This window comes from Sphingobacterium mizutaii (assembly GCF_900187125.1).
In the GTDB taxonomy this organism is placed as follows: Bacteria; Bacteroidota; Bacteroidia; order Sphingobacteriales; family Sphingobacteriaceae; genus Sphingobacterium; species Sphingobacterium mizutaii.
This window is the reverse complement of the sequence record NZ_LT906468.1, coordinates 749730-807400: the sequence shown is the minus strand read 5'-3', so window position 1 is coordinate 807400 and position 57671 is coordinate 749730. Positions and strand designations below refer to the sequence as shown.

At 39.6% G+C, this 57671-nt stretch carries 52 protein-coding genes and 1 pseudogene (2 of these 53 cut by a window edge); 35 read left to right on the top strand and 18 right to left on the bottom strand.

What is annotated here, in order from left to right; translation table 11 throughout:
- The 6 genes from CKW03_RS03505 to CKW03_RS03480 form a co-directional block, all read left to right on the top strand.
- Positions 1 to 866, top strand: partial view of an ABC transporter permease gene (locus CKW03_RS03505; RefSeq protein WP_093098530.1) — the 3' portion only. 1582 nt of this gene lie to the left of the window's left edge; 866 of the gene's 2448 nt are visible here — the last part of the coding sequence; the start codon falls outside the window, past its left edge; its stop codon occupies positions 864 to 866.
- Between the two features lie 1618 nt (positions 867 to 2484).
- The gene (locus CKW03_RS03500) at positions 2485 to 4875 is read left to right on the top strand and encodes an ABC transporter permease (RefSeq protein WP_093100707.1); all 2391 of its coding nucleotides are present in this window, start codon (positions 2485 to 2487) and stop codon (positions 4873 to 4875) included.
- Positions 4876 to 4984: 109 nt separating this feature from the next.
- Positions 4985 to 7390 carry an ABC transporter permease gene (locus CKW03_RS03495; protein ID WP_093100709.1) on the top strand — a complete coding sequence of 802 codons (2406 nt, stop codon included), beginning with the start codon at positions 4985 to 4987 and terminating at the stop codon, positions 7388 to 7390.
- Between the two features lie 146 nt (positions 7391 to 7536).
- Positions 7537 to 9933, top strand: a complete 2397-nt coding sequence (locus tag CKW03_RS03490; RefSeq protein WP_093100710.1) for an ABC transporter permease — start codon at positions 7537 to 7539, stop codon at positions 9931 to 9933.
- Positions 9934 to 10087: 154 nt separating this feature from the next.
- On the top strand, positions 10088 to 10747 hold the full coding sequence (locus tag CKW03_RS03485) for an ABC transporter ATP-binding protein (RefSeq protein ID WP_093100712.1): 660 nt from the start codon (positions 10088 to 10090) through the stop codon (positions 10745 to 10747).
- A 47-nt stretch (positions 10748 to 10794) separates the two neighbouring features.
- A complete protein-coding gene (locus tag CKW03_RS03480; protein WP_373865690.1) occupies positions 10795 to 11655 on the top strand; it encodes a transglutaminase-like domain-containing protein in 861 nt (286 codons plus the stop codon).
- Positions 11656 to 11689: 34 nt separating this feature from the next.
- Here the strand turns inward: CKW03_RS03480 and CKW03_RS03475 are convergent, their stop codons facing one another.
- Positions 11690 to 12784 carry a hypothetical protein gene (locus CKW03_RS03475; protein ID WP_093100715.1) on the bottom strand — a complete coding sequence of 365 codons (1095 nt, stop codon included), beginning with the start codon at positions 12782 to 12784 and terminating at the stop codon, positions 11690 to 11692.
- A gap of 124 nt (positions 12785 to 12908) precedes the next feature.
- Here CKW03_RS03475 and CKW03_RS03470 point away from each other — a divergent pair, with 124 nt between their 5' ends.
- From CKW03_RS03470 to CKW03_RS03400, 15 genes are all read left to right on the top strand, one after another.
- A complete protein-coding gene (locus CKW03_RS03470) occupies positions 12909 to 13559 on the top strand; it encodes an epoxyqueuosine reductase QueH (RefSeq protein ID WP_093100716.1) in 651 nt (216 codons plus the stop codon).
- Positions 13560 to 13633: 74 nt separating this feature from the next.
- Complete coding sequence (locus CKW03_RS03465; protein WP_093100718.1) at positions 13634 to 14170, top strand: YceD family protein; 537 nt, start codon at positions 13634 to 13636, stop codon at positions 14168 to 14170.
- A 15-nt stretch (positions 14171 to 14185) separates the two neighbouring features.
- Positions 14186 to 14377 (top strand): 50S ribosomal protein L32, encoded by a 192-nt coding sequence (gene rpmF, locus CKW03_RS03460; protein WP_093100719.1) that lies wholly within the window; start codon positions 14186 to 14188, stop codon positions 14375 to 14377.
- Between the two features lie 104 nt (positions 14378 to 14481).
- Positions 14482 to 15420: a phosphate acyltransferase PlsX gene (plsX, locus tag CKW03_RS03455; protein ID WP_093100721.1), complete on the top strand. Its 939-nt coding sequence runs from the start codon at positions 14482 to 14484 to the stop codon at positions 15418 to 15420.
- Between the two features lie 5 nt (positions 15421 to 15425).
- On the top strand, positions 15426 to 16415 hold the full coding sequence (locus CKW03_RS03450; RefSeq protein ID WP_093100722.1) for a beta-ketoacyl-ACP synthase III: 990 nt from the start codon (positions 15426 to 15428) through the stop codon (positions 16413 to 16415).
- Positions 16416 to 16481: 66 nt separating this feature from the next.
- Positions 16482 to 16964: an acetyl-CoA carboxylase biotin carboxyl carrier protein gene (gene accB / locus CKW03_RS03445; RefSeq protein WP_093100724.1), complete on the top strand. Its 483-nt coding sequence runs from the start codon at positions 16482 to 16484 to the stop codon at positions 16962 to 16964.
- A gap of 67 nt (positions 16965 to 17031) precedes the next feature.
- On the top strand, positions 17032 to 18393 hold the full coding sequence (gene accC / locus CKW03_RS03440) for an acetyl-CoA carboxylase biotin carboxylase subunit (protein ID WP_093100725.1): 1362 nt from the start codon (positions 17032 to 17034) through the stop codon (positions 18391 to 18393).
- Positions 18394 to 18483: 90 nt separating this feature from the next.
- Positions 18484 to 19356, top strand: a complete 873-nt coding sequence (tatC, locus tag CKW03_RS03435; protein WP_093100727.1) for a twin-arginine translocase subunit TatC — start codon at positions 18484 to 18486, stop codon at positions 19354 to 19356.
- Positions 19357 to 19362: 6 nt separating this feature from the next.
- Positions 19363 to 19800 carry a ribose 5-phosphate isomerase B gene (gene rpiB, locus CKW03_RS03430; RefSeq protein WP_093100728.1) on the top strand — a complete coding sequence of 146 codons (438 nt, stop codon included), beginning with the start codon at positions 19363 to 19365 and terminating at the stop codon, positions 19798 to 19800.
- Between the two features lie 17 nt (positions 19801 to 19817).
- Positions 19818 to 21404, top strand: coding sequence for a M28 family peptidase (locus tag CKW03_RS03425; protein WP_093100730.1), 1587 nt, complete (start codon positions 19818 to 19820; stop codon positions 21402 to 21404).
- A gap of 178 nt (positions 21405 to 21582) precedes the next feature.
- Positions 21583 to 22401, top strand: coding sequence for an ATP-binding cassette domain-containing protein (locus CKW03_RS03420; protein WP_157739387.1), 819 nt, complete (start codon positions 21583 to 21585; stop codon positions 22399 to 22401).
- Positions 22398 to 23177 carry a hypothetical protein gene (locus CKW03_RS03415; protein WP_093100733.1) on the top strand — a complete coding sequence of 260 codons (780 nt, stop codon included), beginning with the start codon at positions 22398 to 22400 and terminating at the stop codon, positions 23175 to 23177. The genes CKW03_RS03420 and CKW03_RS03415 overlap by 4 nt, the downstream gene beginning before the upstream one ends.
- Entirely contained in the window at positions 23178 to 23531 is a 354-nt protein-coding gene (locus CKW03_RS03410; protein WP_093100734.1) for a GntR family transcriptional regulator, read from the top strand.
- Positions 23532 to 23533: 2 nt separating this feature from the next.
- Entirely contained in the window at positions 23534 to 24310 is a 777-nt protein-coding gene (locus tag CKW03_RS03405) for a hypothetical protein (protein ID WP_093100736.1), read from the top strand.
- A 13-nt stretch (positions 24311 to 24323) separates the two neighbouring features.
- The gene (locus CKW03_RS03400) at positions 24324 to 24515 is read left to right on the top strand and encodes a hypothetical protein (protein ID WP_093100738.1); all 192 of its coding nucleotides are present in this window, start codon (positions 24324 to 24326) and stop codon (positions 24513 to 24515) included.
- Positions 24516 to 24569: 54 nt separating this feature from the next.
- On the opposite strand, the gene CKW03_RS03395 is transcribed toward CKW03_RS03400, so the two are convergent.
- A complete protein-coding gene (locus tag CKW03_RS03395) occupies positions 24570 to 25124 on the bottom strand; it encodes a ferritin (protein WP_093100739.1) in 555 nt (184 codons plus the stop codon).
- Between the two features lie 150 nt (positions 25125 to 25274).
- Here CKW03_RS03395 and CKW03_RS03390 point away from each other — a divergent pair, with 150 nt between their 5' ends.
- From CKW03_RS03390 to CKW03_RS03380, 3 genes are all read left to right on the top strand, one after another.
- Positions 25275 to 26222, top strand: coding sequence for a DnaJ C-terminal domain-containing protein (locus CKW03_RS03390; RefSeq protein ID WP_093100741.1), 948 nt, complete (start codon positions 25275 to 25277; stop codon positions 26220 to 26222).
- 3 nt (positions 26223 to 26225) lie between these two features.
- Positions 26226 to 26501 carry a chaperone modulator CbpM gene (locus tag CKW03_RS03385; RefSeq protein WP_093100743.1) on the top strand — a complete coding sequence of 92 codons (276 nt, stop codon included), beginning with the start codon at positions 26226 to 26228 and terminating at the stop codon, positions 26499 to 26501.
- A gap of 72 nt (positions 26502 to 26573) precedes the next feature.
- Positions 26574 to 27257: a phosphoribosylaminoimidazolesuccinocarboxamide synthase gene (locus CKW03_RS03380; RefSeq protein ID WP_093100744.1), complete on the top strand. Its 684-nt coding sequence runs from the start codon at positions 26574 to 26576 to the stop codon at positions 27255 to 27257.
- Positions 27258 to 27490: 233 nt separating this feature from the next.
- On the opposite strand, the gene CKW03_RS03375 is transcribed toward CKW03_RS03380, so the two are convergent.
- The 4 genes and pseudogenes from CKW03_RS03375 to arfB all read right to left on the bottom strand — a co-directional run.
- Positions 27491 to 28147, bottom strand: coding sequence for a hypothetical protein (locus CKW03_RS03375; RefSeq protein ID WP_093100746.1), 657 nt, complete (start codon positions 28145 to 28147; stop codon positions 27491 to 27493).
- 58 nt (positions 28148 to 28205) lie between these two features.
- A complete protein-coding gene (locus tag CKW03_RS03370) occupies positions 28206 to 29339 on the bottom strand; it encodes a M56 family metallopeptidase (protein ID WP_169918973.1) in 1134 nt (377 codons plus the stop codon).
- 205 nt (positions 29340 to 29544) lie between these two features.
- Positions 29545 to 29916 (bottom strand): BlaI/MecI/CopY family transcriptional regulator, encoded by a 372-nt coding sequence (locus CKW03_RS03365; RefSeq protein ID WP_093100749.1) that lies wholly within the window; start codon positions 29914 to 29916, stop codon positions 29545 to 29547.
- A gap of 717 nt (positions 29917 to 30633) precedes the next feature.
- Positions 30634 to 31014 (bottom strand): annotated as a pseudogene (gene arfB, locus CKW03_RS03360) (alternative ribosome rescue aminoacyl-tRNA hydrolase ArfB); the annotation flags it as partial.
- 123 nt (positions 31015 to 31137) lie between these two features.
- Here arfB and bshA point away from each other — a divergent pair.
- The 4 genes from bshA to CKW03_RS03340 all read left to right on the top strand — a co-directional run bounded on the left by bshA (position 31138) and on the right by CKW03_RS03340 (position 34730).
- Positions 31138 to 32286: an N-acetyl-alpha-D-glucosaminyl L-malate synthase BshA gene (gene bshA, locus CKW03_RS03355; RefSeq protein WP_093100752.1), complete on the top strand. Its 1149-nt coding sequence runs from the start codon at positions 31138 to 31140 to the stop codon at positions 32284 to 32286.
- 54 nt (positions 32287 to 32340) lie between these two features.
- Complete coding sequence (gene pyrH / locus CKW03_RS03350; protein ID WP_093100754.1) at positions 32341 to 33045, top strand: UMP kinase; 705 nt, start codon at positions 32341 to 32343, stop codon at positions 33043 to 33045.
- Between the two features lie 27 nt (positions 33046 to 33072).
- Positions 33073 to 33636, top strand: a complete 564-nt coding sequence (gene frr / locus CKW03_RS03345) for a ribosome recycling factor (RefSeq protein ID WP_093100755.1) — start codon at positions 33073 to 33075, stop codon at positions 33634 to 33636.
- A 98-nt stretch (positions 33637 to 33734) separates the two neighbouring features.
- Positions 33735 to 34730: a sugar phosphate isomerase/epimerase family protein gene (locus CKW03_RS03340; RefSeq protein ID WP_093100757.1), complete on the top strand. Its 996-nt coding sequence runs from the start codon at positions 33735 to 33737 to the stop codon at positions 34728 to 34730.
- Between the two features lie 53 nt (positions 34731 to 34783).
- On the opposite strand, the gene purE is transcribed toward CKW03_RS03340, so the two are convergent.
- The 9 genes from purE to CKW03_RS03290 form a co-directional block, all read right to left on the bottom strand.
- Positions 34784 to 35284, bottom strand: coding sequence for a 5-(carboxyamino)imidazole ribonucleotide mutase (gene purE / locus CKW03_RS03335; protein ID WP_093100759.1), 501 nt, complete (start codon positions 35282 to 35284; stop codon positions 34784 to 34786).
- Between the two features lie 18 nt (positions 35285 to 35302).
- Positions 35303 to 36445: a 5-(carboxyamino)imidazole ribonucleotide synthase gene (locus CKW03_RS03330; RefSeq protein ID WP_093100760.1), complete on the bottom strand. Its 1143-nt coding sequence runs from the start codon at positions 36443 to 36445 to the stop codon at positions 35303 to 35305.
- Positions 36446 to 36453: 8 nt separating this feature from the next.
- On the bottom strand, positions 36454 to 36966 hold the full coding sequence (locus tag CKW03_RS03325) for an NADH-quinone oxidoreductase subunit B (protein ID WP_093100762.1): 513 nt from the start codon (positions 36964 to 36966) through the stop codon (positions 36454 to 36456).
- Complete coding sequence (locus CKW03_RS03320) at positions 36963 to 37550, bottom strand: NADH-quinone oxidoreductase subunit A (protein ID WP_093100763.1); 588 nt, start codon at positions 37548 to 37550, stop codon at positions 36963 to 36965. Before CKW03_RS03320 ends, CKW03_RS03325 begins: the two co-directional genes overlap by 4 nt.
- A 1199-nt stretch (positions 37551 to 38749) precedes the next feature.
- Positions 38750 to 40093: a signal recognition particle protein gene (ffh, locus tag CKW03_RS03310; protein ID WP_093100765.1), complete on the bottom strand. Its 1344-nt coding sequence runs from the start codon at positions 40091 to 40093 to the stop codon at positions 38750 to 38752.
- A gap of 516 nt (positions 40094 to 40609) precedes the next feature.
- Positions 40610 to 41239: a hypothetical protein gene (locus CKW03_RS03305; RefSeq protein WP_139185523.1), complete on the bottom strand. Its 630-nt coding sequence runs from the start codon at positions 41237 to 41239 to the stop codon at positions 40610 to 40612.
- 209 nt (positions 41240 to 41448) lie between these two features.
- Positions 41449 to 42132 (bottom strand): zinc metallopeptidase, encoded by a 684-nt coding sequence (locus CKW03_RS03300; protein ID WP_093100768.1) that lies wholly within the window; start codon positions 42130 to 42132, stop codon positions 41449 to 41451.
- Positions 42133 to 42475: 343 nt separating this feature from the next.
- Positions 42476 to 43066 (bottom strand): RNA polymerase sigma factor, encoded by a 591-nt coding sequence (locus tag CKW03_RS03295; RefSeq protein ID WP_093100770.1) that lies wholly within the window; start codon positions 43064 to 43066, stop codon positions 42476 to 42478.
- A 235-nt stretch (positions 43067 to 43301) separates the two neighbouring features.
- A complete protein-coding gene (locus CKW03_RS03290; RefSeq protein ID WP_093100772.1) occupies positions 43302 to 44573 on the bottom strand; it encodes a serine hydroxymethyltransferase in 1272 nt (423 codons plus the stop codon).
- A 358-nt stretch (positions 44574 to 44931) separates the two neighbouring features.
- Between CKW03_RS03290 and CKW03_RS03285 the strand changes: the two genes are divergently transcribed.
- Positions 44932 to 45285 carry a HesB/IscA family protein gene (locus tag CKW03_RS03285; RefSeq protein ID WP_093100865.1) on the top strand — a complete coding sequence of 118 codons (354 nt, stop codon included), beginning with the start codon at positions 44932 to 44934 and terminating at the stop codon, positions 45283 to 45285.
- 1096 nt (positions 45286 to 46381) lie between these two features.
- Here the strand turns inward: CKW03_RS03285 and CKW03_RS03275 are convergent.
- Positions 46382 to 46621: a hypothetical protein gene (locus CKW03_RS03275; RefSeq protein ID WP_093100775.1), complete on the bottom strand. Its 240-nt coding sequence runs from the start codon at positions 46619 to 46621 to the stop codon at positions 46382 to 46384.
- A gap of 73 nt (positions 46622 to 46694) precedes the next feature.
- Here CKW03_RS03275 and ileS point away from each other — a divergent pair, with 73 nt between their 5' ends.
- The 6 genes from ileS (at position 46695) to CKW03_RS03245 (ending at position 53659) form a co-directional block, all read left to right on the top strand.
- Entirely contained in the window at positions 46695 to 50108 is a 3414-nt protein-coding gene (gene ileS, locus CKW03_RS03270) for an isoleucine--tRNA ligase (protein ID WP_093100777.1), read from the top strand.
- 3 nt (positions 50109 to 50111) lie between these two features.
- The gene (locus CKW03_RS03265; protein WP_093100778.1) at positions 50112 to 50495 is read left to right on the top strand and encodes a TraR/DksA family transcriptional regulator; all 384 of its coding nucleotides are present in this window, start codon (positions 50112 to 50114) and stop codon (positions 50493 to 50495) included.
- 57 nt (positions 50496 to 50552) lie between these two features.
- A complete protein-coding gene (locus tag CKW03_RS03260; protein WP_093100780.1) occupies positions 50553 to 51203 on the top strand; it encodes a lipoprotein signal peptidase in 651 nt (216 codons plus the stop codon).
- Between the two features lie 67 nt (positions 51204 to 51270).
- Positions 51271 to 52212: a M20/M25/M40 family metallo-hydrolase gene (locus tag CKW03_RS03255; RefSeq protein ID WP_093100781.1), complete on the top strand. Its 942-nt coding sequence runs from the start codon at positions 51271 to 51273 to the stop codon at positions 52210 to 52212.
- A complete protein-coding gene (locus tag CKW03_RS03250) occupies positions 52200 to 53129 on the top strand; it encodes an SDR family oxidoreductase (RefSeq protein WP_093100783.1) in 930 nt (309 codons plus the stop codon). Before CKW03_RS03255 ends, CKW03_RS03250 begins: the two co-directional genes overlap by 13 nt.
- A gap of 2 nt (positions 53130 to 53131) precedes the next feature.
- Positions 53132 to 53659 carry an acyl-CoA thioesterase gene (locus tag CKW03_RS03245; RefSeq protein WP_093100784.1) on the top strand — a complete coding sequence of 176 codons (528 nt, stop codon included), beginning with the start codon at positions 53132 to 53134 and terminating at the stop codon, positions 53657 to 53659.
- A gap of 196 nt (positions 53660 to 53855) precedes the next feature.
- On the opposite strand, the gene CKW03_RS03240 is transcribed toward CKW03_RS03245, so the two are convergent.
- Both CKW03_RS03240 and CKW03_RS03235 read right to left on the bottom strand, forming a co-directional pair.
- The gene (locus CKW03_RS03240; protein WP_093100786.1) at positions 53856 to 57065 is read right to left on the bottom strand and encodes a sensor histidine kinase; all 3210 of its coding nucleotides are present in this window, start codon (positions 57063 to 57065) and stop codon (positions 53856 to 53858) included.
- Between the two features lie 5 nt (positions 57066 to 57070).
- Positions 57071 to 57671, bottom strand: the 3' portion of a protein-coding gene (locus CKW03_RS03235; RefSeq protein WP_093100788.1) for a LytR/AlgR family response regulator transcription factor. Its footprint extends 137 nt past the window's final position; the window shows 601 of its 738 coding nt (coding positions 138-738); the start codon falls outside the window, past its right edge; its stop codon occupies positions 57071 to 57073.

The following is a 57671-nucleotide window of genomic DNA, read 5'->3' as shown; positions in this document are numbered from 1 at the left end:
GACGGAATGGCAATGCCTATTGGATTGATGGCCGGCAGAATGAGGATGTCGGAATTGGCGGACAGAATTGGGTGGTTGATGTGGATTACCTAAAGACATTCGGCATCAAACTTATTGAAGGTAGAAACTTTAATATGGAAATGCCAACAGACTCAACAGCTGTCGTCGTTAACCAAAGTATGGTTAAGGAACTTGGTATAACCAATCCCATCGGAGCGAAGATTCGGAATTTCGCAACCTTTACCATTATCGGGGTGGTTGAAGATTTTATTTTTGGAGATATGAAAGGCGAAGCCGTAAAACCATTGGCTTTGATGATTGGTGGTAGCCCTAATATGATTTCCATTAAGCTAAATACCAACAACCTTGAACAGACCCTTGCTGAAATCAATAAAGTATGGAGCAGCTTCTCTCCCAATCAGAAAATTCAATACACCTTCTTAGATGAAGGTTTTGAAAAACTATATGCCGATGTACAACGCACTCAAGCGATCGTTTCAACCTTTGCTCTATTCGCCATTTTCATTGCCTGCTTGGGATTGTTCGGTTTAGCGGCATTTGTTACCCAACAACGGACTAAAGAAATCGGTATCCGAAAAGTCCTAGGGGCAAGCCTACCAGGAATCATTAAATTGTTGTCTACAGATTTTATAAAACTGGTTTTAGTTGCCATTCTCATTGCTTCTCCAATAGCTTGGTGGGCTATGAATAATTGGTTACAAGATTTTAGTTATAGAATTGATATCCATCCTTGGGTATTCTTAGCAGCTGGAGGCTTAAGTTTGCTGATTGCATTTGGAACCATCTGTTATCATGCTCTTAGGATAGGAAGGATCAATCCTGTGAATAGCTTGAAAGAGGAGTAGGTAGACGGGGAATTGAACCAGGATGGCAAGGATGAGAGGATGGACCAAGATCTGGGAATGAACAATAATTAATAATATCTGATTTCCAACATTAAAACTTATAGTGCACATATTACCCTGTGGGGGTGAAATTATTTTAGCAAAGATTTTTTAGTTGTACTACCCCTTTAGGGGTTGAATTGGTATTAGGTCAATAAACTACCGGAATCCAGAATTGAACCCCTAAAGGGGTAATCCTTCAATTCTATCATTTTCTAAAATAATTAAACCCCTAATGGGGTTTTCCAAGGTGTTAAAAAATAATACCCCTATCACCCTGTATGGGTGAAATTATTTTAGCAAAGATTTTTTAGTTGTACTACCCCTGTAGGGGTTGAATTGGTATTAGGTCAATAAACTACCGGAATCCAGAATTGAACTCCTAAAGGGGTAATCCTTCAATTCTATCATTTTCTAAAATAATTAAACCCCTAATGGGGTTTTCCAAGGTGTTAAAAAAATATTACCCTTATCACCCTATAAGGGTGAAATTATTTTAGTAAAGATTTTTTAGTTGTACTACCCCTGTAGGGGTTGAATCGGTATTAGGTCAATAAACTACCGGATTCCAGATTGAACCCCTAAAGGGGTAATCCTTCAATTCTATCATTTTCTAAAATAATTAAACCCCTAATGGGGTTTTCCAAGGTGTTAAAAAAATAATACCCCTATCTCCCTGTGGGGGTGAAATTATTTTAGCAAAGATTTTTTAGTTGTACTACCCCTGTAGGGGTTGAATCGGTATTAGGTCAATAAACTACCGGAATCCAGATTGAACCTCTAAAGGGGGTAATCCTTCAATTCTATCATTTTCTAAAATAATTAAACCCCTAATGGGGTTTTCCAAGGTGTTAAAAAAATAATACCCCTATCACCCTATAAGGGTGAAATTATTTTAGCAAAGATTTTTTAGTTGTACTACCCCTGTAAGGGTTGAATTGGTATTAGGTCAATAAACTACCGGAATCCAGAATTGAACCCCTAAAGGGGTAATCCTTCAATTCTATCATTTTCTAAAATAATTAAACCCCTAATGGGGTTTTCCAAGGTGTTAAAAAAATATTACCCTTATCACCCTATAAGGGTGAAATTATTTTAGCAAAGATTTTTCAGCTGTATTACCCCTTTAGGGGTTGAATTGACAATTGAGCGATAAAATATCAATATTCATAAGCTGCACCCTTTTGTGTCCTTCCAATTCTGAAGGATCAGTGAAGAATCTGTACGGCTCACCATCAAACGACCTTGTCATCCTTGACCGAAGGTCAAGGAACTGTTCGCCAATATGTTTATCAATATATTTAAATCTGTCAATTCCCCCACAATAACCCGCTAGAAAGGTCTTATGTCTTGTGTGTGTTGTCTATTGTCTGATGTCTATTGTCTAATTATCCCCCAACCGTTCAGTACCGAACAAAAAACGTTCGATATCGAACATGTCTAACACCTTAAATTATTACATTACCCTGTTTTTCAGTACTTTACATTACTGGCAAATGTATTGTATTTCAATTTTTGTGAGTCAAGGCTTCCATAAAACAGACCTTTACTCCAATGGAAACACATTACCAATATTAGCATGAATAATCTAAAAATAGCTTTCCGGAACATTCGTAAAAACAAGGGTTTTTCGATTATCAATATTTGCAGTTTAGCATTAGGTATAACCTGTTTTTTACTGCTGTTGGCTTATGTTTACCATGAGTTGAGTTATGATCGATATCTGTCCAATTCAGATCGGGTTTCGCTGGTTACCTCTTCGGTGAAATCTCCGGAGGATGCTGATTTTACTTATTGGAGGGTAACTCCCACGGCTGTTGCTCCTGTCTTTGCAAAGGAATTTCCTGAGATCGAGAAAGCTGTCAGGATGTATACTTACAATAATGCGGCCTTGATTGAAAATGGCTCGGAATCGATAAAAGAGTCCGGTCTAAAATATGTGGATGCGGATTTTTTAAAAGTCTTAGATTATAAGGCTCTTTCTGGAAATGCAAATTCCGCATTAGCTAACCCCAATGAGATTGTATTAACTGAATCATTAGCGAAGAAATATTTTGCCAATGAAAACCCAATCGGTAAAACAATCTTGATTGACAAAAATCCATGGAAAATAACTGCAGTTATAGAGGATCTGCCGACTTATACTGAAATACGTTTCTCGGCTTTGCTGTCGAACAAGGGCTTGGAGAGATATCAAGAAGAACCGCAGTGGGGATCAGCAAATGACATCACTTTTATTTTGTTGAAAGCAAATGTCAATCAGCAGGCATTACAGGAAAAGGTAGATGCCTTTATGAAGCAGCAACTGAAAGAACAATATGATGCTGGTTATACGATAAAAATCAATCTAGAAAATATTGAAACGGTGCATTTGCATTCAAAAGCAGCTGGTTCGGGGAATTTATTGTACCTCTATATCTTCGGCTTTTTAGCAGCTGCCCTCCTATTGATCTCGGCGGTGAATTTTACGAACCTTTCCCTTGCTCATGCTACGGAGAGAGCTAAAGAGATTGCTGTCCGTAAAGTAATTGGTGCTCATAAAAAGGGGATTTTCAATCAATTTATTGTGGAAGGCGGAATGATGGTGGGCATAGCTTTGGCAATGGGGATTCTACTTGCCTGGCTTTTATTGCCGGTATTCAGTATGTACTTAGGTGTCCCTATGAAGCTTGAGGTATGGTCCAACCCATATTTCTATTTAGCGGTTATAGTTTTCTTCATCGTATTGAATTTTATTGCTTCCGGTTGGCCAGCATGGGTGATCGCACAATTCAAACCGATCAGCGTGATCAAAGGGCAACTCAAGTCGAATAAGACGAAGGTCCCAGTGGCCAAGATCTTGATAACCTTCCAATATTGCATTTCGATCTTTTTGGTAATCTGTACTTTATTTGCCTATAGGCAGATGCAGTTTATCCAAACCATGGATACTGGATTAAACCGTTCTCAAATTGTCGTATTAGACGGTGATGTATTAAAAACAAAGGGGCTGGAAAACCTGAAAAATGAACTTAGAAACAATCCGTCTATCAAGAATATTTCGGCATCCTATGATTCACCAGTCAATGTGCAGGGTGGATATTCCTTGGAGACTTCTGAAGGCAAGAATCCAAATTTCAGCATGGATATTACGGCATTGCCAATTGAAAGGGACTTTTTGTCGACTTTTGAAATTCCAATCCTCGCTGGGGAACCATTAAATGAAACGGATATCATTAAAGCTAGAGATACTTCTGCAAACCGTTCCGTTGCCATCATCATCAATAAGATGGCGGCAGAAAGAATCGGCTGGACTCCAGAGGAAGCAATTGGCAAGACCGTCAATATCAATGGAAGAAGGGGACCTGTGAGAGCGGTGGTAGACAATTTCAACTTTGCCTCTTTGAAAGAGGAAGTTCGGCCAGTAGCCTTATTTCCTGAATACAGCTATTTCGGGAATGTCTTTGTAAAAATAAACGCGGGCGCCAATACGACACAATCCCTACAGGATATACAGGTGGCATTCAACAAAATATTACCAAATACAACCTTTAATTATCATTTTTTGGATGATGATTATGCTGCCCTCTATAAACAGGAACAACAGACTACCAAGATCATGCAACTCTTTGCTTTTGTAACTATAGTAATTGCCTGTATAGGTCTATTTGCGATTTCTGCTTATACCGCACAACAACGCGTTAAGGAGATTGGCATCAGAAAGGTTCTAGGTGCTTCAGTTGGAAAGTTAGTGGCTTTATTGACTTCTGATTTTATAAAATTGGTGGTCTTGGCCTTTATCATTGCTATCCCATTAGGATATTGGGCCATGGATAAATGGCTGAGCAACTTTGTTTACCATATCCATATCGAATGGTGGATATTCTTTGCTGCCGGTTTGATTACCCTTGTTATTTCCTTTATGACTATTGGAGGTCAAGCCATTAAAGCGGCTAGGGCAAATCCGGTGGATAGTTTGAAGGATGAGTGATTCAAGAGCTAAACTCTTGAATAGATATGAGATTTTAGATGTGAGATATGAGACAGTGGAAAGGTTATGATGGCGAATAAATAAATTACTTTTTGATTTAGCATAGATTATGAAGAATTTGAATTTGATTTTTAGGAAATTATGGAAGAATAAGTTATTTACCTTCCTGAATATTATTGGTTTGGCTATTGGGATCAGTGCTTGTTGGATCGTTTTTAGGCTGGTGAATTACGAATTGAGTTTTGACAAGAATCACGCGGAGGGCGAGAAAATATTCAAGGTATATGGGGTATTCGAGGAGATTGCTTCTACAGATCGGTTTGATGGGGTTCCAACTCCATTAGCCAGATATATTAAGGAGAACCTTTCGAGCGTAGAGCTTTCAGTTCCAGTTTATAGAAAATATTTCCCGAAAATCACGAATAGCACAGACTCCAAAGAGAGTTTTAAGATTGAGGATCAAGAAAACATCATTGAAACCACAAGTGATTATTTCAAAATGGTCCCTTATGAATGGTTGGCGGGGAATCCCAAACAAGCATTGCAGCATCCTAATGAGGTCATACTTACCAAAAGTAGAGCGAACCAATATTTCCCGAATATAGACCCTAAGGAGGTTGTGGGAAAGACCTTAATGTATGACACGACTCTCTATTCTGTATCTGGGGTTGTTAAGGATCTGGAAAGTCCAAGTAGTTTCTTGGCGAAGGAATTTGTAAAGGTATCGGACGATAATTGGAATTCAGACCTTTGGGTTTCCTTTATGTCTAACTTCACTTTATTTGTAAAATTAAAGTCGCCGAATGATAGGGATGCTTTTGTCAACGAAGTCAGCAAGAAAATCCATGAAATGACTAAAAAGGATTTCGCTGAAATGAATACCAAAGCCGGAGCAGGTGTAACTCCGCTTGCCGATGTACATTTTGACAAGAACCTTCAAAATAGTTCGAATATTAAAGTAGTCTATGGATTCATCGGTATAGGTGTATTTTTACTCTTATTGGCGACCATCAACTACATCAACCTGACTACAGCCCAAGTACCGTATAGAGCCAAGGAAATTGGTATCCGGAAAACCTTGGGTGAACAACCCTTTGATGTTACCAAATCCTTTTTGATTGAAACTTTTTGTATTTGCATTTGCGCACTATTGCTTTCTTGGCCTTTGACGAAAATTTTCGAAAAAGCTTTTGAATCCTATTTACCAGCAAACCTGAATTCATTTTCAGATATTTTGCCTGTCAGCATTTTCATACTAGGCTTAGTCATTTTCATTAGCATTGCCTCGAGTATTTACCCCGCTTACCTGATCAACAAGGTTCAGATCTCTGAGGTCATCAAAATGAAAGGCATTGGAAAATTATCAGTGGGTAGTATTTCGATCAGAAAGGTCTTGATCATATTCCAATTTGTCATTGCACAAGGCTTTGTCGTATCCACTTTTATCATGGGGATGCAAATGAAACATACCATGACCTCTGACCTTGGATTTAACCATCAAGCATTGATTACGATGCAATTACCTTATAAGGTCGATCAAAATGCTGATGTCGACCCTTATGTATTTAAGGATGCTTTGTTGAAACATAGTCAGGTTGCTGGAGTTGCATTAGGCCATTTACCCTTGTCCGATAACCATTGGGGGAACTTTGTTTCTTCAACTGCCGACACTGGAGTAGTGAAGGTAAATGTACCTTTTAAGTTTGTGGACAAAGATTATTTTGATGTTTATGGAATTAAGTTGTTAGCAGGAAGAAATTTGAATATGGCAGATACCAGTTCGGGAATCATCCTGAATGAATTGGCTATTGAAGAAATGGGCTTCAAAAGTCCCGAAGAAGCAATAGGAAAAGCAGTAAGTGCCTATGACAGGGATAGAACGATTACAGGTGTTACCTCAAATTATACGAGCAAATCATTTCATACAGAAAAAGAAGGGGTGGCAATGTTGATATCTAAGAATAGAGGTCAACTTCAAGTCATTTCCGTCAAATTACATGCTGATCCAAAAACTTGGAAGTCTTCCATAGAAACCATCGAGAAAGAATGGAAGAATATTTACCCCAATGCTCCATTTGCCTTTAAATTTTACGATGAAAATATCCGTCAGCTGTATGAATCAGACCATAGGTTTTCTAAAATCATCAACCTTTCCACTGGGGTTACCATCTTATTGAGTTGCCTCGGATTAATTGGCTTGGTGACTATCTCTACCGCCCAACGAACTAAAGAAATTGGGATCCGCAAAGTATTGGGAAGTTCCATTTCAGGAATCGTTGGTCTACTTTCAAAAGACTATATTAAGCTGGTCTTAATTTCCATTTTGATTGCTTCTCCAATTGCTTGGTGGGCATCCAATAAGTGGTTAGATGATTTTGCTTATAAAATAGACATAACTTGGTGGATGTTTGCGATTCCAGCGCTGGCGACTGTTGTTATTGCTTTCTTGACGATGAGTTTCCAATCCTTGAAAGCGGCCAAGGCCAATCCGGTGGATAGCTTGAGGGATGAGTAATTCAAGGGCTGTGCCCTTGATTGGATTTGAGATGTGAGATATGAGATATTAACCTGATTGGAAAGGATAGGATGATTTAAGACGATCCTGTGGAGCAGGAAAGGTCTAAATACTAATTACTTGATACTAAATACTAAGCATAAGATATGATAAAGCACGATTTGAAAATAGCATGGAGGAATCTATGGAATAACAAAAGTTTCTCGTTGTTGAATATTCTTGGTTTAACCTTAGGTTTTGCAGGGTTTATTTTATCTTATCAGTTTATTAATAGGGAAAGCAGTTATGATAAATGGAATCCCAATTATGATCGAATTTATCAAGTTGGACTGGAGGCCAATGGAGAATACAGTGTTGATATGCTCCCTTCGATGGCGCAGACGCTGAAAGATAATTTCCCAGAAATACAATATGCCGGAAGAAAGATTGATTTCACTTGGGGTATTTATCCATTATTTGGAGAATCAACAGTCAATATTAAAAAAGCTCTGGCAATAGACTCTTCTCTGGCTAGGATATTTCAAATCGAGAGTAAGAACGGTCCCTTGTACAAGAATGCTGAGCAGAATGAGGCGAACCTAATCAAAGAGCCGATTGCAAAATTGCTTTTTAAGGAATATCAAGATTTTAGTGAACCCAAGAAAGTTCCTGCACTCAGTCTTGCCATGGGGGTTCATGATACGTTCTATGGATTGATTCAAGAAAGAAAGCTTTCGATTATCGATGGCGATGTCCTCTATATCAGAAAAATAGATACAGAGGAAGAAGGTAACCCTTATCTAGTTCAGACCTTTATCCAAGTAAAAAAGGGTATTGATATCGAGCAATTAACAAGTAAAATTAATGACCTCTTTACCAACACATTTTCCAAGAAGGAAAGAATTCAAAGTTCGGCCTTTGCTAAAGGTAAGGTCTATTTGGATCCGCTACAGAATCTATATTTAAAACCAAAAGCTGGCAGCAACACGAATTACCTAATCGTTTGGATTCTTGCTGTTCTATCAATCACTATTTTGGTCCTGGCTTGTGCCAATTTCGCCAATATGATGATGGCAAAAGCCAATCAACGACTGAAAGAATTAGCCATCAAGAAAATCTTGGGGAGTTCAAGATTTGCTTTGATACGGCAATTGCTTTTGGAAGTCTTGATTCTTACTAGTTTTTCAGCAATCTTATCTTTTGTTTTGCTCATCATCACTGGAAACTCCTTGCAGAAATGGTTTAATGATGATCTAATGACTTATATCCTGAATATTCAAACTTTAGGTCAATTACTGATTGGGATTTTAGTTTGCACCTTGATATCTGGAATATATCCTGCGATTTCGCTATCTGGATTTAATTCTGTGAGATTATTGAAGGGAAACCACCTTTCCCTTGGTATGAATAACCGACTTCGGAATATTCTAATCATAGCCCAATTTATTATTGCGATCATTTTTGTAACTGGCATGTTTGTCGTACGACAGCAAGTCAATTTCATGAAGGATTCTGACAAAGGATTTGAACCTTCACAGGTTATCAATTTTATCGGGGTTCCCATGTATTATGACAATAAGGTTGATGGGACTTTTTATGATTTCAAGCAGCGATTGCTACAAAATCCTAGTATTATCTCCGCTTCGCGAGCAACGACCATCCCTGGGGCTAGGGAATTGCCCCCTCAATTTGAATTTAATTATAACACTGAAAAACGGGACTTGGACCATGTCGGCATTGACCCTGAGTTTTTCCAGACATTAAACATCAATTTCTTGTCTGGTGGAAACAGTCCCTCTATGGACAAATTAATTACAGATTCTACCAAACATTATGCTGTCATTAATGAGGCTGCAGCAAAAGCATGGAACATAGACAATCCTATAGGTAATACCATCGCTGGTTGTGATGCTAATTTTGAAATCGTAGGAGTGGTGCAAAACAGCATTGCCTATGGATTTGAAAACAAGGTGAAACCAACAATTTACTCCTATAAGGATGAATGTGGAAAGGGTAGATTTAAGACAGCCTTTATTGTAAAAACTGCTGTAGGAAAAACCGAAGCTGCAATAAAAACCATGGAAAAGGAATGGTTGAAAAACCCTGCTGCTGAATCATTGCCTTTGGATTATGAATTTATGGATCAAAGTTATGCCAGCTTGCAAAAGAAACAAATAGAGCTGCAAAAGGCATTCAATGGATTTACGTTATTGGCGGTCATAGTTGCTTGTCTGGGCTTGTTTAGCATGTCGGCGTATCAGGTTTCAATCAAAAGAAAAGAAATGAGTATCCGGAAGGTCTTAGGGGCTTCCATCGCTTCTATCTTTTTCCAGCTCAATAAACCATTTTTTAAAATATTCATCATTGGGACCGTAATTGCTGTGCCAATTGCTTACCTTTTAATTGAATCTTGGCTGAACAATTTTGCCTATCATATAGAAATAAAATTCTGGTATTTTGGTCTTGCCATTTTAAGTATATTATTGATCCTTTTTATTACCGTATTCTTCCAATCTTTAAAGGCAGCAACAGAGAATCCGGTGGATAGCTTGAGGGATGAGTAATTCAACGGCTGTGCCCTTGATTGGATTTGAGATTTGAGATGTGAGATATGAGATATTAACCTGATTGGAAAGGATAGGATGATTTAAGACGATCCTGTGGAGCAGGAAAGGTCTAAATACTAAATACTTTATACTAAATACTATAAAAAATAACATGATAAAATTAGAACACATATTTAAGTGGTACAATGTTGGCGGGGCCAAAAACTTTATTTTAAAGGACATCAATTTGGAGATCAATGAGGGGGATTTTGTTTCTATTATGGGTCCTTCGGGGTCGGGGAAGTCGACCTTATTGAACGTCATTGGGATGTTGGATGAGCCGGATGAAGGCAGCTACAGCTTTATGGGCGAGGATGTGCTGAATATGAAGGCGAAAAAGAGATCGCAATTGTTTCAATCGCATATCGGATATGTATTCCAATCATATCATTTAATTGATGAGTTAACGGTATATGAGAATATTGAAACGCCATTGATCTACAAGAACCTTTCGTCTTCAGAGCGCAAGAGCATTGTTTCAGATATGTTGGACCGTTTTAACATCGTGGGCAAAAAGGATCTGTTCCCTGCTCAGCTTTCTGGTGGACAGCAACAAGTGGTCGGAATCGCTAGAGCATTGGCAGGATCGCCAAGGTTGCTGTTAGCGGATGAGCCTACCGGAAACCTGAATTCGAAACAAGGGGAGGAAATCATGGAGCTGTTCAAACAACTGAACGATGATGGCATGACCATTATACAAGTGACTCACTCTGAGAAGAATGCAGAATACGGCAAGTCCATCATCAATATGTTGGATGGTCAATTAAAATAACAATTTGCTGAAGGATTTTTGGGATTGCCTTTTATTTCGTAAATTTCATTGTGAATGAAAAAGAAATTAAGGCACTCATCTATCTTTTGGATGATCCCGACCGGGAGATTTTTCAAGAGATAGAGCACAAACTAATCACATGTGGGCCTGAGGTTATACCTTTATTGGAACACTCGTGGGAATCTTCTTTTGACCCGCTTTCACAAGGCCGGATTGAGAATATCATTCATAGAATTCAATATGACCAGGTCAAGAATGACCTGCAATTATGGAAGCTCAATAATTCCGAGGACCTCTTGGAAGGTCTGCTGATCATCAACCGATACCAATATCCAAATCTTCATGAAGAACAGGTATACTACCAACTCGCGGAACTCCGTAGGAATGCCTGGTACCACCTGATGTATGATATGAGCCCCGTGGAGAAGGTAAAGTTGTTGAATAATATCCTATTCCGTGAATTTGGGCTTTCTGGCAATACTTCTAATTATCATGATCCTCAAAATTCCTTCATCCATAAAGTGCTGGAAACAAAAAAAGGGAATCCAATCAGTTTGGCCTGTATATATGCTTTGGTGGCCCAGAAACTGGATATACCAATCTATGGTGTTAATCTTCCCAAACATTTTGTTTTGGCCTATGTGGATGGCGAAAATCAGGATAAAGTCCAATTTTATATCAATGTTTTCAACCGCGGACAGATCATGCGTGAGGAAGATATCTATGCGTTCTTGAGACAGCTCAATTTACCGCTTTCTGATAATTACACCCTGCCATGTGATAATATCGCAATCATAAAAAGGGTATTGAGAAACCTGATTGCAGCTTATGAGCATGTTGATAACGCGGAAAAGAAACTGGAGGTGGAAACCCTGCTGACCTTAATCGAAGAAGACGAGATTAATTAACCTCGTCTTCCTACAAATACTTTTATTTTATGATTTAATTCCTGGCATCTAAGGATATCCCTCTTGGAGTCGAAGGAACGCTCCTACCAGCTTGCTGATATTGATAAGTGGCATTTGGCGCAACGTCTCCATTATCAGTCTTTAAAAATCTATAAACTGCTTTTGAAACAGGATCAGCCACATAGATAAACTTGCTGTCTTTTCTGAAATCAAGCTCAACATCCACCGGTTGCTGTAATTTGGTATTTATCCCTGTAATAATACGTGAAGGGCTAATAACACCTGTTGCAGCACTGATTTTCGCATAATCATCAAAGATGAGAATCTTTCCCTGGTAAGTTGCCGATGCACCAGTTCCTACCTGTACAAAATCGGTCAGCGCAAGCATATTGTTTACCGTATCGACTGACATACCACGGATATTGCTGGCATTCTCAACGGTCAGTACTTTGGAAGGCTCCACCGAAGCAACAGTGGAATCTCGGGAAATAACCAGGTTGTCGTAAATTTCAACTCCCCCATTTGTTCCAGATTTACTCACCACCAATCCGCTTTTCACTATGGTCACATCCCAAGGGTCTATATTATTTTTAAACCGATAGGTCTGTCCCGGTTTTCTGAATTCGGATAACCCACGAGGTCTGTCGAATACATAGTAACTTGGTTCATCGCCACCTACAGAGATGGTGTACAACTTATCAAGACTTGGATGGAAGACCAAACCACGCACTCCTTTTAAAACGCCTTGGCGGATTTGATTTTTGTCATTGCTCAAAGCACCAGTTTCACCAATATTCAGTTTGTAGACAAAGGTGTCTGTAACAGTGGTATTTAATGAAGATTGAAAAATAATGCGTGCACTTGGGTTGAAATAGATTGAATTTCCGCCCCTTACATTTCCTAAAAAAGGAGTGGCACGAAGGCTCATGTCCTCTTCCTCATCTGCATTCGGCAGCAACACAACGTTGTTGAAAGGCGTTAATTCGGGGTTTTCATTGTAATCAGAGTAGGATATATATAGTCTTGAGATAGAGTTGCTTGTAGTAGGCTCATCATCGTCTTTTTCACAGGAATAAAATCCTATGAGGGTGGCAATGGCGAGTAGCGCAAATACGTATTTAAGTTTCATAAATAATCAATTTATTACAAATGTATAAAATAATCGTTTGTCGGCGTGCTCTCAGGGCTTTAAGATTGTTAAAGTTGGTTAAATAGATGGTTTTCCGTAAAATTGCAGAATAGATAATAAAGCAATGGAGAACAAAGAATTTGTAAGAGAGAAGTTGGAATTGCCCAACGAAGGGAAAAAGCTTTTGCTTCACTCCTGCTGTGCTCCCTGTTCTGGTGAGGTAATGGAGGCATTGATTGCTTCCAACATAGATTTTACGATCTATTTCTATAATCCTAACATTCATCCACGGAAGGAGTATGATCTAAGGAAGGAGGAAAACATCCGATTTGCTGAAAAGCACAATATTCCATTTATTGATGCCGACTATGATGTAGATCACTGGTTTGAGTTGGCAAAAGGCATGGAGCATGAACCTGAGAGAGGGATTCGCTGCACCATGTGTTTTGATATGCGTTTTGAGAAAACGGCTGAATATGCTGCTCAAAATGGCTTTGATGTGATCTCGAGTTCACTTGGTATCTCGCGTTGGAAAACGATGAGCCAGATCAATGATTGTGGGGTAAGAGCGGCATCGCGATATCCGAACATGGAATATTGGACATTCAACTGGCGCAAGAAAGGCGGTTCAGCGAGAATGCTGGAAATCAGCAAGAAAGAAAGGTTTTATATGCAGGAATATTGCGGTTGTGCTTATTCATTGCGCGACACCAATAAATGGAGGATGGCGAACGATCGTCCGAAAATTGAATTAGGAAAAAATTATTACGAATAGCCTAGACGATTTTTTAAAATAAATTTCATTTATACTTAATTAATCGTTACTTTTGCAGGCTCAAATGCAAGATTGTGAAGTATCTAAAAAAATACAGAATACCATTTTCAGGTCTTTCAACAGGTAAGCACAGTTTTGACTTTGAAATCGACGAGAAGTTCTTTGCATGTTACGAACATTCCTTGATACAGGAAGGCAATCTGAAAGCGGTTGTCGACTTGCAGAAACAGGAGAACATGTTGATAGCTAATTTCGACATTCAAGGCACCATAAAACTGACTTGCGATGTTTGTCTATCGACCTTTGATTCGCCCGTTCACATTAAGGAACGTGCTTTGGTAAAATTCATCGACGAAGATTGGAACGAGGACACGGAAGAAGTGATCACTTTATCCAAGAACGATTATGAATTGGACATTGCTCCTTTGCTGTATGAATACATCAATGTAGCAGTACCACCCTATCCTAAGTGTAATGAAAACGGAGATGGGATAGCATGTGATCCGGAGATGTTGGACAGAATACAAAATGAAGAAGAAAGCTCGTCTGAGGAGGACAATGAAAACATTGACCCTCGTTGGGAAGCATTGAAGAATATTAAAAATAACTAAAACAAAAGATACGAGATGGCACATCCAAAACGTAAAACTTCTAAATCTAGAAGAGACAAGAGAAGAACACACTATAAAGCTGAATTACCTAGCTTAACTGTTTGTAAAGAAACTGGCGCGGTGCACAGACCTCACCACGCATATACAGTAGACGGTAACTTATACTACAACGGTAAATTAATTATTGAGAACACCGCTGCTGTCTAACGACATCTTTCTTAAAAACATCCCAAAAAAGTATAATATTTTATATTATTAACTTTCACTTGGGATGTTTTTTGCGTATTATTGAATAATATAAATAATAACGAATGAAGATTGGATTAGACGTGTTGGGAGGTGATTTTGCTCCTGATTCTAATATCAAAGGAGCGATTGAAGCTCAAAAACAGCTGGACGATTCGCAACGGATTGTTCTTTTTGGTGATGAGGAAGCCACTAGAAACGCTATTGCTGAAGCTGGATCTGACCCCTCAAAATTTGACTATGTTCATGCACCTGAGAACATCGGTATGCACGAACATCCCACAAAAGCAATCAGCCAAAAACCTAACTCTTCTATAGCCAAGGGATTTGACTTATTGAAAAACGGAGAGATTGATTCTTTCTCTTCAGCAGGCAATACCGGTGCAATGCTGGTAGGCGCCATGTTCAGCGTAAAGACTATTACAGGTGTCTTGCGTCCTGCAATCGCGACCAATGTTCCTAAGCTAAAGGATGGCTTTGGGATCCTGTTGGACGTTGGGGCCAATGCAGACTGTAAGCCGGAAATGTTGAACCAATTTGCTATCCTTGGAAGCTTGTATGCAGAACATGTATACGGCATTTCCTCACCAAAAGTCGGCTTGCTGAACATTGGTGAAGAAGAAGAAAAAGGAAACAACCTAACCATCGCAACCTACCCTCTTTTAAAAGAAAACAACAAGATCAATTTTATCGGAAATGCAGAAGGACGTGATCTGTTCAGTGATCATGCCGATGTAATTGTTTGCGATGGCTACACTGGAAATGTAGTACTGAAGCTAGCTGAATCATTTTATGTAGTTACTCTAAAGAAAGGGTTCAAGGACCAATTCTTTGACAGGTTCAATTACGAGCAATATGGCGGCAGCCCAATTTTAGGGGTAAATGCTCCTGTAATCATTGGCCACGGTATTTCAACTCCAAAGGCTATAAAAAATATGGTATTATTGTCGAGAGATATGATTGCCTCAAAATTCATTGAGAGGATCAAATCTGCATTTAACTAAAAAATATGTCTAAAATTCACGCAGCTATTACTGCAGTACATGGTTACGTTCCGGACTATATCCTGACCAACAAAGAGTTGGAAACAATGGTAGACACTAACGACGAATGGATCGTAACCCGCACAGGAATCCGTGAGCGAAGAATATTAAAAGATCCAGGAAAAGCTACTTCTGACTTGGCAGTGCCAGCGGTAAATGGCCTATTGGAGAAAAGAGGGATTTCTGCTGAGGATATCGACTTAATAATCTTCTGTACCAGCACACCGGATATGTTATTCCCTGCTACAGCAAACATCTTGGCAGACAAAATTGGCGCTAAGAAAGCTTGGGGTTTCGACCTTCAAGCGGCTTGTTCAGGATTTCTTTTCGGATTGACCACTGGAGCTCAATTCATTGAATCTGGAAAACACAAAAAAGTACTGGTTGTTGGTGGCGATAAGATGTCATCAGTAGTCAATTATAAAGACAGAAATACCTGTATCCTATTCGGAGATGGATGTGGAGCAGTATTGCTGGAACCAAATGAAGAAGGAAACGGACTGATCGACGCTGTTTTAAAAACAGATGGATCTGGCGGTCAATTCCTAAACATTAAAGGCGGTGGTTCTTTGAACCCAGCTACTCATGAAACAGTAGACGCAGGCCTTCATTACGCTTACCAAGAAGGTCGTACCGTATTTAAATTTGCAGTAACCAATATGGCTGATGTAGCTGTTGAAGTTATGGAAAGAAACAAATTGACCTCGGAAGATGTTAATTGGTTAGTTCCACATCAAGCAAACAAGCGCATCATTGATGCCACTGCAGAACGTGCGGGACTACCAGAGGAAAAAGTAATGGTAAACATTCAAAAATACGGAAATACAACTAGCGGGACCATTCCATTGTGTTTATGGGAGTGGGAAAGCCAACTTAAAAAGGGCGACAATCTAATCCTAGCGGCATTTGGCGGTGGGTTTACATGGGGCTCTATTTATTTGAGATGGGCGTATTAATCTGCATTTTATTATTACCTTTATAGCTATTTATTTTTTAAAATTATTAAACAAACCTACTAGCATATGAGTATGGATATTAAACAAATTCAAGATCTGATCAAATTCGTTTCCAAATCGGGTGTGAATGAAGTATCAATCGAAGAGAAAGATTTTAAAATTACGATAAAGACTAATCAAGAGCCTACTTACGTAACGGCAACTCTTCCTGCAGCTCAGGTTGCACCGGCGGTTGCTCCTGTTGCGGCTCCTGCTCCAGTGGCTGCTGCTCCTGCAGCTCAAGCTCCTGTTGCTGACGAAAGCTCAAAATATATTACTATTAAGTCTCCTATTATCGGAACATTTTACCGTTCTCCAGGACCAGACAAAGCATCATTTGTAAATGTAGGTGATGAGGTTACTCCTGGAAAGGTTATCTGTATCGTTGAGGCAATGAAGTTGTTCAATGAAATCGAATCTGAAGTATCAGGAAAGATCGTTAAGATTTTGGTAAATGATGCTCAACCTGTAGAATACGACCAACCTTTATTCTTAGTAGACCCTAGTTAGTTTTTGGAGTAATTCCAGAAACTTTTTTTATTGTGCTAAGAGATAAAGTGTTACATCAAAGAGTATTATGTTCAAAAAAATATTAATTGCCAATAGAGGTGAAATCGCACTTCGAATTATCCGTACTTGTAAAGAGATGGGAATTCAAAGTGTTGCAGTATATTCTACTGCTGACCGCGACAGTTTACACGTTCGCTTCGCGGATGAAGCTGTTTGTATCGGCCCACCTGCTAGTAAAGATTCCTATTTAAATATTCCAAATATCATTGCAGCAGCTGAACTTACAAATGCTGATGCAATCCACCCTGGATACGGTTTCTTATCCGAAAACGCTAAATTTTCCGCAATCTGTGCTGAGTATGGCATCAAATTCATCGGTGCTACCGCTGACCAGATTGAAAAAATGGGAGATAAAGCATCGGCTAAAGAGACAATGAAAAAAGCTGGTGTTCCAACCATCCCTGGTTCTGACGGTTTATTACCAGATGTAAAAACTGGTTTGAAAATCGCCAAGGACATGGGTTACCCTGTAATCCTAAAAGCTACTGCCGGCGGTGGTGGCCGCGGAATGCGTATCATTTGGAAAGATGAAGAGTTTGAAAATGCTTGGGATTCTGCACGTCAAGAATCTGGTGCTGCTTTCGGAAACGATGGCTTGTACTTAGAGAAATTTGTTGAAGATCCTCGTCATATTGAAATCCAAGTAATCGGTGACCAATATGGAACAGTATGTCACCTTTCTGAACGTGACTGTTCAATCCAAAGAAGACACCAAAAATTAGTTGAAGAAGCTCCTTCTCCATTTATTACACCAGAATTGCGTGCTAAAATGGGTGAAGCTGCCATCTTAGGTGCGAAAGCCGTAAAATATGAAGGTGCTGGAACAATCGAATTTTTAGTTGACAAACACCGCAACTTCTACTTTATGGAAATGAATACCCGTATTCAAGTAGAGCACCCTGTAACTGAAGAAGTAATCAACTTTGACTTGATCAAAGAACAGATTAAAGTTGCTGCTGGTATTCCTATCTCTGGAAAGAGCTATGAACCTACTATGCATGCAATCGAATGTCGTATCAACGCGGAAGATCCATTTAACAACTTCCGTCCGTCACCAGGTAAGATTACCAACTTCCATTCACCTGGAGGTCATGGTGTACGTGTAGATACACACGTTTACTCAGGATATACAATCCCTCCTAACTACGATTCAATGATCGCGAAATTGATTTGTGTAGCACAAACTCGTGAAGAGGCTATCAATACCATGGAGCGTGCGCTAAGTGAATTCGTTATTGAGGGCGTAAAGACAACCATCCCTCTCCACCTTCGTTTAATGCGTGACCCGAACTTTAGGGCAGGTAATTTCACGACTAAATTCATGGAAACTTTCGACCTTACGGAGTATCCTGATGAGGAGGTTGTATAAAATTTACTTTACATATACAAAACATGCCATTCTTCGAGAGAAGAATGGTATTTTTGTTTTCTTACGATTAGATCACCGCATTAAAACTACATGTCCAAGAATATTAAACTTATAGAGGCAATTAAGAATAAAGGAAAGAACATCGAAGCTGAAATGTCCTTCTTCGATCATTTAGAAATCCTTAGGTGGCATATCATCCGTTCTGTAATTGCTATTACCGTATTTGCTATCCTTTCCTTTACATTTTACGATTTTGTTTTCAACCAGATCATCATGGGCCCGAAGAACTTGGACTTCTGGACCTATCGCATGATGTGTAAAGTTGGAGCAGCCTTGAATCTGGAAGGGTTCTGTGTTGAGAAGATTCCTTTCAATATCATCAACACAGAATTGGCGGGGCAATTTATGCTCCAAATCAACTCCTGTCTTTTGATGGCGGTAGCTTTGGGATTCCCATACCTCCTATTCGAAATCTGGTTATTCATTAAACCTGCCCTTACAGATGTAGAAAGGAAATCAGCTAGAGGTTTTGTATTCTATGCTACTGTGCTCTTCATTATTGGGGCCTTATTTGGCTACTACATCGTAGTTCCTCTGTCAGTTAATTTCCTTGCGAACGTGTCTCTGAGTGAGGAAATCACTAACCAGATTACCATTGACTCTTATTTATCAACTATCGCGACTTTAACATTAGGTTGTGGAATTATCTTCCTACTCCCTATTCTGATCTTTATCCTTTCGAAAATCGGTATCATGACGCCAGAGTTTATGCGTGCGAGCCGTAGATATGCCATCGTCATTATCTTAGTCATTGCGGCTATCATTACTCCAACAGCGGACGTTATCACATTATTGACGGTAAGTGCTCCGATGTTTATCTTGTACGAATTGAGTATCATGGTATCGGCGAATGTCAAAAAAGCGAAGGAGCTCGCGGAAAAAGAATTTTATAATACAAAATAACACATCATGTCTAAAAAAATCGCAATTGGCAGTGATCACGCTGGGTTTGAATATAAAACAACATTAATCACATTCTTAAACGAATTAGGTTATACTGTTCAGGATTTCGGTCCTGCTACTGCAGATTCTGTTGACTATCCAGATTTTGCCCATCCGGTATCTTCAAGTGTAGAGAACAAAGAAAATGAATTAGGTATCTTGATCTGTGGCAGTGCAAATGGAGTTGCCATCACAGCGAACAAACACCAAGGCATTCGTGCTGCGATTTGCTGGTTGGAAGAAATTTCAGCTTTAGCCCGTCAACACAATGATGCCAATATCGTTTGTATTCCAGCTCGTTTTATTGATCTTGACTTAGCAAAACGTATTGTTCGCACATTCTTGACAACTGACTTCGAAGGAGGTCGTCATGCTAATCGTGTCAACAAAATTTCTTGTGCATAACCAATTTAAAATCAATAATGAAAAAATTACTTATTCTTTCTTTTTTGATACCGACACTTTTCAGCTGTTCGGTAGCTCAACAGGCAAATCAAAAGAAATATGCCGACCTGTTAACTGAAGAATCAGCAAAAAAACACCTTACTATTCTTGCATCACGTGAATTTGAAGGACGTGGGACAGGACAAGAAGGTGGTAAAAAAACCGTTGAATACATTGCGAATGTATTCAAAGAATTAGGTTTAAAACCAGCTGTAAGCGGCTCCTATTTCCAACCTGTAGAATTGGAAAGAACTTCTTATGTCGTAGATAAATTTACGATCAACAATAAAGCTCTTGAAAACGGAAAAGACCTATTTATCCAAGGCAACAACAACAGCAGAGACTTCAAGGCTTCTGATATTGTCTTCGTAGGATACGGCATTCAATCTAATGAATACAATGACCTTAAAGGCTTGGATATTGCGGGTAAAGTCGTGTTGGTGATCAATGAAGGCGAACCAACTAAAGACGGCAAATCCTTGATCTCTGGAACTGCTACCCCATCGGATTGGTCAACCAGCCGCTTTAAAAGAATCCAGGAATTGAGCAAACTTAAACCACAGATGATCTTAGCTGTGAGTTCCCAGAATGCTGAGATGATCAGCCGTTTTGGAAGCCGTTTGACTGGAGGTCGTTTTACATTGAAATCGAATGAAAACCAGACCAACCAGGTTACCATGGATATCCCAGTAGCTAACATTACTGTTGAAACTGCCAATCAAATCTTAGCAGCTAAAAACAGCACAGTAGAAAACATCAAAGAAACAATCAACAATATTGGAAAACCAAATTCTTTTGACCTTAAAGCATCAGTAGATGCTACCATGGGCGTGAGAAAAGAGGAGTTCCATGATCCAAACGTATTAGGAGTTATCGAAGGAACAGACCTTAAAGAAGAGGTTGTGATTATCTCGGGTCACTATGACCACGACGGAATCCTTCCTGATGGGACTTTCTTCCCAGGCGCAGACGACAACGGTTCAGGAACAGTAGGTGTGATGGAATTAGCAAGAGCATTCGCTGCAGCTAAAAAGGACGGCAAAGGTCCAAGAAGAACGATCTTGTTCATGGCTTTTGCAGCCGAAGAGAAAGGTCTATTAGGATCAAACTACTATTCGCAGCATCCTATCTTCCCATTGAGCAACACTGTTACCTGTTTGAATATGGATATGATCGGTCGTATCGATGATAAGCACTTGAATGGAAACCACAATTACATCCATGCTATTGGGTCGGATATGTTGAGTTCTGAGTTGAAAGCGATCAATGAGAAAGCCAATAAGGACTACACACAAATGGAATTAGATTATATGTATGATGATCCAAAAGATCCAATGCGTATCTATTACCGCTCTGACCAATACAACTTGGCAAAGCATGGTATTCCAGTAATTTTCTTCTTCTCAGGCTTACATCCAGACTACCATACACCAAATGATACGGTGGATAAGATCGACTTCCCTATGATGGCTAAACGCGAAAAGCTAGTGTTCCATACAGCTTGGGAAATCGCAAACCGAGACAAAAAATTAGTGGTGGATAAAACACCAGCTCCAGCACAATAAGCAATTAGAGCAATAAAATACAAAAATGGGCAGAATTGATATTCTGCCCATTTTTTATGCAATCAACTCTCCCTTAGAAAATTATCCTTCAAAATATTTTCACTTTTTTCTTGCAGATAAAAATTACGATTGTATATTTGTAGTGTACTACCACATTAATACACTAAAACAATACGCTATGTTAACCATTAAATCATTATCGTATTATTATAAACCGAACAAGAATATTCTTTGGAATATCAACACAACCTTGAAGCCTGGAAAAATATATGGCTTATTAGGTTTAAATGGAGAAGGCAAGACCACTTTATTGAAACTCATCGTGGGCATGTTGTTACCCAAGGATGGAAGCATTGAATTCAATGGACTTCGCAGTTCCGAACGAATCGCAGCCTACCTGAACGAGGTTTATTTCCTACCAGATCACAGCAAATTACCTGACCTAAGGATCGAACAATTCGGAAAGCTTTATGGAGCGTTCTACAGCAAGTACGACCATCAACAATACTTGGACTGTATCAAAGAGTTCAATATTCCGATCAGCAATAGGCTTAGAGCACTTTCTTTAGGACAGCACCGAAAGGTCCATCTTTCCTTCGCATTGGCCTGCCACAGTTCGGTCTTATTGATGGATGAACCCACCAATGGATTGGATATCCCTTCCAAAGCTGTGTTCAGGAAGTTGCTTACTAAGTTCATCAATGATGAGCGAATTTTCTTAATTGCAACCCATCAGATCCGCGATGTTGACACGCTTTTTGATCATTTGATGATTATGAAAGGTGGGAGCCTGGTTTTAGATGAAAACATCTATCATTTATCCAGGAAATTCAAGATCAGCAAATCAACAATCGATGCGGAACAGGCGCTATTCACCCAAGAGGAACTATCAGGACCTTATTATTTAGTGAAAAACCATTCAGAAAACGAATCCAAACTGGACATTGAATTCCTCTTTAACGCATTCACCAACAATCCTAAACCAATAGAATTATGAAGACAGTTTCCCAATATCTAAACAGCATTTTTGCATCCCATCGATACTTGTTGATTTCGATTCCGGTTATTGCAATCATATCCTATTCTATATGCTTGATATTTGTTAGCAATGATATTTCAACCTACCTCTTGATGCCTAAAAGCGAAATCGATGACAATATTTTGATCAATCTTGTGGATAGCAATAATATCAAATGGAGCTTTGCATTGATTGTAGGATTGCCTTTCATTCATTTAACCTTTATTTCTAGCTTATTCTATAAAAGTTATGATTTCACTATTCCGATGAATTCCTGGCAGAAACTAACTGCTTACCTATTGATCGGACTATTCATTCTCTTATATAATTACCTCATTATCCTTGGCCTCAATTATATCATTGAAATATATTTCAGGCAACAGTATTGGGATGAGGTTATAGCGGCATTAGACCGTCAAGGCAAACTCTACACTGAAATCTCAAAATACAGCATCTTTTATATCGGCAGCTTCACGATCATATCTGCTCCGATGGCATTGTTGTTCTTCCTTTTTTATCCTTATTTCTTGTTTGCTGCACTCTATTTCAGAAAATACAGCCTAGTTATTTCAGCTGCGATTTTGCTCACGGGAGTGGCTTTGGGAGTTTTTATCAGTTCAAGGATCTGGGATGGGTATTCATATCATATTTCCAACCTATCCTATATGACGTTCTACAGCTGGGTACCTAGCTTTGCCGCTGCCTTAATTACCTATCTCGGTTTTTATTATTTCTTAAAGGAAAAGGAGGTCTAGATGCAATTTCAATCAGATAAACCCATTTACCTGCAGATCATCGACATCGTGATGGAGAAGATCCTCAAAGATGAGTGGCAGGTTGGAGAAAAGATCCTCTCTGTCCGAGAATTTGCCTCCTCTGTGGAAGTAAACCCCAATACAGTCATGAGAGCTTATGATAAGCTCCAACAAGATGAAATCATATTCAATAAACGTGGACTCGGACTATTTGTAGCTGACAATGCCATTCAGATCATCCTAAAAGAAAAAAAGGAAAATTTCATCCAGGTAGAAGCACCAAAATTCTTCCAGACAGCAAAACTATTGAAGATCACGGAAGAAGAATTAATCGAACTCTATAAATCGAACTAATTATGAAAAAGTCAAATATATTATTGTTTAGCGCCCTTGCCATTCTTTGGTTGGTCTGCTTAGTCATAAAGCCATTGCAAGGTATTGTATTTGCAGACCCCCTTAGCCGTGAACCCCGCGATTTGGTCTCTGCATTTGTCAAAAATTTTGATCAGACCGATAAAATAGAGAAAGTATCCTTAGATGGCATTAAGCACATAAAAATTATCGGTTTTGACAAAAACACTTTCTTATCCGTTGGATATGCAGATACAACCTTAATTTCCGCAAAGCTAAGTAATCAAGTAATCAACTTTGTTCATAAAAAAATCGGCGACACATTACAAGTTACTCCAACCAAGAAGTTATTTTCAAGTGTTGAACTCACCTTAAATCCTGATCAAGCCTACAGTATAACCTTAGAAAATTTTAATGGATCTATTGAAATAATCCCAACAGATAGTATCGCCAAAGGCCTCAATAAAATTGCGGTTCTCAAGAACAGTACCATAAGAATTCGCAATTATTCTCGAGAAAGCCAAAATTTCAGCAATCCATTTAGTATGCAAATAGCAGGAAAATCAAAGGTAAATGTTGACAACATCAGCTTCAGTAAGCTTGATGTGAAATTGAACGATGGCATGCTGGAGGTTTTAAACAATAACCATATTGACTCCCTAAACGCCGAACTCCAAGGGCTCAGCAATATTATCGTTGGAAATTACCCAGAAGATAAACGTGTAAAATCCTTGGCACTTTCAGGCAATTTGGATTATTACAATTCGAAAAAACCAAAATAAGAAAGGAGAAACTATGTTTTTCAATATCCTGTTCAAGTTTATCAGCATGCTCTTGATCGCAATAAATCCATTTCTCCAATCATTGATCCATGTTGATCAAGAGAAAGTCTCTGACAAAGACAATGAAAAAAACACATTTTCTGTCCATCAAAAAATGGAAACTCCAATGGAATGGCATGATTCCTTGCAGTTAATCAATAAATAAGAAAAGGGCAGAAAATTATCTGCCCTTTCATTTTCAGCTATTCGCCAAATATTGTTATTCCGGATTGTCTGCCGTCGATTCTCTTGCCAACGGCACATCATCAGGAGCATTTCCTAAGTATTTATCCAGTTCAAAAAGAGACTCGTCCGTTGCGCGATCACCACCAGCGATCTTCAATTTATCAATCAAGGACATTGCTAATTTCTCTTCTTCGGTCTGTTCTTTAACAAACCACTGTGCAAAGTTCCAAGTCGCCCAATCCTTTTCCTCCATCGATTGGTTTACCAATCCATAGATGGCATTTGTATTATCCACCTCATGCTGAAAAACCATATTAAAACATTCAGACATGGATTTAGGCAGCTTCGTATGCTCGGCAACCGCCTCAACTTTTGGTGTCCCTCCTCTTTCAAGAATATACATCATGATCTTGATCATGTGGTTTCTTTCTTCCTGAGCATGGCGAAACAAGAAATTCGCAACACCGCCATAACCTTTCGTATCTGCCCAACAACCCAAAGCCAAATAAATCTGAGATGCTTGGTTTTCTTTTGTCATTTGTTTAATCAACGATGCTTCCATCGCTTTTGAAAGTCTATTGGTATCCATAATAATTCCTTTTTATCTTTTAACACTTCATATCCCACTTTGTTTACCTTTTCTCCCTTTACTTTTACACATATACATTGTAAATTTGAGAAAGGCTATTAATAAACAAAACCCTACTCTACTTGTTCTTTTTTTAAATTAATATTCAATATGGCGTTTGTAGACTATTACAGTGTATTAGGATTGGATAAATCCGCAAGTCAAGATGACATCAAAAAAGCTTACCGGAAGCTGGCTCGAAAGTTCCATCCTGACTTAAATCCAAATGACGAAAGTGCAAAGAAAAGATTCCAGGAAATAAACGAGGCCAACGAAGTACTGACCGATCCAGAGAAAAGGAAAAAATACGACCAATATGGTGAAAACTGGAAACATGGTGAGGAATACGAAAAAGCCCAACAGGAGTATGCCCGTTCCAGAGGCTCTCGTGGCAGTTCAGCAGGAGCTGGCCAAAATCCTTTTGAAGGATTTGACTTCAATAATTACAATGGAAATTACGACACTGGCGAATATTCTGATTTCTTCGAAGACCTATTTGGCTCTAGATTTGGCGGTGGAAGATCTTCTGGAAAACGAGGAAGCTACCGTGGACAGGACTATGAAACCACAGTTGATCTAACCCTGCTCCAAGCCTCTCAAACCCATAAGCAAACCTTTACGGTCAACGGCAAGAACATCCGTATCACAGTGCCTGCTGGAGTTGAAGACGGACAGAAGATCAAACTAAAAGGCCAAGGTGGCGATGGCGTCAATGGCGGCCCTAAAGGCGACCTGTACATCACTTTTTCCATCAGACCTGATTCGAAGTTCGTACGGAAGGGAAACGACCTCTATACCAATATTGAAATCGACCTGCCAACCGCCCTATTAGGTGGCGAGACTATAGTCGATACCTTAACCGGAAAAATCAACGTTAAGATTAAAGCAGGAACCCAAAACGGCGGAAAGATCCGACTCAAAGGAAAAGGATTCCCTGTGTATAAAAAAGATGGGGACTTTGGCGACCTATATGCAGAAATCCAGGTGAAGTTACCAACTGACCTATCCGAGGATCAAAAGAAAATAGTAGAACAATTAGCGGATTCATTAAAGAAATAAGACATGGAAAAGACATTATTTAGAGTAATCGACATCTGCAAAACCAATAATATTGAACGCACCTTTATCCAGGAACTGCATAATAACGGACTTATTGAGATTATCATCCAAGAAGAACAGGAGTTTCTGGAAGAAGAACAGGTGCTGCACGTTGAACGTTTCTCTACCTGGCATTATGAACTCGAACTCAATGTTCAAGGCATAGAGGTAGTCAATAACCTGATCGATAAAATTGAAGAACTGCAACGTGAATTGCGACTTTTAAAACTAGAAAAGTAAGGGACTTTTTAAGGATAATTTAGGCATCTCTATCAATTTTTGATAAATTCGCCTCAATTAACTGAAACCATCATGGAAAAAATCTATCAAGGAAAAACAAAAGACGTTTATAGTCTGGGTGATAACCAAATCCTATTGCAGTTCAAAGACGATGTGACCGGTGAAAACGGCGTTTTTGATCCTGGAGCAAATACAGTGGGATTAACGATCGAAGGTGCCGGAAGATCTGGCCTTAAAATGACCACTTATTTCTTCGAAGTCCTGAATAAATTAGGAGTGCCTACCCACTTTATTTCATCAGACATCGAGAAAGTACAGATGATCGTCAAGGATGCTAAAGTATTTGGTAAAGGTTTGGAGGTTATCTGCCGATATAGAGCCGTTGGTTCCTTTCTTAGAAGATATGCGGCTTACTGCGAAGAAGGCCAAGCGTTGGAAAGCTTTGTCGAAGTAACCATAAAAGACGATGAACGCGGCGATCCTGTTATTTCCGAAGATGCCTTAGCTATGTTGGGCTTGTTGAGCCATCAACAATATCAAGAATTAAAAGACTTGACCAAAAAAATCTGTGGCATCGTTAAAGATGAACTTGCAAAAAAAGGTCTTGAACTATACGATATCAAATTAGAATTCGGTCATGATAAAACCAACAATCAGATTATCCTGATCGACGAAATTTCCGGAGGAAACATGAGAGTTTACAAGGATGGCAAATATGTCGCTCCATTGGAACTTGAAAAGTTGTTTCTTTCCTAAAAAACAAAGGTCCTTCTTCCCAGAAGGACCTTTCTAATCTAATTAAAACACTTTAAAGCCACTTTTATCCAATATCACACCCTGCTCGTCATAATATTCCAGCACATACTCATTCGGGCATAATTTCAATTGAATCTCTTTTACATCATTCTTTTTGATCAGTTTGAAAAAAGAAATGGTCTTATTTGGACCGTAGATGTCAAATAATTTTAAATAGATCGTTTCCCGATCCTTTAGTAAATCCGCATCGGGATGTATCGTCCAATTTTCCTTTCTCCATCCTCACAATCAAATATCTGCCAAGTCGTTTTATAATCTTTTTGCTCAAACAGTTCCAAGGCATTGATTTTCGCCAAGTATTCAAACTTATCCAACGGCTTATCCTTAGGGCTGCCTTCCACTTCTAATGCATAAAACAACAGGCTCAACCCTTCTTTTTCCGCATATGGAATATAGACATGCTTAATGTCCATCCCTTCTGAGGAATAATCCTTTTCATAATAGGGAGCCTTATAATATTCTTTCCTGACAAAATCTGCCCTATCAAACCTTTTCTTTTTATGTTTGATGGCAATCATATTATACAGAGGATTTGTTTCTGGGACAACCGAAAACAAGACCTTATCTCCCTTTTTCCCTAAGCCAGCCATTTTCATCATTCTTCGATCAAGGGGATAAAAGCTATCTTTCCTCAGCCCCGTATTTCCCGTATCACTTGGTTGAAAAGCACGATAGAGCCATACATTTACTTTTTCTTTCTCATTGAAATACTTATCAACCTCAGCCGTGAAATAGCCAGTCTTCGTAAATTCCTGTGTTTTGCATGAAAAAAGTACAAGCAAAAGAATCCCCAGTAGGAACTTGATGAAAGCCCTAAAAATCAACGCCATAAAAATTAAATGGAAATCTGTTATTAAGTTATTTATAGAATACTTAGAAGGATTTTTTTTACATTTGAGAAAGATCCATCCTAATTGGTAGAGTATATTTTACTGGTACTGGTTTACCATTCACTATACCCGGCTTCCAATCCTTAGCAGATTTTATAGCCAAAACTCCTGCCTGCCCTGTTCCATAACTCAAGTCTTTAATTAGTTTTATATCACCAATTTTTCCTTCTTTATCAATAACAAAGCTTAATTCAATTGTTCCTCTTATACCTGCATCAATGGCGGCTTGTGGAAATTGATATGCCTCCAGAACGTCTTTTCTAAATTGATCGATCCCTCCTGGATAGGTAGGCTTAATCTCTACCTTTTTATAATCAAAAATCTCATTTTCGGTTTGCTGTCCAGAGGCCGAAGGTAAAGATCCTCTAGCTTTCTCAAACTTTTTTGGAGATCCTTCAATGTTATTGGAAACCTTTGGTTCTTCTTCAATAATTACAGTGCTATCGCCCGAGGCTTCAGTAGTTGGACTCTCTGCAATTACAGCTTCACTTTCAGTTTTTTCCTTATTTGGCGATTTGCAATTAATCACCAATCCCAAAATCAGCACTGCTAACGGCAATATAGAAAGGTAAAACAGTCTATTTCTCGTATTAGATTTATCTTTAAAAATCATATTAATTCTTTCCTTTAAAAGTGATTTATTGGAAAACTCATGACTCAATTGATTCGGATGGACATTCATCGCATAAGCAACCAACAGTTCCGCATAAGCAACCTTATTTCCTGAAAATTGCTCGTCCACGATAAACTCATGCTGATACTTAAGCTCTTCCCTTATCCAGATTAAACTTGGATTGAACCAGTTAAAAACCCTGATTATCTCCATAAACATAATATCATAACTATGCCCTTGTTTTACATGAATGTATTCATGCTCCTGAATCATTTTGCTATCCTCATTCTTTACATTCAGTTTAACGATGTTAAAAAACGAATAGCTCCCATGTATATTTCTAACAGACCATCTGTCCACAAGCAAATGCAAGACCCTGTACAACAAAAGACCTGAGGCAATCAGCACGCCAAGCCAGTAGCCCAGCAGCATCCAATTGGCAGAAAACCAGCTCGGTTGTTGAGCCATCGTTTCAATTGCAGCAGGATTTACCTGTGCAGCCTTAGGAGTCAAATCCAATACTGGAAGTGTAATCTGGATTATTTCAGGGACTTGCAACTCAACAAAGAGAAACAAAGGCAATAGATAGGCCATTAGGACACTGCCCAATAAATACCAACGGTTTAAATTAAAGAAAGTCAGCTTCCTCAATCCATATCGATAAATAAGGAAGAACAGTGCTAAAGACAGATTTGATATCAGGAGATAGGTCATAGCTTCAATTTTATTTCTTATGCTTCTGAATAAGTTTCATGATTTCATCCAAATCCTGCACATCCAGCTTTTTCTCTTCCAAGAAGAAAGAAAGCATTGAACTCGCAGAATTCTCAAAATAACCTTGTAAGAGTTTTCCGGTTATTAATTTCTTATACTCTTCTTTTTCAATCTTTGGAAAATAGCGATGGCTCTTCCCAAAAGACTCATGATCCACAAAACCCTTGGTCTCGAGAATCCGTACAATGGTTGATACTGTATTATAAGCTGGCTTCGGTTCAGGCAAAATTTCAATGATATCCTTCACAAATCCACCCCCTATTTCCCATAGACTGTGCATGATTTGCTCCTCCGCCTTTGTTAGTTCTTTTAACTCGTTCATTATTCTGTGAAAATTTAAAAAGACAATATTGCCTATAATCGATTATAAAACTAATGTATAACTAAATTTTTAGTTATACAACTAAATTGTTAGTTATATGGTAAAATATACATCTATTAATCTGTATATCAATAGGTTTATTTTTAAGAGAGATTTGTTATTAAGGAAAAATGTATCAGGAAATTTGAACCAGGATGAATGGGATTGGGTTCGACTCCGCTCACCCACTTGACGGACCAAGATCAAACCGACAGCTAAAGAGGGATTCAGAGTGAAACGAAGAATCTATTTTTTATTTTTTAAGGATTGATTTCATTCCTTAATCGTAAGATGAGGAAACTATTTTCTTTCTTCAGAAAGATTTATTGAAAAATATTTCACCCCCGCTAGGGGTTGTCCATTCCAAACATCCAAATTCTATAAATATTCCACCCACGCTGTGGGTTTGAGTTGTAGAAATTGCACGCATGAAAATTTGAAAATAGAGGTATTTCTTTAATCAGAAAATTATATTAATTCTTGTTTGTATGGGGCGGGCGTATTCGATACGCCCCTACAGTATCGAGGGCTTTCCAGCGACATTTGACCATAATCATGGTCTATCCTCGAATCTTTTAAATCCTGGTATAAAACCAGATCTTGGTCTATCCTCCCATCCCGTACCCTCAGCGGCGCCGAAGGGAATCCTGGTTCAAAACCAAATCTTGTACCATCCTCTTATCCTTCAAACCTCCATTGTCGGTCAGCTTTTTTCGAAGCTTGTTTTTTCTTGCGGTCCAATCGATTCAAAATCACAGATTTTGGGGTCCTTGTTGGCAGACGTTTGGCATCTACCTTCAATGCATCGGTTAATACATTAAAAAAACGCTCGATCACCAATTCCTTATTCTTCAACTGGCTTCGGTCAATACTGGAATCCAATTGCAACAGGCCTTCCTTGGAAATCCTATTCGCCAATCGCTCCTTGATCAAAGCCTTCTGATCCTCGTCAAAAACCGATGAATTCTCCACATCCCAATTCAACATCACCTTCGACGATACCTTATTGACGTTCTGTCCCCCCTTACCTCCGGAACGCGAAGTTTTAAAACTCAATTCCTGTATTAACTGTTCTTTATTTACATGCATTTGTAATAAAATTACAATTTTTCCCTTTCCGTGAAAAATTTTACAAGACTTATATAGAGACATTATTATCTTTAAGAAACGAAAAACAGTAATATGAAGATAGGCATTGTATGTTATCCAACCTTTGGGGGAAGTGGTGTAGTCGCAACCGAACTGGGTAAAGCATTAGCAAACAACGGACATCAGGTACATTTTATCACTTATAGCCAACCTGCAAGATTAGATTTTTTCTCCGAGAACTTATTCTATCATGAAGTAGCGATCAACCAATATCCACTATTTGATTTTCCTCCTTACGAAACAGCATTGGCCAGCAAATTGGTGGATGTCGTACGTTTCGAAGGGTTGGACCTTCTACATGTGCATTACGCAATCCCACATGCCTCTGTCGCTTTCTTAGCAAAACAAATTCTTGAAACTTACGGCATCAATATCCCTGTAGTGACCACACTGCATGGAACCGATATAACTTTGGTTGGTAAAGACAAAAGCTTTAGCCCAGTCGTTACCTTCTCCATCAATAAATCAGATGGGGTAACCACAGTTTCTGAAAATTTAAGAGAACAAACCTTAGATTATTTCGATATTACAAATGATATCAAGGTCATTCCAAACTTTATCGATCTACATAGATTCCATAATAAGAACCACGAACACTTCAAAAAAGCAATTGCCCCAAACCAAGAGCGCATCATCGTGCATACTTCCAATTTCAGGAAAGTTAAACGCGTTGAAGATGTAGTTCGCATATTCCATAAAGTAACCCAAAAAGTACCTAGCAAACTTTTAATGGTGGGTGATGGTCCAGAACGTAGAAATGCAGAAGAATTAGCAAGGGAATTGGATATTACTGATTGTATCCGTTTCTTAGGAAAACAGGATGCGATTGAAGAAATCCTTTCCATTGCCGACCTATTCTTGATGCCATCAGGTTCAGAGAGCTTCGGATTGGCAGCTTTGGAGGCCATGGCTTGTAAGGTTCCTGTGGTTTCCTCCAATACAGGTGGATTGCCAGAACTGAACAAAGAAGGTTTCAGTGGATTCTTGAGCGATGTAGGTGATATTGATGATATGGCGAAAAACTCCATCTATATCCTAGAGGACTGCCAACGTCTGAATGAATTTAAGGAGAATGCATTACAGCGAGCCAAGGACTTTGAGCTGAGCAAAATCGTCCCTATTTACGAGGAATTTTATTCACAGGTAATCGAAAAGGTAAAAAAAGGAAATAAATCTAATTAATCGCAAGCAAAAAGTCATATCTTTGGCTTTTGGAACTACTCCAAAAAGTCAAATATGAAATACAAACGCATCCTACTTAAACTTAGTGGCGAAGCTTTAATGGGCGAGCAAAGCTACGGTATCGACATTAATCGTGTTCAACAATACGCACAAGACATTCAGGAACTTCATAGCTTAGGCATGGAAATCGCCATCGTAATCGGTGGAGGAAACATCTATCGTGGCCTTAGCGCTGAAAAAGCTGGTATGGACCGTGTACAAGCAGATTACATGGGAATGTTGGCAACCGTAATCAATTCGATGGCATTACAAGATGCCTTAGAAAAAGAAGGCATGAAAACCCGCCTATTGACAGCGATCAAGATGGAACAGATCTGTGAACCATTTATTCGCAGACGTGCTGTACGTCACTTAGAAAAAGGTCGTATCGTAATCTTCGGTGCAGGTACAGGTAACCCATACTTCACCACAGATACTGCTGCTTCTCTACGTGCTATTGAAATCAATGCTGACGCCGTACTTAAAGGTACGCGTGTAGACGGTATCTATACTGCAGACCCTGAGAAGGATCCTACCGCGAAGAAATTCGACCATATTACCTTTACTGATGTCTATGAAAAAGGATTGAACGTAATGGATATGACCGCATTTACCCTTTGCCAAGAAAACAACCTACCTATTATCGTTTTCGACATGAACAAACCGGGCAACTTAATGAAACTTGCCAATGGCGAACATGTTGGAACAGTGGTTAGTTAATAAATAAAAGCAAATAATAATCAAGATATGAACGAATTAATTTCACTTCAACTGGACGACTGCAAAGATGGTATGACGAAAGCTGTAGCTCATACCGAATCTGAATTAACCAAGATTCGTGCAGGTAAAGCTAGTCCTGGTATGCTTGATGGAATTTATGTTGATTACTACGGCACGCCAACGCCTCTATCACAAGTCAGCAACATAAACACACCAGATGCAAGAACCATCGTTGTACAACCATGGGAAAAAAACCTTCTTTCTACTATCGAGAAGGCAATCATGGACTCTAACATCGGTTTGAACCCTCAAAACGACGGTTCAATCATCCGCCTTGCGGTTCCTCCACTTACTGAAGAACGTCGTCGTGATTTAGTGAAGAAAGTGAAAGAAGAAACAGAAAAAGGCCGTGTTGCTATCCGTAACATCCGTAAAGATTCTAACGAGCAAATCAAGAAATTGAAAAATGACGGTGCTTCTGAAGATGAAATCAAGGTAGGTGAAGCTGAAGTCCAAAAATTGACCGATACCTATATCGCAAAAGTTGACCAGTTAGCTGAGTTGAAAGAAAAAGATATCATGACGATCTAAGTCGATCTTTTAAAAGAATATTCTTAAAAGGATTCTTAAATTAAGAATCCTTTTTTTATTAAAAATTTACCTATATTCATTTAATAAAAACATTCTGCATGACACAATCAAGAAGAAATTTCCTCAAGCTTGCGAGCATGGGATTAGTTGGTGGTCTTGTTGCTCCTCATTTGATTTCTTGTGATAGCTTGAACAAAAAATCAGGCTCTCCACTTAAAAACATCGGTTTACAGTTATTCACTCTTCGCGAACTACTCGCCCAAAACCCTCAAGAAGTATTAAAATCAGTTGCTAAGGTCGGCTATACCCATGTCGAAACTTACGGTGCTGATCCGCACAATAGTACATTCTGGGGAATTTCGGTTGACGAACTCAAAAAGATGCTGAACGACAATAACCTGAAAACCCACAGTGGTCACTACGATCTAGGTAAATACCTAGATAAGGATAGTACTGACAAAGAAAACATTGAGAAATACATCGAAATCGCGCATAACCTAGGCCAGGAATATATCATTGCTCCTGTCCCGCCTATGCACAAGTTGAATAAACTTGATCAATCTGACTATCAGTACATGGCCGAACAGCTGAACAAAGCCGGCGAAATGTCCAAAAAAGCAGGCATCAAAATGGGCTACCACAACCACTTCTGGGAATTCAAGGAATTCGGAAATGGAACCAATGGCCTGGATGTCCTCCTGGCATTTACAGAAAAGGACCTCGTGGATTTTGAATTGGATATGTACTGGATCACCAAAGCTGGTGTTACCCCACAATCTTATTTCTCTAAACACCCAGGTCGCTTCCCATTATGGCACATCAAGGACATGGATAGAGCGTTCTCCACGCCTTTAGAGATCAACAAAATTGATCCTAAAACAGGTAAGAGAGATTCTTTGGACTTGATGGAAACCATGAAAAGCATCAAATATGCCGAGGTGGGATCCGGTAGCATCGACTTTATTTCACTTTCACAGTTCGCCAATGAAAGTGGATTGAAATATGCTTTCGTAGAACAGGATGATATCTATTCACCTGATAAATACGCTAGCATCAAGAAGAGCTACGATTATGTTCAAAAGACATTCAAATAACAAGAAAAGGGCGGAAATAAATTCCGCCCTTTCTATTTCTTTTCAAAAGAAGACTAAAACACCAAGCGTTCTACCTCTTCCGCATTTTCTTCTACTTTTTCCTTCAATTCTTTCTTGAAATCCAAAATTCTGGCTGCCAACTGCTCATCACTGGTCGCCAAGATCTGAGCGGCAAGAATACCAGCGTTTTTTGCTGCATTTAAAGCCACTGTAGCCACTGGAATACCATTCGGCATCTGCAAGATAGATAGCACCGAATCCCAGCCGTCAATCGAGTTAGATGACTTAACCGGAACGCCGATTACAGGCAAATGGGTAATGGAAGCAACCATGCCCGGTAAATGCGCAGCTCCACCTGCTCCAGCAATGATAACCTTTAATCCACGACCTGCTGCTTGTTCAGCAAAATCAAACATACGTTTTGGAGTACGGTGCGCCGAGACGATGCTCACTTCATACGATACCCCTAAATATTTTAAAACCTCAATGGCATCCTGCATCACTGGCAAGTCTGACTTGCTGCCCATGATTACAGCTACTTTTGCGTTTTCCATTATTATCTGAATAAAAAATTATGCAATTACTTTGATCAATTCCTGAACTTTTCTCGCGTTTTCGATAGCGATTGCGCGATCCTGATTCACAATCGTCACATGTCCCATCTTGCGGAAAGGTTTTGTATATTTTTTACCGTACAAATGTACATATACCCCTTCAATGCCCAAAGCCTCCTCGATACCTTCGTACCTTGCCAGCCCTTCATAACCTGGCTCACCCAATAGATTGACCATAATGGCATTTGCTCTAGAAGCAGTATTTCCCAATGGTAAATTAAAGATAGCCCTTAAATGCTGTCCAAATTGGGAAGTATAGTTGCCTTCAATAGTTTGGTGACCAGAATTATGCGGTCTTGGCGCCAATTCATTAACCAGAATATCTCCATCGGCCGTCAAGAACATCTCCACTGCCAATACCCCAACGATCTGTAGGTCATTCGCGATTTTCATCGCAATGCTTTCCGCTTTCATCTGTATATCGAAAGAATAGGTTGAAGGCGAAATTAGGAACTCTACCAAGTTGACCTGAGGATTGAATTCCATTTCTACCATTGGAAAAGTCATCATCTCTCCCTTATCATTGCGGGCTACCATCACAGCGATTTCCTTTTCAAAAGGAACCAACTCCTCTACAATACTCGGCGCATCAAATGCCGTCTCAAAATCAGCTTGAGTGCTAATTTTCTTCACGCCTTTTCCATCATAACCGTCTTTACGCAATTTTTGGATATAGGGCAATGCAATCTGGCAATTTGCCAAACCTTCTTTATTGGAAATAAATTGGAATGCCGATGTCGGGATATCATTTTGCTTAAAGAATTGCTTCTGCAAACCTTTATCCTGAATCAACCTGATCACTCTAGACTGCGGATAAACCATAACGCCTTCTTCTTCCAATGCTTCTAGCGCATCCACATTCACCTTCTCAATCTCAATCGTTACCATATCCAAATCCTTACCGAAATTGTATACGGTATCAAAATCAGCAAGCGAACCTACCTCAAATTGATTGCACAATTTCTTGCAAGGAGCATTTGGATCCGGGTCCAAAACATGAATGTTAACATTAAAGTTTATTGCTTCTTGGATAAGCATGCGACCTAACTGGCCTCCGCCTAAAATTCCAAGGCGCAAGTCACCATAAAAATCTTTTGCCATAAATTATTTTATTGCTCTACTTCCACCGGGAAAATATCCCCTTTCAGCAAAGACTGTTGTTCTATTTTTTTCTGTAATTCTAAAAATGCACCGATAAGTGCTTCAGGTCTTGGAGGACAACCTTGCACATATACATCCACAGGAATGATTTTATCAACTCCTTTGACCACATGGTAGCCATGCTGCCAATAAGGACCGCCACAATTGGAACATGAACCCATCGAGATAACATATTTCGGATCAGGCATCTGCTCATAGAGCTTCTTGATTCGATCTGCCATCTTAAAGGTCACCGTTCCAGCAATGATCATTACATCAGATTGCCTAGGCGAAGGCCTTGGGAATACCCCTAACCTATCCAAATCATAAGTCGCCGCCATTGCGCCCATCATTTCAATGGCACAGCAAGCAATACCAAAACTGATCGGCCACATCGAGGATAACCTAGCCCAATTTAAGAGGTCATCCATCTTTGCGATGATTACCCCATTATTTTGTTGCAATTGTTGGTCTAAACTCATGATTCTGAACTTGGTTTCTTAAACTTAGGCTTGAATCCCATTTTTACTGGAGAGGCTGCTTTCTCTGCCAAGACTTCCTCAATCTCCTGTTCCTTATAATCCTTTACCACATAATTCTGTGCATTCAATTGCTCATAAGCAGAAGCCGGAATGCCCACCGCAACGGTAGGTTTCACATGCCTAGGCTTGATCCAACTGATATCACCACTTTTCCAAACATAGAGCAAGCCTACGATTAGAACAGCTAAGAAAATTGCCATTTCAACCAAAGTAAACCAGCCCCATCTCGGATCAATGGCATTGAGTTCAGCATTCCCGAACACCGTGGCCCATGGAAAAATAAAGATTAGTTCCACATCAAACAGCAGGAATACTAATGCAATCACATAAAATCGCGGATTAAACTGTACCCAAGAAGTCCCTGTGGTTTCCTCACCACACTCATAAGTACTTAATTTAATAGGATTAGGATTTTTCGGCGACAAGATTCGAGCTAGGAACATGGTGGCACAAACCAATACGATACCAATGATAGCCATTAAGAGTATCTTACCATATTCCGATATCTGCCCGGGGTCGTCCATGTTGCAAAATTAACAATTAATTCAATTCGTTTTATAGGATTTTAGCTTTCTTGGCTAATCAATGTACACTAATTTACAAAATAGCCCCCCATTATTCAAAATATCGATCCTTTTCTTTTGAACCAGGATGGCAAGGATGAGAGGATGGACCAAGATTTTGATTTGAACCAAGATGCTAAGGATTAGAGGATGGGCCAAGAACGGGGAATGAACCAGGATGTGGCTCGGCTCCGCTCGCCAACCGGGATAGGAGGACGGGCCAAGATTATTGGCGGAATGCCTATCACCTATATATTTATTTTTCCATTTCCCTTGTCTTCCTGACGCAGGAAGGATCCCGGAACTATTCAATCCATATTGGTATTGGCGAACAGGTCTTCATTGGTCTTGGCGAACAGGTCATCCATCTTCGATGGATGATGACAAGATCGTTACGGGGCATTTACGTACAGATTCTTCACTAATCGTTCAGAATTGGAATTGCGTTTGGGAAGGATTCAGAGCGCAGCGAAAAATCTATTTTTGTTTTTTTAGGAAGATTTTGTCATCGAAATCGTAAGATGAGAAAACTATTTCAAAGAAAGGATAGTTCCGAGACCCTTCGGCGGTGCCCTCAGGGTGACACGAAAAGGGAATAGAAAAATGTGTCACCCACGATGGGGCAGTTCATCGCAAAAAATAAGTTTTTCCCGGTGTCATTCTGACGAAGGAAGAATCTCGGGAAAATGCAAACATCCAAAAATAAAAAAATCATTTTTTGAACTGCCGTACAGTTCCTTAACCTTCGGTTAAGGATGACATTATTTACAGGAGAATAATTGTACAGATGCTTCACTAATCGTTCAGAATTGGAAGTCTCCTGAGAGAGATCAGAGCGTAGCGAAGAATCTATTTTTGTTTTTTTTAGGAAGATTTTGTCATTTCGAAATCGTAAGATGAGAAAACCATTTCAAATGATTGTGGAACATTCCGAGACCCTTCGGGCAGGCCCTCAGGGTGACAAGAAAAGGGTATAGAAAAATATTTCACCCACGCTGTGGATTCTCCATGAAGAACCCCTTGGATCTACAAAGATGTCACCCCTTCCAGGGGTTCACAATTTAAACAAACATCAATCCTCAATCCCACTCCCACTTTTCCCCACAAAAAAAAGAGGTTGCAAAACAATCTGCAACCTCTTTCTATATCTTTTATTGAGCCTAGAATGGTTTTCCAGGCATCTTTGGCATATTGCGCATCATCTTAGCAGCCATACCAGGATTAGACATCTGTTTCATTACTTTACGCATATCCGAGAACTGCTTCATCAGTTTGTTTACCTCATCAAGGCTCGTTCCAGATCCTTTCGCAATTCTGTTTCTTCTCTTAGGATCGATTGCATCAGGATTCTCACGTTCAAATGGAGTCATGGAATCAATAATGGCTTCAATCGGTTTGAATGCATCATCATCGATCTCAACATCCTTGATCGCTTTACCTACCCCCGGAATCATTCCCATCAAATCCTTCATATTACCCATTTTCTTGATCTGTTGGATCTGGGATTTGAAGTCGTTGAAATCAAATTTATTTTTACGGATTTTCTTTTGAAGTTCCGCTGCTTGTTTCTCGTCAAATTGTTGTTGAGCACGCTCTACCAAGGAAACCACGTCACCCATACCTAAGATACGGGAAGCCATACGATCAGGGTGGAAAACATCCAATGCTTCCATTTTCTCGCCGGTACCGATAAACTTGATCGGTTTGTTTACCACAGATTTAATGGAAAGAGCAGCACCACCACGGGTATCACCATCTAATTTGGTCAATACCACACCGGTGAAGTCTAAACGGTCGTTGAAAGCTTTCGCTGTATTCACCGCATCTTGACCCGTCATGGAATCCACAACGAACAAGATCTCATGTGGCTGAGTTGCATCCTTAACTGCGGTGATCTCTTTCATCAAAGCTTCATCAATCGCCAAACGACCTGCAGTATCGATGATAACCACATTTTGACCATTGCGTTTCGCTTCTTCAACACCGGCAACAGCGATTCCGATTGGATCTGTTGATTCACGATCAACATAAACTGGAACCCCAACTTGTTGTCCCAATACCTCCAATTGATCGATCGCCGCAGGACGATAAACGTCACCCGCAACCAATAAAGGTTTTTTGCCCTTAGATGCTTTTAGGAAGTTGGCAAGCTTACCAGAGAAGGTTGTTTTACCAGCACCGTTCAAACCGGCAATCAGGATAATAGTTGGGTTCTTCGTAATTTCAAGCTCGGTTACCGTACCGCCCATCAACTCCGTAAGCTCATCGTTCATGATCTTGGTCAACAACTGACCTGGAGAGATACTGGTCAATACATTCTCACCTAAAGCTTTTTGCTTTACGTCATCGGTAAACGTTTTGGCAGTCTTGTAATTCACATCGGCATCCAATAATGCCTTGCGAATTTCTTTCATGGTCTCCGCAACGTTGATCTCTGTAATATTCCCTTGCCCCTTTAATACCTTAAAGGCCCTGTCTAATTTATCCTGTAGATTTGAAAACATCTTTTAACTTTCTAAAAATCAATACTTTGTTCCGTTAACAGTTTTAAACTGAAAACTTGAGGCATAAACCTGATTTGACTTAATCCTACAAATATAGCTTTTTGCTTTTTTAATTTAAGATTTTGCCTTCAATATCCCTTATTTTTCAAGTAAAAAGAGAATAAGAATACCTAAGCACAGGATGCATCTTCCGTACCCCAAGCTCTCCCTAACGACACCGCTCCATCGGAATAATAATCTTGGTCTAACTGGTGACTGATCTTGGCCCATCCTCGAATCCTCGTTGGGTGAGCGCAGTCGAATCCAATCCTGGTTCAAATGCATGCGGCGGGCGTATGCGATACGCCCCTACGAATTTTGGTGAATTTATTGTTGAATGTAATACCAACGATAATCCTGTGCCGGGTCTCGACTCCGGGGAACACCTCGACTCCGCTGATACTCGATGGCTGAGCGGAATCGAATCCCATCCCTGGCTCTAAATCCCTTATTCTTATGTCTAATGTCTACCTCCCCTTACTCCACATTTGCCTTTGCATCCTTCAATTGAGTAGAAAGATCACGGAACACTTGATCAAAGGAATCATCGATAATCACGCCATAAGACTTCAAAAACATAGGACCTATCTTTCCTTTATGGTAGGCCAAACCTTCAATGGGAAAAAGCTCTCCCTTGGGATTTAAATTTGTCTGTTGGATATGGGCGGCTACTCGTTCGAGAATGATATTGGAAAGGGTAACGACATACTTACCATCTTTCACTTCTAAAAGAAAGCCAGCATTAATGACGGACAATTCTAATTTTTGTGTCCTAGTGCTCACATATTTTCTTTCATTCTCGTAATTTGGAGTCACATTCACCAATCGGCCTGAGAATTGATTCCCATTTCGGAAATGGTCCTTTATATAGCCTGTGGCATTTATCCGCATAAAAACTTCTTCCGGACTTAGATCGGTCTCATAGGCCTTTTGCCAAACAAATTTACCGCTGGCATTTAACTTTAAAGTTGGGATCTCAAAAATTTCGGCTTCCTTTTTCCAGATCGTATTTCCAGCAGAATCCACGCGCAAGGTCAGAACATCATTCTGCGCATAGCCTGCAAAAATAAAACACATGCACAGCACAGTAAACAGCAACTTTTTCATATGATTAGCAATTAAATTAGTTTTTAAGTGGAACTTTTCCTGGAAGTTTCACTAGAGATACTGACTGAAATTTATGAAAAAAGTTTAACTGTAAGGAATTATTTTTCTTGATTTTTTTTTCCAGATCATTGCTATTCATCAGAAGGACATATAACAAAGAAAGCCCTGATTTTTCAATCAAGGCTTTCTTTGTTATGGTTTAATAAACCTTAGTCTCTTCTACCGAACAATAGAGATGCGTAGTACAATAATGTAACCAAAGCTGAAAGCGCAGCAACCACATAGGTCATAGCAGCCCATTTCAATGCATCTTTTGCACCATCATGCTCTTCGGTGCTATGGGTGATATTGGAAGCATTCAACCAAGCCAAAGCGCGGTTTGAAGCATCAAATTCCACAGGTAAGGTGACAAAGCTGAACAAGGTAGTCAACGCAAGCGCAGCAACACCAATGGCCAACACATACACATTACCAGAGAATGCCATCATAATTACCCCGATCATCAGCACCCAAGTGGTCAACTTAGAGGCAACACTTACAATTGGCACCATAGCAGAACGGAACTGCAACCAAGAATAGGCAGTCGCATGTTGAACCGCGTGGCCACATTCGTGGGCAGCAACGGCAGCAGCTGCAACCGAACGTCCATGATAAACATCAGGACTTAAGTTAACCGTTCTGTGTGCAGGGTTGTAGTGGTCTGTCAATTGTCCTTCTACAGAAATAACCTGTACATCACTGATTCCATTCTCATTTAGCATCTTCTGTGCTATCTCCGCTCCAGAAAGCCCTGAAGACAGTGGCATCTCCGAGTATTTCTTGAACTTATTTCTGAAAGTAAACTGAACTATCCAGCTCACTACCATGATTCCGATAAAAATTATCCAATACATATCTTATAATATCTTATTATTCTATTTTCTATTAACCTATCAAATCTAATTCCAATAGACCTTTTACAACAAAGAAATAAAAAATTACCACGAAAACAAGTCGAAATGTACACAAAAAGGACAAAGTGACAGAAAACTTACCCAAAAGTTAAAATAAAAATGAATTTCCGATCTTCAAAAGTCCGCAAGATTCTTCTTGACCTGATTCGGGTCTCATTCGAGACACATTGCTGAAATTCGGAATATGTCTCGAATAAAGTCAAGCCCGAATCCATGACATCATGACAAAAAAATAGGCCTGCAAAAATTGCAGGCCTATTTGAAATTTATCTTGATCCTATTATTATCCTAATTGAAACATCATGTTGTTTTCTTCGATCATTTTCCTCAAGTTGCTCAAGGCATACCGCATCCTACCCAAGGCCGTATTGATGCTCACTTCAGTGATATCGGCAATATCTTTAAAACTCATATCGCAGAATAGACGCATGATCAACACTTCTTTTTGATCGTCTGGAAGCAATTGGATGATTTTTTTAAGATCTACATCTCGTTGATCTTTTACCATCTTCATTTCAACACTATCGTCCGAGAATTGCAGGATTTCAAAAATATCGAAACCATCGTTATTGACTACGTTCGGTGCTCTTTTCTCTTTCCTGAAATGGTCGATGACCATGTTATGGGCAATGCGCATGACCCAAGGCAAGAACTTACCTTCATCATTGTATCTACCAGCTTTAAGGGTATTGATCACTTTGATAAAAGTCTCTTGGAAAATATCTTCAGCTAAGTATTGATCTTTAACCTGATGGTAGATCGAGGTATAGATTTTCGTTTTATAACGCTCTAATAGTACTTGCAAGGCTCTTTCTTCGCCTTTAACATACGCTTGTACCAGTTCCTGGTCACTTTTCTTATTCAATAGTTTCATAATTATGCCTCCACAAATGATGTAAGAGTTTTCTATGTCTTTGTAATATTTTAGTTTAAGCGTAGTAGTGTTTCGATAAGCGATTTGTTTAATGTTATTAGTTCAAAGAGAATTAAAATTTCCGATTAATCAAAAAATGCATTGGTATTTTAACATTTCTTCACATTAAATCCTAATAACAAAAATGGCTCCAAAGTTATCCTTTAGAGCCATCTGAATGTTATTTTTTACTCAATTACTTATACAAAGGAAATTGAGCCATCATTTCTTTTACTTTTCCGTGGATACGATCTAGTGCTGCATTGTCTGAACGGTTGTTCAATGCTTCGTCGATCAACTCACCGATTTGAATGATTTCGTTTTCTTTGATTCCACGTGTCGTAATTGCTGCAGTACCGAAACGAACCCCTGAGGTAACGAATGGTGAGCGAGAATCGAAAGGAACCATATTTTTGTTGGTTGTGATACCAGCTAATCCTAAAACAGCTTCTGCATCTTTACCAGAGATATCTTTATTTCTAAGGTCTACCAACATTAAATGGTTGTCAGTACCGCCAGAGATAATCTTATAATCTCTCTCTACAAAGAACTGCGCTAATGCAGCAGCATTTGTTTTTACTTGTTTGATGTATGTTAAGTAATCATCAGACAGGGCTTCACCGTAAGCAATCGCTTTTGCAGCAATAGTATGCTCCAAAGGACCACCTTGTGTACCAGGGAATACCGCTAGGTCTAATAATTGAGTGATCGTGCGGGTTTCACCTTTAGGCGTTTTGATGCCCCAAGGGTTTTCGAAATCCTTACCGACCATGATCATACCACCACGAGGGCCACGAAGTGTTTTGTGGGTAGTGGTTGTTACGATATGACAGTGAGGAATTGGATCGTTCAATAATCCGCGAGCGATCAAACCAGCAGGGTGAGAAACGTCAGCTACTACTAGTGCACCGATTTCATCAGCTACCTTACGGATACGCGCGTAATCCCAGTCACGAGAATAAGCCGACGCACCACAGATAATTACTTTTGGTTTTTCACGACGAGCAGTTTCTTCTAATTGTTCGTAGTCGATAAGACCAGTATCTTCTTTTACACCATAGAACAATGGTTGGTAAAGTTTACCGGAGAAGTTTGCTGGAGAACCATGAGTCAAGTGACCACCATGGCTAAGATCGAATCCTAGGATTTTATCACCAGGTTTTAAGATGGCAAGGAAAACGGCCGCATTAGCTTGTGCACCAGAGTGAGGTTGTACGTTCACCCATTCAGCGCCAAATAATTCTTTTGCACGGTCGAGGGCAATTGTTTCAATTTTATCCACAACTTCACAACCGCCGTAATAACGTTTTCCTGGAAGTCCTTCTGCATATTTATTGGTCAAAACAGAACCAGCAGCTTCCATAACCTGCTTGCTCACAAAGTTTTCTGAAGCGATAAGCTCAATACCTTCTTCTTGGCGTTTTAGCTCCTCGGCAATTAGATTAAAAATGGATTGATCTCTTTCCATATTGCTATTTTTTATTGGGGGGTATTAAAATTTCAAATTTGTTGCAAATATAGATAATTACAAAGAATTGGACTTATAATTACCTAAATTTCTCCAATGATTTTTAAGGATTGCCATTTTGTTAAGTTTTTTCTCAATTGAATAAAGGACTGTCGAACCCCTCCTACTTAAAACGGCCACAGGTTTACGATATTATTTCCTAGCCCCCCTAATTGGTTAAATGGCCAATTATCCCGCTGACAATTGCCCTTCATTGGCAATCTGCTCTGTGTTTGCCGATTGTCATAATCAGGTTGCATATTTAAAAGGAAACCGAAAATTATGTATTTTTGTGGCTATAAATTCAGAGGAAATTAATATGGCTTCAGATAATTTGACAGCTGTAGCTCCGGTAACTTTTACCGAAGGTGCACTAAACGAACTTAACAAACTGATCGACCAACAAGAAATTGGTGCTGATTTTGGATTGCGCATTGGCGTAGAAGGTGGTGGTTGTTCAGGGATGAGCTACATTTTGGGATTTGACCAAATCAAAGATGGCGATACTGAATATAATATTCAGGGTATGCGCGTCTTTATGAACAAAGCTCATGGGCTATATTTAGCGGGTATGGAGATTGACTTTAAAAACGGTCTAGATGCGAGAGGATTCACCTTTAATAATCCGAATGCATCCAGCACCTGCGGCTGCGGAAGCAGCTTCTCTGCATAAAGAAAACTATTGCCGTTAAAAGGTTTCGCCTTGTACATCGACAGTCAGTATTGAAACAACGCTAGCGAGAATACCCAAAAATCTGTTGTTTAATTTTTACACGCCTGCGCAGCAAAACTATTCAAACTGTCTTTTTTGGCGAAGCCTTTTTTTATGCTAATCCCAATAGCATGATAATGCCGGAAAGGCAAATAAATCCCTATTGATTCTTCTGTAAATATTCCAAACCCGATGGGGCAATTTCATTAAATTAAGACAAAAACAAGATTTAGAATCATTGTTACTTTTGGAGCCCAAAAGTAACCAAAAGGCTTTGGCCCATTTAAGGTGGCTTTTCGCACGAGCTCCCGCACATGGATAGAATGCCTTGTTGTCGGGAATATCTTTCAATAGATCATCCCTTTTGATTGGATGATCTATTGAAAGCATTCCAAGGCCAATCCCATCGCACAGGCATCGGCATTCTATCCATTTTTCCGCCACTGGAAATGAGCCTGAGGCTAAAGGGCTTCCTGCGGAAGGGTTGATGTTTGTGGAAAACCCCTGGAAGGGGTAGAATCTTTGTAGAAGGATGAGGCGAAAATGGGAAAACCCCTAGCGAGGGTGAAATATTTTTCTGAAATTTCTTATTTAGAAAAAAACAGTTCGTTCGCGCTGCTCACGATGAACAATCCTTAAAAAAAAAATAGATTCTTCGCTCCGCTCTGAATCCCTCCCAAACGCATTTCCAATTCTGAACGATTAGTGAAGAATCTGTACGTAAATGCCCCATAAAGATCTTGTCATCATCCATCTTCGATGGATGACCTGTTCGCTAATACCAATGATGCCCTGTTCGCCAATACCAATATGGATTAAATAGTTCCGAGATCCTTCCTGCGTACCAATTACATTTTGTTAGATCTATATTTGTATCCATTCATACCCATATTTATTTACCAGAAGAATATTTTTATCCCCCATTCATCCCCAGCGGGGATGAATTATTTTAGAAATGGCATTGAACAATATAGGGTAAATGCAAAAACGATGTTCGATTAATCGAACATCGTTTTTGCGCGACTTCCAGGCTAACGTGCCATGTTTGAATATACCGCTAATGATCTTGCCTCATTAATCCTGTGCCGGGTCTCGACTCCTCTCGACCTTCGGAAAAGATCTTGGCCCATCCTCTCATCCCGTACCCTGAGCGGCGCCGAAGGGAATCCTGGTTCAAATCACGATCTTGGCACATCCTCTCATCCCATTCATCCTGGTTCATTCCCAAATCTTGGTCCATCCTCCCATCCCATTCATCCTGGTTCAAACCCCAACACCCCAACCCAAATCTCCCCATTCCCTTCTGTCTATTATTTATGCAAATTTTTCACTAAATTAGCGACCTTTAAAAATCAGAATTAGATTACGTGATGTACAAGGAATATAAGCAGTTAAATCTTTCAGAAATAGGCAAAGAAGTATTGAAACGTTGGGAGACTGACGACATCTTTGCAAAGAGTATCTCCAATCGACCAGCCAGCAAACCCTACACTTTTTATGAGGGACCTCCATCAGCAAATGGAATGCCTGGTATTCACCATGTTATGGCAAGGACGATCAAAGATATCTTTTGCCGATATAAAACCTTGAAAGGTTATCAGGTTAAACGTAAAGGGGGTTGGGACACCCATGGTTTGCCTATTGAATTAGCTGTGGAAAAGACTTTAGGGATCACCAAAGAAGATATCGGTAAGAAAATTTCCGTAAAGGACTATAATGATGCCTGTCGTAAGGAGGTCATGAAATACACCGATGTATGGAACGACTTGACCCAAAAAATGGGTTATTGGGTCGACCTGGAACATCCTTATATCACTTACCAGAATGAATATATTGAAACCTTATGGTTCTTATTGAAGGATCTGTACAAAAAAGGTTTACTGTACAAGGGCTATACCATACAACCATATTCTCCTGCTGCAGGAACAGGCTTGAGCTCACACGAGTTGAACCAACCTGGAACCTACAAGGATGTGAAAGACACAACCATCGTTGCCGAGTTCCGTTTGGACAAGCAACAGATCCACCCTATGATGGATCGCTTGGTGGAAAACCAAGATGAAGATGTAGCATTCCTTGCTTGGACGACTACTCCTTGGACCTTGCCAGGAAACAGTGCCTTGACCGTGGGTAAAAACATTGACTATGTCAAAGTAAAAACCTTCAACCAATACACTGGAACTGCAGTATCGGTAATCTTGGCAAAAAACCTGATCGCTAAGCACTTTAAAGCAGACGGTCAACAGGTTTCCTTCCAAGACTATAAATTTGGCGACAAGGTTATCCCTTGGGAAATCGTTGAAGAATTTAAAGGTGCGGAAATTGAAGGCTTACGTTATCATCAATTGATGCCTTACGTGACTTCTGAAGAGCTTAGAGAAAAAGCATTCCGTGTGATCTTAGGTGACTTTGTGACCACTGAGGATGGTACAGGTATCGTGCATACCTCACCAACCTATGGTGCAGATGACTTTAGGGTAGCTCGTGAGAATGGTATTCCATCCATTATGGTACTTGATGAAAATGGCAAAGAAGTCCCTACGGTTGATAAAACAGGGAAATTCGTGAAAGAAATCACTGATTTTGCAGGCCGTTTTGTAAAAGAAGAATATTACTCGAATGAAGAGCGCGCAGAAAAGGATTTCCGTCCTACGGATGTTTTGATTGCGATCAAGCTGAAAGAAGAGAACAAAGCATTTGATGTAAAGAAATATGAGCACACCTATCCACACTGTTGGAGAACGGATAAACCGGTACTTTACTATCCTTTGGATAGCTGGTTTATCAAAACCACAGCGGTGAAAGAAGAATTGGTGGCCTTGAATAAAACTATCAACTGGAAACCAGAAGCAACAGGAACCGGTCGTTTCGGCAACTGGTTGGAAAACCTGGTTGACTGGAACCTTTCCCGTTCGAGATATTGGGGAACTCCCCTACCGATCTGGAGAAGTGAAGATGAGAATGAAGAGATCTGCATTGGTTCTATGCCAGAGTTGAAATCTTATTTGGAGGCTTCATTAAACTCAGATGTCTTAACAGAAGATGAAAAAGCAACCAACAAATCCTACTTGGACAAATTTGGAACTGATGATCTAGATCTGCATAGACCTTATGTGGATGACATCATCTTGGTTTCAGATGGCGGCCAGAAATTATTCCGTGAACCGGATCTGATCGACGTTTGGTTTGATTCAGGAGCTATGCCTTATGCGCAGTGGGGATTAGATTACGATAAATTGGAAAAAGGGGAAGCCCTTCCATTCAAGGAAGAATATTTTTCAGCATTCCCTGCAGATTTCATTGCTGAAGGAGTTGACCAAACCCGTGGTTGGTTCTTTACCCTGCATGCTATTTCAACCATGGTACGCGGATCGATTGCATTCAAGAATGTTGTTTCTAATGGATTGGTTTTGGACAAAAATGGAAACAAGATGTCCAAACGTCTAGGCAATGGAGTAGATCCATTTGCTACGATCGACAAATATTCAGCCGATGCAACCCGTTGGTACATGATCAGTAATGCAGCACCTTGGGATAACCTGAAATTCAATGAAGAAGGATTGGATGAAGTTCGTCGTAAATTCTTCGGAACCTTGTACAACACCTATGCATTCTTTGCGCTTTATGCCAACATTGATAAATTCAACTATGCAGAGCCAGAGATCCCATTGAAACACCGTCCTGAGATCGACCGTTGGATTATCTCCTTATTGAACAGTTTGAGCAAAGAGGTAGATGAATTCTATGCAGACTATGAACCGACCAAAGCAGCACGTGCAATCCAGAACTTTGTGGACGAGCATTTGAGTAACTGGTATGTTCGTTTATGCCGTCGTCGTTTCTGGAAGGGTGAATACTCACAGGATAAAATTTCAGCTTACCAAACCTTATATACTTGTTTGGATACCATTGCAAAATTAATTGCACCTATATCGCCATTCTTTGCAGACCAGTTGTATTTGGATTTAAATGCCGCTACTGGTAAAGAAAAATATGAATCTGTTCACTTAGCTGACTATCCTGTTTACCATGTGGAATTGGTCGATAAGGAATTGGAGGAACGCATGGCCTTGGCACAAGATATATCTTCATTGACCTTATCCTTGAGAAAGAAAACAGGAATCAATGTAAGACAGCCGTTGAGCAAGATCCTGGTGCCTGTACTGGACAGTTCGTTCCAAGCCAAGGTAGAGAAGGTAAAAGATTTGATTCTTTCAGAAACAAATATCAAGGATATTGAATTCATTACCGACACCACTGGTATCATCAAGAAAAAGGTAAAACCTAACTTCAAAGTGCTTGGTGCTAAGGTAGGTAAGGACATGAAAATGGTAGCCAGTGCTATCCAAAGTATGGATGCAGCACAGATCCAAGAACTAGAAAACCAAGGTTCTATTCAGTTAACTGGCACGGAATATGTAATTAGCAGCGAAGATGTAGAAATCATAGCAGAGGACGTAGAAGGATGGCAAGTTGCTAATTTAGGACGTTTAACAGTAGCTTTAGACGTTAATATTTCTGCAGAGTTAAAGGATGAAGGGATGGCCAGAGAGCTTATTAACCGTATTCAAAATCTCAGAAAAGATAAAGGATTTGAAGTTACAGACCGAATAAATGTGACCTTAAGTCAAAATACTGAAATTCAACAAGCTGTAGATAATAATTTCTCGTATATTTGTACGGAAATTTTAGCCGACAGTCTGAAATTCGATAGTGCACTGGCAAATGGAGATGCTATCGAAATTGATGGAGAGAATTTATTGCTATCAATAGAAAAAATTTAAAGTATGGGAAACACAGAGAAAACACGGTACAGTGATGCTGAATTACAGGAATTTAAAGCAATAATTCTTGAGAAGTTGCGCATAGCAAGAGAGGAATTGACCTCTTTGACTACTTCTTTAAGTAATAGCAATGCGAATGGAACTGACGATACAGCAGGTACCTACAAGACATTAGAAGATGGTTCTGCCACATTGGAAAAAGAGCAAATCAACCAATTAGCAGCTCGTCAAAAGAAATTTATCGACAATCTTGAAGCAGCCCTAGTGCGCATTGAAAACAAAACTTACGGCATCTGTAGAGAAACTGGCAAGTTGATTCAAAAAGAAAGATTGAAAGCTGTACCTCATACCACCTTGAGTATTGAGGCTAAAAACAAACAATATTAAGCAAAAGATTAATTAAATGGTCTTTGTTATCAACAGCAAAGACCATTTTTATATGCTATGAAAGGATACTCCAAGCCCGTTCTACTGATTATTATCATTTTATTAGTTGACCAAATCTCAAAGTTTTGGGTCAAATTAAACATGACCATTGGTCAGGATTTCAAAGTTTTAGGTGATAAGGTTCTGATTCACTTTATTGAAAATCCAGGCATGGCTTATGGAATGGAATTCGGTGGAGAATATGGCAAGCTTTTCCTGAGTGTGTTCCGTATCATTGCTGTCATGGGCATTGGTTATGGGCTCCATTATATGGTCAAGAACAAGTATAACCGTGGTTTTATCCTGAACGTAGCCTTGATATTTGCTGGAGCACTCGGCAATATCATAGACAGTGCCTTTTATGGATTGATCTTTAGCGAGAGTACTCCATTCTCCAAAGCAGTCCTATTCCCTGATGGCGGGGGCTATGCGACTTTCTTGCACGGCAAGGTAGTCGATATGCTATACTTCCCACTGATCAGCGGGACCTTCCCTACCTGGTTCCCTATTTGGGGTGGTGAGGACTTTTTGTTCTTCCGACCAGTGTTCAATATTGCCGACTCGGCAATCTCTGTAGGGGTTTTCCTTATCCTGATTTTCCAAAAACGCTATTTTAAGGAAGAACATGATGAGAAATCACATGCAAATAGTGAAATCGTAGAGGACTAAACCTTTCGATTAAACAAAGTTAACAAAGCTAATTACGACACTTTTCGCTTTATCCGTATATTTGGACATGAAAAATCTCCGAATACTTTTTTCTATTGCTCTTTGTCTGGCAATTTTAGGTTCAGCAAATGCGCAAGTAAACCCTAAAAATCTCAAAAAACACATCAAATATCTTTCATCAGATAAAATGCTTGGAAGGGAGACGGGGATGAAAGGTTCGTCAAAAGCAGCAGACTACGTCGAGAAATACTTCAAGAAATATAAATTGCAACCAAAAGGAGAAAATGGATACCGACAGAATTTTCCCGCAAAGGTGACCAAAGTGAAGATAGAAAATGCCGAGAGAAGATCGGACAACATCATCGGATTCATCGACAATGCTGCTCCTTACACTATCGTTGTCGGAGCACATTATGACCACTTAGGCAAAGGTGAAATCGGCGGTTCTAAAGACTCCTTGGGTGTAGGGAAAATCCATAATGGAGCCGATGACAATGCATCTGGCGTAGCTGGATTATTGGAATTAGCGAGGCATTATGCTACAAACGACATCAAAGAACCCTTTAATCTCTTATTTATCGGTTTTGGCGCCGAGGAATTGGGATTAATAGGCTCAAAATATTTTACCGAAAATCCAACTATCCCTTTAGAATCCATCCAATGGATGTTAAACATGGATATGATCGGCCGTTATAATCCCGACAATGGTCTGGCCGTCATTGGATATGGAACAAGCTCAGCTTTCCCTAAGATCTTCGAAGGGATCAGCAGTACCATCAAATTCAATAAGAGCCGTGATGGAAATGGAGGCTCAGACCAAACCTCCTTTTACAGGAAAAACATCCCTGTCCTATTTTTCCATACTGGTGGGCATGATGACTACCATAAACCGACTGATGATGAAGAAAGGATAGACTACAAAGCCATGGAAGCTATTCTGCAATTGGAGATCGATGTGCTGGACAATTCCATGAAACAACCTAAGATGGACTTTCAATGGACCAACTAAGTTCAAATATCAGAGTCTTGATCACAGGATCCAATGGTTTCCTAGGACAGAAATTAACAGATTTCATCTTAAGAGAAACAGCCTATACACTATGCTGCACCTCTCATTCGGCAAACAGAAATCCGAATAACCAAGGTTATCAATTTGTACAATTGGACTTACTAGATTCCGCAGGCCTTATTCGCCTTATAGAATCGTTTAATCCTACCCATATTGTACATACCGCAGCAATGACCAGTGTGGAGGCTTGCGAGCAAGATCCCATAAACTGCAAAAAGCTCAATGTAGATGTGGTCAAATTGCTTGCTGAGGAATGCAAAGCCAAGGATATCCACCTAACTTTCCTTTCCACAGATTTTGTTTTTGATGGAAAAAATGGTCCTTATGATGAACTTGCTGATACCGCAGCATGCAATGCTTACGGACAGAGTAAATTAGATGCCGAAGAGGCAGTGAGCTATTCCGGTTGCCGGGCTGCTATATTGCGGACCATCCTGGTATATGGCATCATTGCAGACCCGAAGCGATCGAATTTAGTACTTTGGGCTAAATCCAAATTGGAAGCCCAAGAGGCTATCAAAGTGGTCAGCGACCAATGGCGAATGCCAACCTGGGTTGATGATCTGGCTCATGCTTGTTTGCTTTGTATTACCAAGAATGCAGAAGGCATCTTCCATATTTCAAGCGAAAAAATGTTCAGCGTTTTGGAAGCGGTTGAGGAATTGGCAGATTATTGGAATTTCGACAAGTCCCTGATCAGTCCTATCCAAGCGGCTGAAATTGGGCAAGCTGAAAACCGTCCTCGAAAAACAGGGTTTATTTTAGATAAAGCGATCCGCGAATTGGGATTTAAACCGACTCCATTCCGCGAATCATTGGCTTATATCGATCAACAATATACATACTTTAGAAAATAACTATGCAAGATAAATATGCAAGGGAGTCCTATACCGAAATGAATGAATTGGTACTTCCCAATGACACCAATACTTTTGGAAACCTAATGGGCGGAAGACTCCTGTATTGGATGGATATCTGTTCGGCAATGGCTGCCCAAAAGCATTGCAATAACCAAGTGGTAACCGTTTCGGTGGACAATGTATCTTTCAAGCGTTCCATTAAGTTAGGTGAAGTGGTGACCATTGAGGCGCAAGTAACCCGTGCCTTCAATACCTCCGTGGAAGTAAGAATGGAAATCTTTGCCCAAAACCTTCCTCAAGGCACCAAAGTGAAGTCCAATGAGGCATACTATACATTTGTATCCATCGATGAGTCTGATCGCCCAAAAGCTATCCCTAAATTGATTCCAGAGTCTGAGAAGGAAAAGACCTTATACGATGAAGCCATGCAAAGAAGAGAATTAAGGTTGTTATTAGCGGGTAAACTAAAACCAGAAAATGCAACAGAGATCAAGAATTTAGTCAACCTTTTCGAGCATAAGGGATAAGGAGCGGTTGTTTTTTGTTGAATGGGGGTTTGAACCAGGATTAAAGGGATGGGAGGATAGACCAAGATCATGGAATGAACCAGGATTCAAAGGATAGGAGGATACGTCAGGATCATGGGGAGAATTAGGATAGGAATTTTGGTTGGGGCGAATTGAATTCGCCCGCCGCATGCATACCCTTATAGAATGTTTCCCTTTAGGTCTCCATTAAATCGGAACTTGACGGCAAGGTAATACAGACGATCGTAGTAAATATGGAATCCTCATCCTCCTGATTGATCTGCATGGAAGCAATAGGCATAGGATAATAGCTATTGATGATATTGATCCTTTCTTGCACGCCTTTTATACCGAAGGAACTTTGTTTGAAAGCCGAGGACTTATTATCGGAATCTTTATTAAAACCAACCCCATTATCCATAATCTGTATGACAATTTTCTTGTCATGTTCAGCTATAGAAATCCTGATCAGTCCTTTTTTGGATTTCAAATGTCTCACGCCATGATGTACTGCATTTTCAACAATTGGCTGAATCAACATGGAAGGAATTTTTCTTTCTTTTAGTGTCAGATCTTTTTGAATTTCCAGTTCAAAATCGAAAGCATGATTAAAGCGCTCCTGTTCCAGTTCGAGGTAAAGTTTCAATAATTGGATCTCTGAACTCAGGCTGACGATAGAATATTGGGAATTTTCTAAGACCAATCGGCTAATGCTGGCAAATTTTTGGATCAGGTCACTGGCACTTTTGCTATCTTTTTCTACGACATAGGCCTCTATGGAATTCAAAACATTAAAGATGAAATGGGGATTCATCTGAGAACGGATAGCTTTCAGTTCGCTTTCATAGAGTTTCTGCTTGAAATCATTCTCCAAACGTTCCTGTTTCTCCTTTTCAATATCAGCAGCTTGCTCCTTGATCTTCGATTCGTTCATCAGTAGTTCCTGTTGAAGCTTTTGGTTGTATTCTGCCTGCAATCTATTGATGTTCTTGTGTTGTTGCAATCGATAGAAATAAAACAGGGTAATAGCCGAAAGAAATAATACAATAAACAGCAGCTTAAACCAAAGTGTTGCATACCAATGTGAAGCAAGACTGATATCGATTGTGGCAAGCTGTGCGGACCAGTTTCCAAACTGATCGCCTACCCTAACCTGAAACGTATAATCATCACCTTCTAGATTATTATAGACGGCTAGCTGATCTACCGAGCTTTCTACCCAATCAGTATCGAATCCTATTAATTGATATTGAAATTTAAGTCCCTGCCAAAAAACTTGTTCCGCTGCTGAGAAATTGAATATTAAATTATTCTCATCGGGGCTTAATTTGATTTCATTTTGGAATAGTTCTTCCGATCTATCCAAATGTTGAACAATAAACTGATTGATTAAAGGCTTAAAACTGATTTCATTATTTGGAAAAAAAACTGGCAGGTCTCCTTTGACCAAACCCCAATTGGTACACCAGAATAAGGTATTCGCTTGGATAAAAAAACTATGGGTAATATATTCCTCAGGTGGGTAGATACCAGCTGATTCATTTAAATGGAAAAATACCTTGGCATCTGGATGGAATAACATGGTTCCATCTTGGGATTTCATCCAAATCAATCCATTTTTATCCTCTTGTAATTTCACAGAATACAGCCAAGGTTGGGTGTTTTTTTCAGGATATTGAATAAACTCATATTCACCTTTATAATTCTTCTTGATTTCTGCAATTCCTGAACTGGCATTACTGAACCAAAAACGGCTTTGGCGATCTAAGAGAAAGGAGAACACTGTATTGGATTGAATGGTTTTGGACTGTTGTTTATTTTGGGAGAACTGTATGAATTCGGGCTTTATCTTATTTTCCAATCGGACCAATCCATAGCCATCCATTCCAAGCCAAATGGATCCCTCGGCATCTTTGCCGACGCAGATAACCTTGGAGTCTGGGAGCCCATCATTGACCGTGAACAAATCCAGTTGCCTTGTTTTTAAATTATACCGATATAAACCTGAATTCCAAGAGCCTATCCAAAGAACGGCTTGCTTAGCAATGGTATCCAAGACAATACTATTGCAATCGGCTTTTCTAAGACCTTGATCCTCATTGCTGACTTCCAATGGAACCATACCTTTTTTAGGGTCCTTAAATTCATAAACTCCTTGATCGATAGTCGAGACATAAATAGCCTCATTTGTTGTTAATAGGGATCCAATCTTTAGTTGCTTTAAGGAATATTTTGATAGGCGAAAATCTTGATTTGCATCCAATTCCCCAAAATCAGTTTCTGTCCTATACCAAACTTTACCTTTCCAATTAAATAATTCTATGATGGGATCAGCATAGCGATCTTCGATAAGGTTATTGATTTGGTTGAGTTTGGTAGAATAATAAAACAAACCTGAATTGGTTGCAAGCCAATATCCATCCTTGACGATGCAGAAATCAAATATTCGGGTTGGTTTAGGAGTAATTGGCATCAAGGTTTGCAGCGAAATATACTCGACCTGATTGGTTTCCGGTTGATAAGTGTAGATACCATTGGAAACATGCCCAATCAGGATTTTATTTTCAGTCGGCCAAAAGGCAATAGAACTGATGCTATTATCATAAAAATTGACGCTTTTGTCCCAACCCAAAATAGAGGATATAGAGTTCTGGAAATTATAATCAGCGGCGATAAGATCATGGTCATAATAGCCGGCATAGATACGATCAGGACGAAGGACAATTCCATCCACTGCATTTTCACCTTCATTCTCGAGATTTATCTGTTTTGCAGTATGTTTTTTAGGGTTATAGCAGATCAACCCATCATATCGGGTTCCCATCCATATATTCCCCAGGGAATCTTCGTCTAATGAAAAGATGGTCAGATAGTTCTTACTGGGAATCCCAGGCATGGATATCTGTTTGATTTCTCCTGTTTCTGGATTGAGGGATTGAAGGTCTGTCTCCTGACCAGAAAAGTATATAAGACCAGATTTTGAAGCCAATACATCATACAGGTTGGTTTTCACCAATCCTTTGTTGCTTACTTTGGCCGTATAGGAACTCAAGTTTTCTCCTGCTGGTTTATTACGGTCATAACAGATCAAGCCATGGCTGTTACTGGTAATCCAGATCCTGTTATGATGGTCAATAGCCATGCTACCGAGGTAATTGAGCATCACCCCGTTCGTGTGTTCAAATTTCACTTCGGTAAACTTCTGTCCATCAAAATAAGAAAGCCCACGTTTACCACTGATCCAGATCAGTCCATTGCTATCTTGTGCAAGCCCTTCAACTTCATTGCTGGAAAGACCTTCCTTCTCGGTAAAATGAAGGAAGTTATAAATTCGTTTTTGAGCATAAGCAGTTGAAGATATCAAGCATACTGCAAGGACAAACGATAGAAAAATCCTCACATCCATTCGATTTAGAAGGTTGTAAACAGCCTATCCATCAATTGTTTCTTCTTATTCGGGGAGACTTCAATCTCTGATCCATCGACTAATTCCAAGGTTCCCCCCTCTCCTTTTTTATATTTTACGACGTAATCTAAATTAACGATGACACTTCTATTGACGCGGAATAGCTGTGTATTCTCCAATAACATCTCAAATTCCTTTAATGTTCTGGATACAATGATTTTAGACAGGTTATTTAGAAAGAAGATACTGTAATTGCTCATCGCTTCGATGCGGATCACATCATCTTTTTTTACGAGATGTATCCCTTCTGCTGTTGGTAGAGCTAGTCTGCCCATACATACTCGGTTTTCCGAAAGGTCAGCTTTTTTCAACTTTTCCTTTTGGGAGATCCGAAGTTCAAGTTTGACAATGGCTTTCTTGAGTTCCTCATTATTGACCGGTTTCAAGAGGTAATCAAGGGCATTTGCCTTTAAGGCATCCAAGGTATAGATATTATATGCGGTGACAAATATGACCTCAAATTCAAATTGACCAAGTTTTTCCAGAAATTGGAATCCATTCATGAAAGGCATTTCTACATCCAGGAAGAGCACATCACATTCCATG

Excerpts from the sequence above, each read along its gene's own strand:
- CKW03_RS03500 (WP_093100707.1), top strand. The coding sequence starts at position 2,485 with ATGAATAATCTAAAAATAGCTTTCCGGAACATTCGTAAAAACAAGGGT.
- CKW03_RS03495 (WP_093100709.1), top strand. The coding sequence starts at position 4,985 with ATGAAGAATTTGAATTTGATTTTTAGGAAATTATGGAAGAATAAGTTA.
- CKW03_RS03490 (WP_093100710.1), top strand. The coding sequence starts at position 7,537 with ATGATAAAGCACGATTTGAAAATAGCATGGAGGAATCTATGGAATAAC.
- CKW03_RS03485 (WP_093100712.1), top strand. The coding sequence starts at position 10,088 with ATGATAAAATTAGAACACATATTTAAGTGGTACAATGTTGGCGGGGCC.
- CKW03_RS03475 (WP_093100715.1), bottom strand. The coding sequence starts at position 12,784 with ATGAAACTTAAATACGTATTTGCGCTACTCGCCATTGCCACCCTCATA.
- CKW03_RS03470 (WP_093100716.1), top strand. The coding sequence starts at position 12,909 with ATGGAGAACAAAGAATTTGTAAGAGAGAAGTTGGAATTGCCCAACGAA.
- rpmF (WP_093100719.1), top strand. The coding sequence starts at position 14,186 with ATGGCACATCCAAAACGTAAAACTTCTAAATCTAGAAGAGACAAGAGA.
- plsX (WP_093100721.1), top strand. The coding sequence starts at position 14,482 with ATGAAGATTGGATTAGACGTGTTGGGAGGTGATTTTGCTCCTGATTCT.
- CKW03_RS03450 (WP_093100722.1), top strand. The coding sequence starts at position 15,426 with ATGTCTAAAATTCACGCAGCTATTACTGCAGTACATGGTTACGTTCCG.
- accB (WP_093100724.1), top strand. The coding sequence starts at position 16,482 with ATGAGTATGGATATTAAACAAATTCAAGATCTGATCAAATTCGTTTCC.
- accC (WP_093100725.1), top strand. The coding sequence starts at position 17,032 with ATGTTCAAAAAAATATTAATTGCCAATAGAGGTGAAATCGCACTTCGA.
- tatC (WP_093100727.1), top strand. The coding sequence starts at position 18,484 with ATGTCCAAGAATATTAAACTTATAGAGGCAATTAAGAATAAAGGAAAG.
- rpiB (WP_093100728.1), top strand. The coding sequence starts at position 19,363 with ATGTCTAAAAAAATCGCAATTGGCAGTGATCACGCTGGGTTTGAATAT.
- CKW03_RS03425 (WP_093100730.1), top strand. The coding sequence starts at position 19,818 with ATGAAAAAATTACTTATTCTTTCTTTTTTGATACCGACACTTTTCAGC.
- CKW03_RS03420 (WP_157739387.1), top strand. The coding sequence starts at position 21,583 with ATGTTAACCATTAAATCATTATCGTATTATTATAAACCGAACAAGAAT.
- CKW03_RS03415 (WP_093100733.1), top strand. The coding sequence starts at position 22,398 with ATGAAGACAGTTTCCCAATATCTAAACAGCATTTTTGCATCCCATCGA.
- CKW03_RS03410 (WP_093100734.1), top strand. The coding sequence starts at position 23,178 with ATGCAATTTCAATCAGATAAACCCATTTACCTGCAGATCATCGACATC.
- CKW03_RS03405 (WP_093100736.1), top strand. The coding sequence starts at position 23,534 with ATGAAAAAGTCAAATATATTATTGTTTAGCGCCCTTGCCATTCTTTGG.
- CKW03_RS03400 (WP_093100738.1), top strand. The coding sequence starts at position 24,324 with ATGTTTTTCAATATCCTGTTCAAGTTTATCAGCATGCTCTTGATCGCA.
- CKW03_RS03395 (WP_093100739.1), bottom strand. The coding sequence starts at position 25,124 with ATGGATACCAATAGACTTTCAAAAGCGATGGAAGCATCGTTGATTAAA.
- CKW03_RS03390 (WP_093100741.1), top strand. The coding sequence starts at position 25,275 with ATGGCGTTTGTAGACTATTACAGTGTATTAGGATTGGATAAATCCGCA.
- CKW03_RS03385 (WP_093100743.1), top strand. The coding sequence starts at position 26,226 with ATGGAAAAGACATTATTTAGAGTAATCGACATCTGCAAAACCAATAAT.
- CKW03_RS03380 (WP_093100744.1), top strand. The coding sequence starts at position 26,574 with ATGGAAAAAATCTATCAAGGAAAAACAAAAGACGTTTATAGTCTGGGT.
- CKW03_RS03375 (WP_093100746.1), bottom strand. The coding sequence starts at position 28,147 with ATGGCGTTGATTTTTAGGGCTTTCATCAAGTTCCTACTGGGGATTCTT.
- CKW03_RS03365 (WP_093100749.1), bottom strand. The coding sequence starts at position 29,916 with ATGAACGAGTTAAAAGAACTAACAAAGGCGGAGGAGCAAATCATGCAC.
- bshA (WP_093100752.1), top strand. The coding sequence starts at position 31,138 with ATGAAGATAGGCATTGTATGTTATCCAACCTTTGGGGGAAGTGGTGTA.
- pyrH (WP_093100754.1), top strand. The coding sequence starts at position 32,341 with ATGAAATACAAACGCATCCTACTTAAACTTAGTGGCGAAGCTTTAATG.
- frr (WP_093100755.1), top strand. The coding sequence starts at position 33,073 with ATGAACGAATTAATTTCACTTCAACTGGACGACTGCAAAGATGGTATG.
- CKW03_RS03340 (WP_093100757.1), top strand. The coding sequence starts at position 33,735 with ATGACACAATCAAGAAGAAATTTCCTCAAGCTTGCGAGCATGGGATTA.
- purE (WP_093100759.1), bottom strand. The coding sequence starts at position 35,284 with ATGGAAAACGCAAAAGTAGCTGTAATCATGGGCAGCAAGTCAGACTTG.
- CKW03_RS03330 (WP_093100760.1), bottom strand. The coding sequence starts at position 36,445 with ATGGCAAAAGATTTTTATGGTGACTTGCGCCTTGGAATTTTAGGCGGA.
- CKW03_RS03325 (WP_093100762.1), bottom strand. The coding sequence starts at position 36,966 with ATGAGTTTAGACCAACAATTGCAACAAAATAATGGGGTAATCATCGCA.
- CKW03_RS03320 (WP_093100763.1), bottom strand. The coding sequence starts at position 37,550 with ATGGACGACCCCGGGCAGATATCGGAATATGGTAAGATACTCTTAATG.
- ffh (WP_093100765.1), bottom strand. The coding sequence starts at position 40,093 with ATGTTTTCAAATCTACAGGATAAATTAGACAGGGCCTTTAAGGTATTA.
- CKW03_RS03305 (WP_139185523.1), bottom strand. The coding sequence starts at position 41,239 with ATGAAAAAGTTGCTGTTTACTGTGCTGTGCATGTGTTTTATTTTTGCA.
- CKW03_RS03300 (WP_093100768.1), bottom strand. The coding sequence starts at position 42,132 with ATGTATTGGATAATTTTTATCGGAATCATGGTAGTGAGCTGGATAGTT.
- CKW03_RS03295 (WP_093100770.1), bottom strand. The coding sequence starts at position 43,066 with ATGAAACTATTGAATAAGAAAAGTGACCAGGAACTGGTACAAGCGTAT.
- CKW03_RS03290 (WP_093100772.1), bottom strand. The coding sequence starts at position 44,573 with ATGGAAAGAGATCAATCCATTTTTAATCTAATTGCCGAGGAGCTAAAA.
- CKW03_RS03285 (WP_093100865.1), top strand. The coding sequence starts at position 44,932 with ATGGCTTCAGATAATTTGACAGCTGTAGCTCCGGTAACTTTTACCGAA.
- CKW03_RS03275 (WP_093100775.1), bottom strand. The coding sequence starts at position 46,621 with ATGGGGAGATTTGGGTTGGGGTGTTGGGGTTTGAACCAGGATGAATGG.
- ileS (WP_093100777.1), top strand. The coding sequence starts at position 46,695 with ATGTACAAGGAATATAAGCAGTTAAATCTTTCAGAAATAGGCAAAGAA.
- CKW03_RS03265 (WP_093100778.1), top strand. The coding sequence starts at position 50,112 with ATGGGAAACACAGAGAAAACACGGTACAGTGATGCTGAATTACAGGAA.
- CKW03_RS03260 (WP_093100780.1), top strand. The coding sequence starts at position 50,553 with ATGAAAGGATACTCCAAGCCCGTTCTACTGATTATTATCATTTTATTA.
- CKW03_RS03255 (WP_093100781.1), top strand. The coding sequence starts at position 51,271 with ATGAAAAATCTCCGAATACTTTTTTCTATTGCTCTTTGTCTGGCAATT.
- CKW03_RS03250 (WP_093100783.1), top strand. The coding sequence starts at position 52,200 with ATGGACCAACTAAGTTCAAATATCAGAGTCTTGATCACAGGATCCAAT.
- CKW03_RS03245 (WP_093100784.1), top strand. The coding sequence starts at position 53,132 with ATGCAAGATAAATATGCAAGGGAGTCCTATACCGAAATGAATGAATTG.
- CKW03_RS03240 (WP_093100786.1), bottom strand. The coding sequence starts at position 57,065 with ATGGATGTGAGGATTTTTCTATCGTTTGTCCTTGCAGTATGCTTGATA.